The sequence below is a fragment of the Paraburkholderia edwinii genome (assembly GCF_019428685.1).
GTDB classification, from domain to species: domain Bacteria; phylum Pseudomonadota; class Gammaproteobacteria; order Burkholderiales; family Burkholderiaceae; genus Paraburkholderia; species Paraburkholderia edwinii.
Window position 1 is genome coordinate 921,185 of record NZ_CP080096.1, and the last position, 56,530, is coordinate 977,714.

Genomic DNA, 56,530 nt, shown 5'->3' on the forward strand with positions numbered 1-56,530 from the left:
GCATGATGAAGCGGCCCGGGTCGAGACCGAACTCGTTCAGGCAACGCGTCCACGACTGCGCGACCGAGTCGCTCGTCTGTCGAGTGGGCGACTGGTTGTGGACCGTGTTCAAAACATCACGGACATGCGAGTTGATGTCAGCGAGCGATGACATATTGGGGCGTCTCCATTGCGTTCGGCTTATCCGCACCGTTTGAGCGGCGCGCCGACGCCTTTTATAGATGTACCTCTTTCCCCTGCGCGCCGCGCGATTCTACGCCGCGCATTCGCGAAGCCACAGCAGACCACAAACAGACGATTGTAGGCACCTGCTTCATTGCCCGTCGCAAACACTCTACAACCGTTAGCGCGCGTCATCAATAAGTAGTCTTATAAGGTCCTTATTTTGCGCGCGCTTTTTGCTTAATGTATCGGGCTTGCTATTTGCGCCTTTCCGGTCATATGTGTTCAATCATATGCATTGCGCAAATGCAAAGCTTTCCCTTTAAACCAGAAGCCCGACAGGCGGCGGAGTCACCCCTATGGAGCGTTTCGATGCAATTCGCGCGACCCGGCAACCGATCGACGTACCGCTCGGCCAGATGAACGAACGGTTTGCGGCAGGCAATGCGATAACCGACGCGCCGGCGCACGTCGCGCTGGACATCGTTTATATCGAAGGCTTCACCGGCCAGACCGTGATCGGCATCGATGCGCCTGAACTGCATACCGCGCAGCCGGTGCGCCTCGATCTTGCGATCGGTGTCCCGTCGTTGCGTGCATGCCATACCGATCGCATCGGCGACACGGTCGACTATTCGGCGGTGCGCACCGCGCTGCACACGCTTCTTGCGACGCACAAAGTCCAGCTGCTCGAGGCGCTGGCCGAGCAGATCGCGCAACTGGCGATCGGCTCATTCGGCGCGCATTGGGTTCGCGTATCGCTTAGCAAGCCCGCGAAATTCGACGACGTGTCCGCCGTCGGCGTGCTGATCGAACGCAGACGCAGCCAGACGCGCAGCGCCTGGGGCGCATGCGGGTCGCTCGGGGAAGGGCTGATTCCCGACTAATCGCTCTTGCTTGAAGCGTTGGAAGCGCGCGCTCGAATTCGAGCGCGCTCAAGCAGCTTTAGCGCACCACCCGACGCTATTTGGCCGACGCAGACGCTGAGGGTTTACCCAACCCGCACTGATCGTACGCAGTCTGCTGCAACGCGCGGAATTTCTTCGTTTGTGCGCGCGCCTTGTCCATCCGGAACTCGGCGCCGCCTTCGCCGCCCATCGTCGCGTACTTCGAGAACGTCGACTGCTCGACATATTCGTCGTACGGCAGCGCTGCCGCAATCTTGTCGATCGTGCATGAGCATTTATAGACGTTCGCGAAATCGTGTCCGTTTTCGTCCATGCAGCCGAGTACGTACTCGACACGCCCCTCAGTCGGATAGTTATAGGCATGCGCCGGCGCGGCCTTGCCGGGCGCAGCCGGCGATGCCGACGCGCCGCTCTGGGCCCGTGCGGCAAGCGGCAGGCACGCGGCGAGTGCGAGAGAGACGATCGCGAGCCGCGTGCGACAACATGAAGTCATGCGAGACCTCTATCGAAACACGATGATTATCTGCCGGTGCAAGCCGCGCGCCGGGTCATCACCCGCCGCGCGGATCGTCACATCACACCGGCAACCCGGCATCGAGCGTGAGTTCGGCGCTTAATTCGCGCTTGGTTCGCGCCTGGTCCGCCCTCAATTCGGCGCAAACGGGTGCGCGACCGAACTCTTCTTCGACACCACTTCCGCCGCGCTCGGTTCGCCCGCTACGGCGCGTTGCAACGCTTCGCGCGTCGCCTTGTAGTTGAATTCCTGAATCTTCTTGTCGTCATCGGCCTGCCAGTGAATAAAGACGCCGACACAGATAAAGAGATCATCGGCTTCGTCTTTCGGAATCGTGCCGTCCTCGACGGAATCGGCAACCGCGAGTGCCACTGCATGCTGAGCGGGGCCGAACATCTGCACGGCCTGTTTGGCGCCCTTGATAGTCACCTTGTTGAACAGGATCGTGTTCGGCTTCGTCAGCAGGTTCGGCGCGACCACTGCCAGTAGCGATGTGAAGCCGTCCTTGTTGTTCGTCAGCGCGTTGCAGAATGCGGTCTCGGCTGCCGAACCGCGCGGTCCGATGATCAGATCGATGTGAGCGACCTCGTTGCCATCGCCGACTAGCGACTCGCCTACCAGGACGCGGTTAATCTTGGCCATGCTGTTCCTCCGTTGAAGTTAGAGCTGTCGACGCGGGGGTTGTTGCTCGCGGCGCACGGCATGTTTGCCGCGAGAGGCGAGCGGAGAAAACACCATCGCTTCGACTAACAGGAAGCGTGCCAATGCGAGGGGCGTTATGCCGTTTTACGAAGCCGGCGCGCTCTTCAGATAACGCTGCGGCGCAAGACAGATCGCCGCGAACAGCGTCGCGACCGTCAGGTCCGCGCTCGTGCCCGGATTGATGCCTTCGCGCTTTAATTCGGCATCCCATGCATCGAGGTGCGCCATCTGTGGGGCGTGCGGCGCAAGACGCCATTGAGCGTGGCGCTTGCCCGCCTCGCGCGTGACACTTTGCGCCACCGTCACGCCCTGCTTGCGCACAATGTGCGAGTCGGGCCATGAGGACAAGTACGTGAGAAACACTTCGAGCGTGATCGTCTCGGGTGTGGCACCAGGGTTTGCCTGTAGCAGGTTCGCGATGGCGTCGAAGCCGGTCGTGAACACGTCGGCGAAGCCGTTTTCATACTGGCGCGCGATGCTGTCGCGTGACGCGGCGAGTTGCATCGCTGCACGCAGGCCGATGGTCGGTTGCGCGTGCACCGATTGTTCCGATGCTTCGCCCAGGCCGCCTGGGTTCGCCGCGCGGATCGCGAGATAGGCCGCTTGCGCGTCGTCGATGGAGAGGCGCTCGAGCACGCGTTCGGTGGCATCGCGCCATTGGGCGGCGCCGAGCAGGCTGCCCGGTTCTTCGAGCGCGGCGGCAAGCGGTGCGACGAGCAGCACGATGCCGAGATTCGTGTTGCAGCCGACCGCCTGCTGCGTGCGCATCACCGCATCGAGAATGCGCGAACCGACGGGGGTGCCGTGCGCGAAGAGCGCGGGAACGCAGGCCACGGCGCTGGCGAGGAACTGTTGCGCATCCATGCGGTGGCCGGCGCTCTGAATGCTGACGTTGCCCGGCTTCGGTGTCTCGACGTCGAGGCTGCATGCGCGGAGGAACGCGTGGCGTGCGAGCACGAGCGGATCGTCAGACGCTGGCATGACGTAGCGGAGTGGGTTCGACCGGCGTGGCGCCTGCCGCCGCGAGCTTGCGGTCGAGCAGGTCGTCGACGAGCGCTGCGGCGATGTCGAACTGTGTGACCGATTGCAGGCCCCGCCATGCGGCGACGCCGTTGACTTCGAGCACCAGCGGGCTGTTGAGCGCACTGGTGGGCGGTGCATCATCGAGCCGGTGCGCGAAAGAGGACGATTCGCGCGGCTCGTTTGCGTCGCATCGCTGCAGCGATTGCGATCGCGGCTGCAACTGCAACTGCGACTGCCACTGCGGTGCGGGAATCAGGTCGACGCCCGCATAGTCGAGCCCGAGCGCCTGCGTCGCGCGCACGGCGATTTCAGCAAGCGTGTCGTCGAGTTCCGCGGGCTCGCAGCGTGCGCCGCGCGCCACATTGTGAATCCAGCCGCTGCCGCCGGTGCGCCGCATCGCCGCGACCGCGCGTCCACCGATCACGAGCACGCGCCAGTCGAACGCGGGTTCGACCTGATGCGCACCGGCTCGCCCGCCCGTCCGCGCGCCGCTGCCCTCATTGCCAACGAAGCGCTGTAAATACGCGACCTGTTGGTACTGCTTGAGCGGCGGCAGCGGAACCAGCGTGCCGTCGCGCCGCGCGCTTGCCCCAAGCCTTCGCAAGCCCTTGCCCTGCGAACCGAACAGCGGCTTCAGCACCACCTGATGTCCCGCCGCGGTCTCACGCATCAGCACACGCTGCGCGAACGCAGCCGATTCGCCGGCCCATGTCGCCGGCGTCGGTACGCCGTTGCGGTGCAGCAGAAAACTCGTCATCGATTTATCGACGCTGCGCTCGATCGCACGTGCATCGTTGTACACCGGCACGCCGCATTCGCGCAGCGCGTGCAGGATGCCGAGGCGCAGCGTGACCTGCTCGAACGTGCCACCCGCGATGCCACGCACGAACACGGCATCGGGCAGCGTATGGCCGAAGCCGGGCAGCGCGAGGCCATACGGTTCCCATGTCGTGTCGATGCGGCAGGCAGCGAGGTCGATGCAGCGTGCGTCGACGCCACGCGCGCGAAACGCTTTTTTAAGGCGCGAGGTGTGCCAGCCGGTTTCGTCGGTCATGATCGCGACGCGCAGGCCTGCGCCGGTCAGGGCGTCGCTCATTGCGCACCTGCTTCGGTATCGGTGCGGCCGCTGTCCTGCGTATCAGCGGAAGAAGCGGAAGTCCCGGAAGACGCAGAAGCCGATGCACCCTCCGCAAGCGGGTCCGCCACGCCATTCCACTGCCGATGCAGCAACGCACCATCGAGCCGTCCACCGTAGTAAGTCGCGCCGCTTTCGAGGCTCGCGACCCACACTTCAGCCGGTGCGAACAGCGCAGGGTCGATCTGATAGAAGTCGTGGTTGAACGACGCGAACACATCCGCGAACGGCCGGCCGTAGTCGCGCGAATTCCACGATGGCAGTTCGGCCGCGAGTTTGCGCGCGAGCGCATCGCCGGTCACGGTCAGATGTACGCGCCCGCCGTACAGGATCGCGTCGTTCGTGCGGCCCATCGCGGCGAGCGCATCGGGCGCGGGCGGCGGCAGTGGCGCGATGCCGCTCGCTTCGACGATATCGGCCAGATGCGCGCCGAGCACGTGCGCCTTGTGCAGCGCGACTTCGACGACGCGCGAAACGACCTGCACCGTCCCCGCGACAGACTGTGTCGGTGTGACGATAATCGTCAGCCGCTCGGGCGCGAGGCCGCAGTCGTTGAGCACCTTGTCGATCACCGCTTGCGGCGGAAGCTGGTGCACTTCCATCACCAGCACGCCGCTGTCGTGACGATCGCGATAGCCGAGCTCATCGAAGAGCGGTTCCTTGCACGCGAGCGAGCGCGCCGGGCCCGAGCCAAGCGAAAAGAACTTCTTGCCGTTGTTCTGCTCTTTGGTGGCCGACAGGCTCCAGCCTGCGTACTGGCTGCCGAGGCACGCGATCACGGGCGTCGACGTATGCACCTCAATCATCGCGGGCCACAGCGGCTCGCGTTCGACCGCGACGCGCGGCGCAATATGCCCCAGGCCGCCCATGCAGATGCGCGCGACTTGCACGCCGGCTTCGATGCTGCCACGCACGGCGACACCGGCATCGACGATCGTCGTGCCCGACGCCGTGCGCGAAACGCCGATGCGTAGCCGCGCCGCGTCGGCGATCAGTTGCGCGACGAGCGGTTCGGCGAGCCTGTTGACGCTGATCGCGCAGTTGTGCGCTTGCGGCTGGTCAGCCGGTTCGTGTGTGGAGGTCATCGTGGGACTCGTGGCAGGTGTCGATCAGTTCGAGAAGGCGCGTGCGTTGGCGCTCGAGTTCGTCGCGCAGGCGAGCGGGGGCGGCCGCGATGGCGATCAGCGTGCAGACTGGTTCGCCGGCCGCAATGCGCACGCCGGGCTGCGGGACGTCGCGGCACCACGGCGCGGCGAATAGCGTGTCGCTGAAGCGCTGCGTGACCGAAAAGCTATGTGGAGCGAAGGCGACGCGTTGAGCCACGTAGCGTTGCGGCGTCGCCGCGGTTGCCGAGGCCGACGAGGCCGACGAGGCCGCGAGAGGCGGCGGCGACGGCAAACGGCCTTTCAGACACGCATCGATATGACACGCGAGCAGACCATGCGGCCACGCCGCGGGCGATGCGATTTCATAAAGCGCGGCCGTCGACGAAGGGCGCGCGTTGATTTCGAGCACGCTGATCGTGTCATCGCCGTCGAGCAGAAAGTCGATGCTGTTCATGCCGACAAGGCCGGTCTTCGCGACGATCGCTTGTACGATATCGCCGATGCGCGACGCAACGGGCGGCGGCAAATCGATCGGGCCGAGTGAGCCGGTATGGATAAATGGCAGCGCGCCGTGCGTGACGGTCAGCTGTTCGGCGAAGCCGATAATCACCGCGTGGCCGCCGGCGGCGATAAAGAGCGCGGACATCGAACGGCCGGGGGCGAGGCGCTGGAAGTAGATCGGCGGCGTGGCGGCGGCATCGGATCCGTCCGCCACGAATTCATAAGCCGCCCGAATATGCATCCCGCCGCATCCGTCCGCGCGCTTGCCGATCCAGCCACCGGTATCCTCAGGCGGCCGCGCAAACGAAACCTCCGGATGCTCGACGCCCAACTCATCAAGCAGCGCAAAAAACCGCCCTGGTTCGCGCACCGCATCAATCGCGCGCATATCGTTACCGATAAACCGCGGCATATCCGTCCGCTCATGCAACTCGCGCGCAAACGGCTCAAGCCCGCTGCCCGCGATCAATCCAAGCATCCTTGGCAGTCGCGCCACACGCGCAAGCGCATCGAACAGCCTGTCCCGATCCATCGACAAGCCCTCGCCACCCACATCGAGCCAAACCTTCGCACGCTGCCGCGTATCGCGATCGCCGAACAGATCGAGTGCGGCGACATTGAGGCGCGCCTGCGCCGCCGACTCGGTAAAAAGCCGTGCGGACAAACCCGCAATCGCAACGAACGGCACACGGATGTCGTACGCACGCGCATACGGCCGCGCTGTCGCGCGCGCGGAAGAAGGTCGGGCAGGAAGCCTTGCCTGCATGACGATTAGCGACCGATGTCAGTCAGGCGCGGCCCGCGACGATCGCACGCGCCTCGTCGAACGCTTCCGCGAAGCCGAGGTACACGGGCTTGCCGCCCGTGCGCATGCGCAGAAACAGACGATGCTCGACCTGATATTTGACGTTGCCGATCGCGAGCGCGCCAATCCCGACTGCATCGGGCCGCGCGGCGCCGGCCAACGGTTTGCCGTTATCCATCACGTTGACGCCCGCGATGCCTTCGGGCGGCACCGCATTGACGTCGGCGGCGACGCGCATCTGCTGCGCATGCGCGAGGTCCGCCTGCGCGACGACCTGCACGCCGGCCGCGGCCGAGCCGATCACGACATCGGCTTTCGCGAGCGCGGCATGCAGCGCGTCGGGCGTGCCGGCGCCGATGCCGCGAGTCGCGATGCTAAAGCGCTGGTTCACTTCGTCGCTGACGCGCTGCGCGCGCGCCGCATCGGAGTGACTCGCGATCGCTACGTTCGCGCCCAGCGATGCAAAGAGCGCAGCCGACACGCGCCCGACCGCGCCGGTGCCGCCGAGTATCAGCACCTCTTTGCCGCCGAGGTCTTCGCCGTGCTCGCTTTTCAGCGTCCGTTCGACAAGCGCGACCAATGCGGCCGACGTCGTATACGCACCGCTCGGGTCCGCGAACACCGACACCTCGAACGGCGGCACCATCGCCTGACGCGCGAGGTCGAGCATATCGGCGGCGAGCATCACATCGCGCCCGCCGATAAAAATGCCCGTGCGCGATACGCCTTTCGGCCCGCGCGAAAAGATCGCGTCTTGCGTGAGCTGCACGACGTTGCTCGCGTCGACGTGGCTATATGGCACGACGATCTGATAGCCCGCGTCGGCCGCCATATTGACGTCGAACGGACTCATCTGCGGCGTGGCCGTGAACATATGCAGGATGTATGGCCTTTCGGTAGCTTCGGACATGACAGTGGCTGATATTTAAGGATTAAGGATCGTTTCGGCGTTGCGGGTTTACGTGAGGCACGCGAGGCGGTTTGTGCAACGGCAACGGCAGCGGGGCTGCAATGCCGATGTCGCGCTGCGAACGCATGCGCGTCGGTCTCGCTTCGTCATCCCGCATCGACTTTGCAGTTACGTGTGCGCTCCACGCTAAACGTTGCGCCGCGATTGCGCGCGACGGTCACCGCGCACGTCACAGATGGTTCATCGCGTGTCGCGGCCCGCGCCGCCGCGAGCGCGCGTTCCGCGGCTTCCGCGCTGCGCACGAACGCGAAGCCGGTCGGCCCCCACGAGGTCTGGCCGATACCGGCCTTCTGTTCGTCCGCGATCGCCTGCAACGCACGGCCGACCGCGGGGCTCGTGCAGACGCCGCCCTGCACGGGCGCGAAGTATTCGCCGATGGTTTGCTGCACTGCGCTGATGCCGTCCGCGAACGCGTCGAAGTCCTGTTCGGCGATACCAGGTAAAACACGCATCATCACGAGATGACATAGATGTGCGGCAAGCGCTTGCGGAAACGGCGGCAACGCAGCGAGGCCACGCCGTTCCTCATCGCCGTGCAGCCCTTCGAGATCGGTGTCGTCGATCAGCACGACGCGCCATGCATCGGGAAACGCATGGCGAAACAGCAGCGGCGGCATGTGTGCATCCTGCGGCCGCGCGCCGCGCGCAGGGCCGCCATCGACAATCAGCCCGCCATGATCGAAGCCGAGCGCGCCGATGCCGGAACGCGCGCCGCGCCCAAGCAGCCGCGCGATCTCATCGCTCGATGCGGGCACGCCGGCGAGCCGCGCGAAGGCGGTGCCGACCGCGAGCGCGAGCTGCGTACCCGAGCCGAGCCCGCAGTGCGCGCGCGAAGCCTGATCGATATCGACGGCGATCGCCGGACCGCCCCACGCATCGCGCAAACGGTCGAGATACAGCGCAGCCCGCGCGCGCAGTGCATCATTCGGTGCGCGCGCAACACACGAGCGTTCCGCAAGACGCGCGGTGACACGCGTGCCGCGTCCTTCGATTACGAGGCCGATGCTGCCGAACGCGCGCCCGAGCGACGCGCTCGGATCGAGAAAACCCAGATGCAAGCGGGCCGGCGCGTCGACGGTAACCGCCGATAGCGGCGCGATGTGGTCAGAGTCAATCGGCATGGCAAGCGTGTCCTTGTCGCGTCGTGGTTCGGACCGGGCCGCGCGCCTGCACCGCGCGCGAGCCAGAAGAAGCGAAACAGAAGCTGCAAGGCAAAAGCCATACCACGCACGCGAACCCATCGCGTGCTCCGCGTCTAGCCTTTCGGTGCGTCGTACTTGATATAGCGGAAACGCTGATCGTCGGTGGGCGTGCCTTCGAGCGGCCCGCCTTCCTTGCCCGGCTGCCACTGGATCACCTCTTCGATTTTGTTCGCGAGCGCGAAGTCTTTATCGGTGATCCCTTTAGCCGTGTGCGTCTTCAGCTTCACGATGACGAATGCATAGGACACGGTCAGGTCCGGGTGATGCCACGCGGCTTCGGCGAGATGGCCGACCGTGTTGACCAGCATTAACGTGCCTTTCCAGCTTTCGGTTTTGAATTTGCGCCGCAGCCATCCATCTTCCAGATACCAGTGCTGCAATGCACCCTTAAGACGCTCTTCGACTTCCTGATCTGAATACACTCGCTCGGCTTGTGCCATGACTGACCTCGATTGAATGTGACGTTGTATGTGAAGTTGAAAATGAAGCGGGGACGCCCTCAATGTATCGCGTATTTGACACAGTATGTATCGTCATCCGAAGCGAAGCGGCACACCTTGACGCCCACATGCGCGGTACACCGAATAAACCTCGCGGTCGGCATGGAATATGCGATCAGCCTCCTTATGCATGAGCCGGGCAAAGAATCCGGCTTGGATCTGGTTCGTTACCCGCATCCGGACGGCGCGGCGGGTGTAGCGCGGTAGCGTTTCATCGTGAGGTGGACGGTTTACCCAATCTGGAGGAGACACATGAACGTACGCACCCTGGTTCTCGGACTGGCGGTGGCTGCGGCAACGGCACTGAGTTCATTCTTCGCACACGCCGATCCGCAGCTCGATTCGCTGCTGAAGAACCCATCCAACTGGGCTGCACAGGCGGGCGACTATGCCAACCATCGCTACAGCCCGCTCAAGCAGATCAACGAGAGCAACGTCGGCAAGCTGCAGGTCGCGTGGACCATGTCCACCGGCGTGCTACGCGGTCACGAAGGCTCGCCGCTCGTGATCGGCGACACGATGTACATCCATTCGCCATTCCCTAACAAGGTGATCGCGATCAACCTGAAGGACAAGACCTTCATCTGGCAATACGAGCCGAAGCAGGACACGCAGGTTATTTCCGTGATGTGTTGCGACACGGTGAACCGCGGTCTCGCGTATGGCGACGGCAAGATCTTCCTGCAGCAGGCGGACACGACGCTCGTCGCGCTCAACGCGAAGACCGGCGACGTGGTCTGGTCGGCGAAGAACGGCGATCCGAAAGCGGGTGAAACCAACACCAATGCGCCGCACGTGTTCGGCGACAAGGTGCTGACCGGCATTTCGGGCGGCGAGTTCGGCGTGCGCGGGCGTCTGATCGCTTACGACATCAAGACCGGCAAGGAGGTCTGGAAAGCGTACAGCACCGGTCCCGACAATGAGATGCTGCTCGACCCCAACAGTACGATGACGTATGCGGACGGCAAGATGGTGCCCGTCGGCGCGGATTCGTCGATCAAGAGCTGGAAGGGCGATCAGTGGAAGCTCGGCGGCGGCACCACATGGGGCTGGTATGCGTGGGATCCGAAGCTCAATCTCGTCTACTACGGCACCGGCAACCCCGGGACGTGGAACCCGACGCAACGGCCAGGCGACAACAAGTGGTCGATGTCGATCTTCGCTCGCGACCTGAACACCGGCAAGGCGAAGTGGGTGTATCAGATGACGCCGCATGACGAGTGGGACTACGACGGCGTGAACGAGATGATCCTCGCGGACCTGCCGGTCAACGGCAAGAACGTGCCGGCGATCGTGCACTTCGACCGCAACGGTTTCGGCTATACGCTGAATCGTGAAACGGGCCAGCTGCTTGTCGCGAACAAGTACGACCCGGCGGTGAACTGGGCGGAAAGCGTCGATCTGAAGAGCGGCCTGCCGATCCGCAACGCGAGCTACTCGACGCAAAAGGCCGGTCCGGACCACAACGTGAAGGGCATCTGCCCGGCCGCGCTCGGTTCGAAAGACCAGCAGCCTGCCGCGTTCGATCCGAAGTCGAAGCTGTTCCTCGTGCCGACCAATCACGTCTGTATGGACTACGAGCCGTTCGATGTCGACTATGTGTCGGGGCAGCCGTATGTGGGCGCGACGCTGTCGATGTTCCCGGGTCCGAACGAGAACGGTTCGATGGGCAATTTCATCGCGTGGGATGCGGCGAAGGGCAAGATCGTCTGGTCGAAGCCGGAGAAGTTCTCGGTGTGGTCCGGCGCGCTCGCAACGGCTGGCGGCATCGTGTTCTACGGCACGCTCGAAGGCTATATCAAGGCGGTGCGGATCAGCGACGGCAAGGAGCTGTGGAAGTTCAAGACGCCGTCCGGGATCATCGGCAACGTGTTCACGTACACCTATGACGGCAAGCAGTTCGTCGGCGTGTATTCGGGCATCGGCGGCTGGGCCGGCATCGGTATGGCAGCGGGTCTGCAGAAGTCGACCGAAGGTCTTGGCGCGGTCGGCGGCTATCGCGAACTGGCGAAGTACACGGCGCTCGGCGGCACGTTGTTCGTGTTCGCGATCCCGAGCTGAGCGAGCTGATGGCGCGCTGAGGATGCAGGCTTCCACGGCTGAAGTGGAAGCCTGTATTTAAAGAGTAGTGATACGAAATATCGGGGGCGCACATTCCGCACTGCGATGGCATGCGGTATGCGCGCCATCCGGCGGCACGGTGACTGGAAGCCGGGCTGCCGGGCGTGCAAGCAGACAGTGTGGATGGGGGACGAACGCATGAAAGGCCGTTTGATGTTGTTGCCGTTTGCAGTGGCTGTATGTGCATGGCCAGTCGCATATGGGCAGACCAATGCCCCGCAGATGAAACCCGTTGCCTACAAGGTGGTAGACGGCAACAAGGTCGATGGAGACACCTACCTCGGTTGGAAAACGTGGCGCGCGCTAGCCTGCGAACGCTGTCACGGCGCAAAGCAGGAAGGTCTCGTCGGCCCGTCGCTCATCGACGCATTCAAAACGCTCGACAAGAACGAATTCCATCGCACCGTATTCGGCGGACGCATCGACAAGGGTATGCCCGACTTTAGCTCGAGCCAGATGATGCAAAAGAATTGGGAAAATCTTTATGCGTACCTGAAAGGGCGTTCCGACGGAAAGATCAATCCGGGCGATCTTCAGCCGCTCGACAAATGACCTGATTGCGGACCCCGCCCGTCGGCCCTATCGGTTTCCCGATGTTTCCCGTTCCGGAGAGAGTCATGTCCGCTCGCAGAACCCGATTTGCTTTCGCCATGCGCGTCGCGCTCGTGCTTTCGAGTGCGTGCTGCGCGGCGCCTTTTACGTATGCGCAAAACGCGCCGTCGCTGCCGAATAACGACGGCGCCGACAAGGTGTTGCGCGTATGCGCTGACCCGAACAACCTGCCGTTGTCGAACGACAAGGGCGAAGGCTACGAGAACAAGATCGCCGAAGCCATGGCAAGCGATTTTGGCTACAAGGTCGAATACACCTTCTTCCCGCAGCGCATGGGCTTCGTGCGCAACACGCTGCGCGATAAGGAGCCCAATACCGAGCGCTACAAGTGCGATCTGATTATCGGCGTGCCGCGCGGCTACGACATGACGGCGACGACGCGCGCGTATCTGCATTCGACTTACGCGATGGTGTTCAACAAGAAGCCCGAGTTCGCGAGTATCAACACACCGAGCGATCTGCTGAAGCTGCCGCCCGATCAGTTGAAGAAACTGCGTTTGGGCATTTTCGCGCAGACACCCGCGGTGGACTGGCTGCTCGCGAACAACCTGATCGACCAGGCGGTGTCGTATCAGGCACAAAGCGGCGACCCGCAGGCTTTTCCGGGCGAGATGATCCAGCATGACCTGAAGCAGGGCAACGTCGACGTCGTCTTCGTCTGGGGGCCGATTGCCGGTTACTTCGTGAAGCGCTCGGGCGATACCGCGAGGCTGGTGCCGTTCCCGCCGCAGCCGGGCATCCGCTTCGACTTCGAGATCGCGATGGGGACGCGCCACGGCGAAAAGGCCTGGCACGACAAGATCGATCAATGGATCGCCACGCATCAGGACAAGATCAATACGATTCTCACGAGTTACGACGTGCCGCTGTTGCCGATTGCCAGCACGCCCGTTGCGTCGAATACGCCGCAATGATGGACAGGCCTGCGAATTTCGTGCGGCGCGAGGCCGCGAGGTGCCGGGTGCGAAGTGCGACAACACAGTTGTCGTGGCGCGTAGCGGCGGGCGGCCTGCTTGCGGTGGCCGCGCTTGCCTTGACGCCGCGTGCGTCGCATGGGGCCTCGCCGGCCGCATCCGGTGCATCGGCTACGTCGCCAGCATCGCAAGCGGAAGCCGATATCGCGCCGGCCGAGCGGCTGCTATTTATGACGCCGCATTTGCGCGGTGTCGCGGCGCAAACCGAACTCGACTATGCGATGACGCTGTCGCATCCGCCTGAAAAGGCTAGCGACACCGTGCGCGTGCTCGTGACAAGCGCGAACAACTCGGGCGATGACGCGAGCGTTAGCGATCGCACGGGCAAGGTGTCGGTGCCGTCGGGCGGACTGCCGTGCAATCCGGTGATCGTCTATTTTCTCGAGCACGATATTGCCGAGATGGAGCAGTTGACGGGTGGCCAGCGCCGCTATTTCCAGAAGCGCGTGCGGCTCGCGCTTGCGGCGAATCCGCCTATCACGCAAGTGACGAGCAATGCGAACGGTAAGACCGTGAAGGCGCGCAAGATCGAGATCCAGCCGTATCTGAACGATCCGAACGCGCAGCGCTTTCCCGATTTCGTCGCCAAGCGCTATACGTTCGTGCTTGCCGACGACGTGCCCGGCGGCGTGACTCTGATTCGCACCGAGGTGCCCGGCGAGAACAACGACTTCGCGCATCCGAAGCTGATCGAGACGCTGACCTTCACGGGCGCCTTGCGCAAGCTCGTGCCGCCACCGGCGCATGGCACGCCGGCGCCGCCACCGCCGCCGAACGGCCCGCGCGCGAGCCGGTGAAGAGACGGCTCGCGGACCGCTGATGCAACTGCTTATGCAACCGCTCATGCGATCTCATAGGCAGCCGCTGGAGGAATCGCAGGCAAGCCGCTGACCGACCGCGTGCAAGCCGCCGAGGACGGCCGGAAGAACATTCACCGCGGGAGGCAACGTGAACCTGATTCGGGCGCTGACGCTGCGGCAATTGCAGATCTTCGTGATCGCGAGCCGTCTGCCGAGCTTCGCGCGCGCGGCCGAAGAGCTTCACTTGTCGCAGCCCGCGGTATCGATGCAGATTCGCCAGCTCGAAGAGGCGCTTGGCCTGCCGTTGTTCGAGCGCGTGTCGCGGCGGCTTACGCTGACCGAGGCGGGCGAACGCCTGTCGCATCACGCGAGCCGCATCATCGGCGAGATCAAGGACATCGAGGACACGATGACCTCGCTCGCGCAAGCCGATAGCGGCACGATCGCGGTCAGCATCGTCAGTTCGGCGACGCATTTCGCGCCCAAGCTGCTCGCGCTCTATTCGCGGCAATTCCCGAAGGTGGACGTGCATTTCTCGGTCGGCAATCGCGAGACGCTGCTGCGCCTGTTGCAGGACAACGCGACCGATCTCGCGATCATGGGGCGCCCGCCGCCCGAACTCGGTACGACCGCCGAACCGCTTGCGCGGCATCCGCATGTGATCATTGCGCCGCTCGATCATCCATTGCGCGATGCACGCCGTTTCGATTTGCAGGAACTGGCCGGCGATACGTTTTTGCTGCGCGAAACCGGTTCAGGCACGCGTGCCGTCGTCGAGCATATGTTCCGGCAGCATCTTTTTACGCCGGCGCGCTGCGTAACGCTCGGCAGCAACGAGACGATCAAGCAGGCCGTGATGGCCGGCATGGGCGTGAGCCTGCTGTCGCTGCATACGCTGTCGCTCGAATTGCGCGCGGGCGCGCTTGCGGTGCTCGACGTAAACGGTACGCCGCTCGAGCGGACCTGGCAGATCGTGCATCTGGCGTCGAAGCAGCTTTCGCCGACCTGCGTCGCGTTCCGGCGCTTCATGCTCGAACAGGCGGAGCCGTTTCTCGAGCGCGAATATGCGGAGTTTTTGCGGAGCTTGTCTCCGGCCGCGGCGCGGCGAGCGGCGGCGGCCGCCGCGGCCGATGGTTCGGGTTCGGGGTCCGCCGGTTCCGCGAACGGCAGCGGCGACGGTGGCGCGCCGGACCGGACGGCGGCGCGCTAATGCCCGGTGGCCGTATTCCTATCCGTATGAAGCGACGCGGCGTTGAGGGTGGTGCGCTGCGCAATGGCGCCCTTTTCGTATGGAACGTGCCGCGCGAATCGATCTCGGCTCGGCTCGGGATCTCGGCGCGCGTTCGTTTGTTCGCGCGCGTGACGCTGCTTGCGATGGCTGCGGGCTTCGGCACGGCTGTCGCACAGCCCGCCGCGCAGAAAGCCGCTCAACCGCTTTCCGTCGTCCAGCTCGAGCCCGGCCTCTACTTTCACCGCGGCCAGGATAACGTCGCGACCCGCGAAAACGGCGGCGATATCGCAAACGTCGGCTTTATCGTCGGCTCGCGCTGCGTTGCGGTAATCGACACGGGCGGCACCGCGACCGAAGGACACGCCTTGCGCGCGGCGATCCGCGCGGTGACGCCGTTACACGTTTGCTACGTGATCAACACGCATATGCACCCGGACCATATTTTCGGCAACGTCGCGTTTGCCGCCGATCATCCGCAATTCGTCGGCAGCGCGACCCTCGCGGAAGCGGAGGCGTCGCACGAAGAGAGCTATATGCGCGCACTCAAGCGCGAGCTCGGCGACCTCGCGGACGGCAGCGTCATCGTGCCGCCGACGCTGCCCGTGACCGGCAGCCTGAAACTCGATCTGGGAAAACGCGTGCTGCGGCTGCAGACCTGGAAAACAGCCCATACGAACAACGATCTGACCGTCTACGATGAAGCTAGCGGCACGCTGATCGCAGGCGACCTGCTGTTCGCCGGATGCATTCCGGTCATCGATGGCGCCGTGCTCGGCTGGCTCGACGATATCGCGGCGATTCGCGCCATGAATCCGCGCCGTGTCGAGCCGGGCCACGGTCCGCTCGACGCGCCGTGGCGCGAAGCGCTCGCTGCGCAAGAGGCGTACCTGTCGCATCTCGTGCGCGACGTGCGCGCGGCGATCAAACAGGGCAAGACGATGCAGCAGGCGGTCGATACGATCGGTCAGGATGAACGCGGCAAGTGGCGGCTATTCGATATCTACCATCGCCGCAATGTGACGGCCGCGTATGCGGAGCTCGAGTGGGAGCAATGATCGGCGTGTACCCGCTGTGGTTCAGAAGGGTAGAGGAGCTTGAAATGAACAACATTGCGAAAAGCGCGTTAGCAGGGTTTTTTACGGCTTTCGTCGTGCTCGCCACGACGTTTGCCGTGAGCGGCGCCGCGTATGCGGAAGAACATCCGGAAGACAACCCGGACACGCCCGCGCGCTGGGTCGACTTCAAGGATGGCACCTTCAAGGGCCGCACGATCGATACGCATGCGGACGCGGTCATCAAGCTCGACGCGCCGGCGCGTGCGGCGGACGGCGCCGTCGTGCCGATTGCGATTGCCGCGCAATTCCCGCAGACGCCCGCGCGCTACATCAAGAAGGTGTACCTGTATATCGACGAGAATCCGGAGCCGTATGCGGGCTCGTTCTCGTTTACGCCCGAATCGGGCTTCGCGACGATCGAAACGCGCGTGCGCGTCGAAGACTATACGTTTATGCGCGCGATCGCCGAAACCAACGACGGCAAGCTCTATAGCTCGGTGCGTTTCGTGAAGGCATCGGGCGGCTGCTCGGCCCCCGCGGGCAAGGATGATGCGGCAGCCGAAGCGGGCGCGGGCCAGGTACGGCTAACACTGCAAGGTCAGACGGTGGCCGGCAAGCCGCAGCTCGCGCAGCTGATGGTCAGGCATCCGAACCGCACCGGCATGGCGATGAACCAGGTCACGCGCAACTACGCGACAGCGTATTTCGTGCGCAAGGTGACGGTTAGCTATGGCGACAAGCCGGTGATGGTCGCGGATGTCAATTTCTCGATCAGCGAGAACCCAAACTTCCGTTTCTGGTTCGTGCCGCATGGCGACGGCGAACTGAAGGCGCGTGTCGAAGACTCGAAGAGCAAGCAGTTCGAGGCTGAGGTCGCGGTCAGCCCGCAAGCGGTCGCGCAGAATGCGTCGTCGAAACTGTGATGCGGGCGGCGCGTAGTCGATGGGCATGGGCGGGTGTGGCGATCGTCGCAATGTCGGCGGTTGTGTTCGCAGCGCCTGCGGCCACGCCGTTTCGCGCTCCCGTGCCGATCGAAATCGCCTCCGGCGTCTACGTGATGATGGGCAGCGGCGATGCGGTGACACCCGCCAATCACGGCATCGTGGCGAACAACGGCTTTATCGTCGGTTCGAGCGGCGTAACGGTGGTCGATACCGGTTCGTCGTACCGCTACGGCCGCGCCATGCTCGACGCGATCAGCAAGATCACGCCGTTGCCCGTTCAGCTTGTCGTGATCACGCATCAAGGGCCTGAATTCGTGTTCGGCGCGTCGGCGTTTCGCGATCAGGGCGTGCCGATTCTCGCGCAACGCCGCACCGCGGAACTGATTCGCGAGCGCTGCGCGATTTGCCTGAAGAATCTGAATCGCACGCTCGGCGAGGACGAGATGGCCGGTTCGCGCGTCACCGTGCCGGACCGCACCGTCGACGGCAATACGCAGATCGAAAGCGGCGGCCGCACGCTTCGGCTGCTGTATTTCGGCGCGGCCAGTACGCCGGGCGATCTCGCGGTGCTTGATCCGTCGACCGGTGTGTTGTTCGCGGGCGGCCTCGTCAGCGTCGGGCGTATTCCCGAACTGCGCAACGAGCGCATTCCCGGCTGGCTCGATGCGCTCGAGAAGATCAAGACGCTCGATACGAAGGCGATCGTGCCCGCGTTCGGCCGCCTCGCGAAGCCGGCCGATCTCGATCTGCTCGCGGAGTATCTGCGCGAACTCGATGCAGCGGTGCGCCATGCGTTCGCGTCCGGTGTCGGGCTTACGCAAGCGATGCACACGGTGCAAGTGCCTGCGTTCCGACACGACAAGCTGTATGCGGTCGCCCAGCCGCAGAACGTCGAACACCTGTATTTGCAGCTTGAAAAGGAAAAAGATCAGGCCGGGCAGTGAGACGCCTAATTCTGCGCGATACGCTTTTCATCGGCCGGCGTGAAGCCGTCGACGCGTGCCGACAGACCGCAAGCGCCGGTCCGGTTGCGCAACACCAGAACGATGCCGAGGCGCTTCGCAATGCGCGCGGCGATCGCCAGCCCAAGACCGCTGCCTTGCACCTGCGTGCCGGCGCCGCGATAGAAGCGGTCGAACACGCGTTCGAGTTCGTCCTCCGGAATGCCGGGACCCGTATCGCGCACTTCGATGCCGATGCGGCCGCCCGTGCGTTCGAGCAGCAGATCGACGGTGCCGCCTACGGGCGTGTAGCGGATCGCGTTGTCGATCAGCGTCGACAGCAGCAAGAACAGCGCATGCTGTTCGGTCAGCGCGATATACGGATCAGCGTCGCCGCGCGCGGCGCTCGTCTCGAGCCCGAGGTCGATCTGCTTCGCTTCGGCGAGCAGCGAAAACTCGCCGACCACCTGCTCGCCGACGCGCCGCATGCTGACCGGCGCCATCGGCGTGGCCGCCGTCGCATCTTCGCGCGCGAGCGTCAGCAGTTGCTGGACAAGGTGAATCAGCCGCTTCAAGCGGCCCTGGATGCGTTCGAGCGTCGCCTCGGAGCCGGTCAGCGTGCCGTCGCGCGCGGCGGCCTGCAGTTGCAATTGCAGCGCGGCCAACGGCGAACGCAACTCGTGCGCGGCATCGGAGACGAACATGCGCTGCGCCTGAGAAGCGACATGCAGGCGTCTTAGCAGATCGTTCAGTGCGACGACGAGCGGCCGCACTTCGACCGGTGTGTGCGCATCGATCGTTAGCGGTTCGAGCGCATCGAGCGAGCGGCTCGCAAGCGAACGCGACAGTCCGCCGATCGGCGCGAGCCCGCGCATCACGACGAACAGCACCAGCACGATGGCCGCGGGCACCATCACGCCGAGCGGCCACAGCGTATGCAATGCCAGCGTCAGCGCGAGATCGTTGCGTACCGAAAGCGGCTGGGCAACCTGCACGAAGCGCGCGGGCTGCTGCACGCCGAATACGCGCCAGGGCGTTTCATTGTCTTCGACGGTGCGCAGCCCCGCCGGATAGCGGCCCAGCGTTTGCACCGCCTGCGAGCGGTAGGCGATGTTGCCGGACGCATCCCAGATCTCGATAACGATCCGATCGTCGGCGATATCGCCGAGCATGGCGTCCGACTGCTGCGCGGTCATCGTTGCGTGCAGGTTGGGCGGCAGCGATAACGCGACGGTGCGCAGTTCGTAGTCGAACAGCTCGCCGGCTTCGTTGCGCGCCGTGTGAAAGATGCCATACGCGGCCGCGGCCGATGCCGCACCGAATCCGAAGATCAGCCATCCGAGCAGCTTGCGCCGGATGGACGTCATTCGACTCTCTTCAAGCGGTAACCGACGCCTCGCACCGTGACGATCTGATCGGCGCCGAGCTTGCGCCGCAGGCTATGCACGTGCACCTCGATCGTATTGCTGCCGACTTCCTCGCCCCAGCCGTATAGCTTTTCTTCAAGCTCGGCGCGCGTGAAGACGCGCGTCGGCACTTCGATCAGCGCATGCAACAGCGCGAACTCGCGCGGAATCAACGCAATCGGTTCGCCATCCTTGAGAACTTCGTGTGCGGCCGGGTCGAGACTCAACGCGCCGTGCGAGAAGACCGGCTGCGTGCGACCTGCACGGCGCCGCATCAGCGCGCGGGCGCGTGCAGCCAGTTCATCGAGATCGAACGGCTTGACGAGATAGTCGTCGGCGCCTGCATCGAGGCCGCGCACGCGATCTTCCACTGCATCGCGCGCCGTCAGGATGATCACCGGCGCTTCGCCGCCCGCGCCGCGCCAGTTCTTCAGCAGTTCGATGCCGTCGCCCTTGGGCAGGCTCAGATCGAGCAGCACGAGATCGTAGACATCGTTGCCAAGCGACAACGCGGCTGCGCGGCCGTCGCGCGCCCAGTCGATCGCATGGCCGGCGCGGCGCATCGATTCGAGCACGGTCTCGCCGATCATTTCGTCGTCTTCGATCAACAGCAGGCGCATCGGTCAGCTCCATTCAAAACTGGGGTCGATGTTACCGCAGCGGCGCGGCGCGCAGGCCACGCGGGGACAGGGGTAACGATGACCCGGTACGGCTTCGCGACCGGTCGAACCGGTCAATGATGACCGAAGGTCGGCTCCGTAAAGCCGTCTTGACCGATCCGGCGGCCGGACTGGTACGTGCCGTTTGCGGGCATGCCGTAGTCGATGTTGGCGTTGGCCCGCGGCTTTTCGTAGTTCATCGCCGGTTGGCTTTGCCAGTTCTGCTGATCCGCGCTGGTCGCGGCGGGCGCGTTCGTCGTGGCTCCGCTGCCCATGCTGTTCGCGGTTTGCGCGAACGAAGGCGCGGAGGCGAGCAATAAAAGTGCCGAAGCAGTAGCGGTTAAAAGGGCCTTCATCTGACTTCTCCTGTGGAGTTGAATGAGAGCGGCACGCAATGCACACTCATCAACAAGCTTAGTTCTCCGGCCTTATACAGCGCTTAAAAAATCTTACGGAACTGTCAGTTGGACCGATTGAGTCAAGTTATCGACCGGGATTCGATAAAGTGCGCATTAAAGTTCGCACCGACGGCCGCACCGAAGCTCGCACCGCGGTCCGCGTTAGCGGTATCGCGCCGATCCGGTCGCGACATCGCGTGCACCGCGTCCGAGCCAGTGCTGCAGGACGACCACCGCAGCCAGCGTGCCCAGAATGACAAGTGAGGCGGGGATGCGTTCGAGCGCCAGGCCGCCTTCGGCGAGCGGCTTCGTCAGCGTATCGCCTAGCGTTGCGCCGAGCGGCCGCGTCAGGACGTAAGCCGCCCAGAACAGCACGCTGACGGGAATCCGTTTGCCGACGCGCCACGCGATCGCCACGACCGCGAGCAATCCTGCAAACACAAGCGAACCGTGCTCGAAGCCGAGACCGAGGCTGGTTGCGGTGAAATCGCCGAGCGCGGTGCCGAGCGTATTCGAGACGAGGATCGTGAGCCAGTAGAACACTTCGTCGCGCGGCCGCACGATATGCTGGTACTCGATGCGGCCCGCCACCGCGCGCCAGCTGGCGAGAATGAGCAGCACGGCGGCGAGTAGCAATGCAGACGATGCGACGTAGCCTAAGCCGGCTGTGCGGTCGAGAAAGTCGGACATCGTCGTGCCGACGGTGGTGGTCGCCACCACGACGGCCCAATAAATGGCCGGGTGATAGCGGTCGCCGCGCACCTGCAGTGTCAGCGTAATGACAAAGAATGCAAGGAAGATGAGGGTGGCGACTGCGTAGCCGAGGTTGAGCGTCATCGATAACGCATCGCCGCCTGTTTCGCCGACGGTCGTCGCGAGAATCTTTACAATCCAGAATACCGCGGTGGCTTGCGGCACCTTGCTGAGCAGTTCTTCCTGACGACTGCTGTAGGTGTTGTTGCTATATGTCGATGCTGATCGCGTCACGTTGAGCCCTCCGGAAACATGTTCCATGCATGCGTATCGCTGGTGTTTGCGAGCGGAACAAGCGCGATGTTGAAGGAGGGCGGCTTAAGGCTCCCTTAGCTGCACTGCACCAGAATCTGCACGGGCGCGCGCGGGGCGCTATGCTACTGCTTTCGCTGATTTGTCTCCTTTCTCCTCCTCCTTTTTCTGTCATCAAGGACTTGTCATGAAATCGAACCTCGGATCGATGGTCGGCTTTCGCCGGCCCGACGGCAAAGACGTCAACGGCTATCTGGCGAAGCCCGAAAACCCGCAGGGCGCGCCCGCCGTGGTCGTGCTGCAGGAATGGTGGGGCATCAACGACCAGATTCGCGGCGTGGCCGACCGCCTCGCGCAATGCGGTTATCTCGCGCTGGTGCCCGATCTGTACCGCGGCAAATCGACCGTCGAGGAAGAAGAGGCGCACCACCTGATGTCGGGGCTCGACTTTGGCGATGCCGCATCGCAGGATATTCGCGGCGCCGTTCAGTATCTGAAGCAGCAGTCGCCGCGCGTGGCCGTGATGGGCTATTGCATGGGCGGCGCGCTCGCCTGGCTTTCGCTTTGTCAGTCGCCGGAGTTGTCGGCCGGCGTCATCTGGTATGGCTACCCGCCGATCGACTATATCGACGCGTCGAAGATCAAGGTTCCGGTGATCGCTCATTGGGCCACGCAGGACGCGTTCTTTGCGGAGGCCGGCGTCGATGCGCTCGCCGCGAAGCTCAAGGAAGCGAATGTCGACGCGCAATTCCATCGCTATCTTGCGCACCATGCGTTCGCGAACGAGACAGCGGTTGGCCCGAGCCGCATCGCCGGCACGCAATTCGATCCGGTGTGGTCGCAACTGTCGTGGGATCGCACGCTGACGTTCCTCGGGCGCAAGCTTTGGGCTTGAGTCTGCGAAGAACTGAATGATAGAAGAAGGGCGCGCGGTGTCTGCACCGCGCGCCCTTCTTTCTATGGCACCGCGCTTACGGCTTCAGGCTGTGATAAAACGCCGCGAGATTCGCAATATCCGCATCGGACAGCGGCTTGACGACCGTCGACATCAGCTCGTTCTTGCGCTCGCCGGTTTTGAAGTCGTGCAGCGCCTTCACGAGATAGTCCTCGTTCTGGCCCGCCAGATTCGGCGCATCGGGAAGCTTCGAGATGCCGTCGAGACCGTGGCACGCCTGGCACTGCACAGCCTTGGCGCGACCGGCCGCGGCGTCGGCCGCGAACGCCGCATTCGCAACCGCGCCCGCAGCCGATATCGCAAGTAGCGCCGCCGCCGCGATGCTTGCACGCGTCATTTCGCCCCCGTGTACGAGATGCGGTAAATCGCGCCGGCATAGTCGTCCGATACGAGCAGCGAGCCGTCCTGCAACTGCTGCACGTCGACCGGACGGCCCATATATTCGCCGTTCTGCGTGAGCCATCCTTCGGCGAACACTTCGGCGGTGCCTGCGGTGCCGTCGTCCTTGATCGGGATGAACATAAGGCGCGCGCCGATCGGCTTCGTGCGATTCCACGAGCCGTGCTCCGCATCGAAGATGCCGCCCTGGTACTTCGCGGGGAACATCTTGCCCGTATAGAACGACATGCCGAGGTCGGCTGCGTGCGCGGCGAAGTCGACCTGCGGGAAGACCACGCCCGCGGGCGGCGTACTGTCCTTGTACTCTTCGGTGCGGACCTTGCCGCCGCCGTACCACGGGAAGCCGAAGTTCTCGCCGGCCTTCGTCGCGTGATTGAGTTCGCCCGGCGGGATGTCGTCGCCCATGCCGTCGACCTGGTTGTCCGTGAACCACAAGGTGCCGTCTTTCGGGTTGAAGTCGAGGCCGACCGAGTTGCGCACGCCGTGCGCGTAGACCTCGCGGTTCTTGCCGTCCTGGTCCATGCGGATGATGCCCGCAAGGCCATTTTTGTCGAGCTCGGCAAGCTTGTCTTTAGGCGGCACGTTCCAAGGCTGGCCCAGCGCGATATAGAGCTTCTTGTCCGGCCCGACGCGGCATGCGCGTGCGCCGTGATTGAAGCTCTCGAACTGCGTCGGGATCAGCTTGCCTTGCGGCACGACGACGGCCGCCGCGACGTCGGGTCCGCCTTCGCCGAAGAACTGCGCGGCGGGGAAGGCAAGCACGCGGTTCTGCTCGACCACGTACAGCACGCCGTCGGGCGAGAAGCACACGCCATTGGACACCTTGAACGTCACGGAGCTCGCAAACGAGACGACATCGTCGGCAACGCGGTGCTTCGTGCGATCGGTGACCTGCCAGACGCGCGCCTTGCGCGTGCCGACGAAGACGACGCCCGTCGATGGCTCGACCGCCATATGACGCGCGTCGGGCACCACTGCATACAAGTCGATCTTGAAGCCGGGGGGCAGCTTGATCTGCTTGAGGTTTTCGCGCAGCTCGTCGGCGCGCTGGCCGGTTTGCGGTACGGTTTCGGGCGGGGTCTTGTTGCCGGTCTGCTGGAAGTTGGACAGGGCGTTGACGTTATCTCCCGCTGCTTGCGCGGCGGGCAGTGTCGCGAAGAGCGTCGCGACGGCGAACGGCAGAAGCTTGAGCGTTGCCTTCATTGCTGTGTCTCCATGGAATTGTGCTTTTGGGCGACTGCAACTGCTGACTCGACTTCTTTTACTTCATGCGCAAATCAATAGCGTTATAGGTGATTTCGCGTAGCGCCGCGCGGGAAAAATTCCCGACTTTACATACAAAGCACCTGCAATTTTCAGATCGGAACGCTTGCATCGCTTTCAGTCACGTTACGTCGCGGTCGCGTTTGACATCACTATTGATGGAGGGCGCAATATCAGCTTGTTCCGATCTTCGACAGGAATGTCACGCAATGACTCAACCCGGCAAGCAGTTTTCGATCGACAGGCGCAACGAAGCGTATTGGCGCGTGACCTTCAGCAATCCGCCTATCAACATGCTCGATCCCGACACCATCAAGGAGTTGCAGGCGCTGCTGGTGCAAATGGAAACGGACGAAGCACTGAAAGTGGTGGTGTTCGATAGCGCCGATCCGGACTTCTTTATCGCGCACTACGACATATCGCGTGGCAAAGATGCGTCGCGTGAGCCGGGGCCGAGCGGCTACGCCCCGTGGATCGACGTTACGCATCGGCTCGGCAGCGTGCCGGTGCTCAGCATCGCGGCGGTGCGCGGCCGCGCGCGCGGCGTGGGCAGCGAGTTCGCGCTGGCATGCGATCTCTGCTTTGCGAGTCTCGAGAAAGCGGTATTCGGTCAGCCAGAAGTCGGCGCGGGCCTGATTCCGGGCGGCGGCGCGCTCGAACGCCTGCCGCTCGCGGTGGGCCGCAAACGCGCGCTCGAAATCGTGCTCGGCGCCGACGATTTCGATGCTGCCACCGCGGAACGCTACGGCTGGATCAATCGCGCCGTACCCGATGCGCAGTTCGACGTGTTCATCGAGCAGTTCGCGCAACGTATCGCCCGGTTCGAGCGCAATGCATTGCGCTCATGCAAGGAACTCATCAATCGCACAACGCTTGCGTCGGCGGAGCATCAGAACGAATCGGCGCTGGCGTTCAAAGGCGCGTTTGCGTGGCCCGGCACGCAGCGCATTGCGGCTGCGTTGATGCAGCAGGGTTTGGGCACGCGCAGCGAACTCGAGCTGGATTTCGGGAAGTATTTGACGAAGCTCTGAAGCGCGCGCCGTAACCGGCGCAGGCAGGGGGCAGGCTGTAAAAAAAGCCGCTGCGGCCAGATCGGTCGCAGCGGCTTTCATTCCATGCAACGAATACCGCTACCGAATACAGCTACAAAACGATGCGGCGATGCTTCGCCTTATTGCGCGAAGTCGATATGTTTCACGAACACGATCTTGCCGCTGTCGTTCTTCACGATGTTGTAGCCGTGCAGGCCGTCGCCGTTGCCATCGAACGTGTACGTGCCTTCCACGCCCTTATAGCCCTTGATCGCGTGCAGCGCCTTCGCGATATCGTCCGGCTTCGTGCTGTTGGCGTTCTTGATGGCGAGCGCGAGCAGCTTCACCGAGTCGTAGGCCCATGCCGAATAGAAGTCCGGCTCAACCTTGTACGCGGCGCGATACTTCTGCGCATAGGCTTGCGCTTCGGGGCTTGAATCCGGTGCGAAGTCGGCGATCGAATACGAACCGTACAGCGCGTCGCCGGCCAGTTGCATCGCAGTGGCGGTCGAAACCGACGGCGAGCCGATCCATGCCGCCTTCACGCCGAGCTGACGCAACTGCTTGCCGAAAATCGCGACGTCGGTCGAATTCGCAATATACGTCGCGACAATATCGGCGCCCGAGTTCTTCACCGCGAGCACGATCGGCGTGAAATCCTGCGAATTGCTCGTGAAGCCTTGCACGTCCACTGGCGTGATACCCGCTGCCTTCAGCGCTTCGGTCAGGTTGTTCTTGCCGCCGTTGCCGAATGCATCGGTCGAGTGCACGATCGCCCACTTCTTCAGCTTCAACGTGTTCACGCCGTAGTCGGCAATCACCTTGGCCGAGTAGCCGTCATTCGGACGCGCGCGGAAAATCCACGGGTTGTTCGCGTGCGTGAGACCGACGTCGGTGCCGCCAACCAGAATCGGCAGCTTCGCGCGCATCACGGTCGGCGAGATCGCCTGGATTTGCGTGCTGCGCACCGTCGCGATCAGCGCGGACAGATTGCCCGCGCTTGTCAGCTTCGAGATTGCGAGCACCGAGCCTGGATTCGTGCTCTGGTTATCTTCGTTGCGCACGTCGAGCTGGCGGCCGAGCACGCCGCCGGCCTTGTTGATTTCATCGATGGCGAGCTTCGCACCGTTCGCCTGATAGATGCCGGCTTCCGAGCTCGGGCCCGTGCTCTCGGTCATCATGCCGAAGGTGATCGGGTCGGCGGCGAATGCGGTCGACGTGGCAAGTGCGAGAGAGGCGGCAGCGGCCGTGGTGGCCGTGATCGCGGCCAGCCATGACGATGTTCTTTTCATTTACGTGTCTCCGTAGGTTCCGGGCCCGATGGCCCGGTGTGATGGTCAAGCAACTGGTGACTCAACTGAGGACGCAAAACTTCGGACACCACTTCAAACTTCATTCGTTCGGACGTTCACTCGTTAGGCGCGCCGCGCTTGTGTACGACGAGGTTCATCAGCCGCTCGTCGCGCCATGCCGAACGTGCAGGGCGCTTGTCGGCCGGCAGTTCGGCGAGGCGTTCCTGCTCGAGCTTGCCGAGCAGCGCGTCGTGCCATTTGCGCGGCGATGCCTGCGTCGCGATGTCGAAATACAGCGGGCCGTAGCGGCCGCAGTAATCGCGAATGCCGCCTGGCGCGTTCAGATCGATCGTTTCCATCGGGCCCATAAAGGACCAGCGCAGGCCAAGGCCATCCTTGACAGCCTTGTCGATATCGCCGCCGCTCACATAGCCGTCTTCAACGAGACGGAACGCTTCGGCGAGCAGCGCGCCTTGCAGGCGGTTCACGATAAAGCCCTGAATTTCGCGGTTCACGACGATCGGCACCTGGCCCACGCGCGTATAGAGCGTGCGGGCGCGCTCGATCACGGCCGGATCGGTCCACGGCGCCGGCACCAGTTCGACGAGCGGCACGACCGAAGGCGGATTGATCGGGTGACCGACGAAGCAACGCGCACGGCACGCGAGTTCTTCGGTAAACGCGGAAGCCGGAATGCCCGACGTCGAGCTCGCGATCAACGTGTTCGGGCCGATCAGCTTGTCGAGCTTCGCGTAAACCTCTTTCTTCGCGTCGACCGTTTCGCGCACGTTTTCCTGCACGAAATCCGCGCCGCGCAGCGCTTCTTCAAGCGAAGCCGTCGCGCTGACGCGCGCGATTACCACGTCCGGCTCTTCCGTAATCAGGCCGACGGCGCGCTGTTTGACGAGACCGGCTTTGACCGTGTCGCGCGCGGTTTCGACGGCTTTCGCATCGATGTCGAACAGCGTGACCGAATGACCAGCGCGCGCGAACACCGACGCCCATGCACAACCGATCAACCCGGCGCCGATGATTGCGATTTTTTCCATCTTCGACTCTCCTGTGTGTCCCGCAAACGGAACGAATAAGCGTGTATGCGAAGCGTCACCAGCGGCGGTGGTGGTTTTCACCATGGCCGCTCGCGACGCTGCGTAAGAAAAGGTCAGCCGGCCGCCGGCGCGGGCGTCTTGCCGCCGCCGAGATAAGCCGCGCGCACTTCCTCGTTGTTGAGCAGCGCGCTGGGCGTGCCTTCGACGATCACGCGTCCCGTCGACAGCACATAGCCGCGATCGGCCACCGACAGCGCCATATTCGCGTTCTGTTCGACGAGTAGCACGGTCGTGCCGCGCTCGCGAATCGTGCGGATCGTCGCGAACAGCTGCTGCACGATGATCGGCGCGAGGCCGAGCGAGGGCTCGTCGAGCAGGATCAGCTTCGGCTTCGACATCAGGCCGCGCGCAACCGCGAGCATCTGCTGCTGGCCGCCCGAGAGGCTCCAGCCGAGCGCGTTCGACAGGCGCTTGAGGTCCGGGAAAATCGCGTACATCTCTTCGACTTCCGACTCGAGTGCGCGCTTCGGCACATGGCCGCGCGGCGACGAGCCGATCATGATGTTTTCCTTGACCGTGAGCCCCGGAAAAATACGGCGCCCTTCGGGCACATGCGCGATGCCCATCTTCACGATCTTTTCCGGCGACGCGCGCTCGATCGATACGCCGTTAAAGCGGATCTGTCCGCGCGTGGCTGGCACGAGGCCCGAGATATTGCGCAGCGTCGTGGTCTTGCCCGCGCCGTTCGCGCCGAGCAGCGTGACGATCTCGCCCTGCTCGACGTGCAGCGACACGTCGTTCAAGGCCTGCACGTGGCCGTAGTGGCTTTCGATATTCGACAGTTCAAGCAGCGGCATGCGCGTTCTCCCCGAGATAGGCAGCAACCACGTCCGGATGGCGCATCACGTAACCGGGCTCGCCTTCCGCGATCTTCTTGCCGAAGTTCAGCACCGTGATCGTGTCGGACACCTGCTCGATCAGGCTGATGTCGTGTTCGATCAGGAAGATCGTCATGCCGTGGCCTTTCAGGCGTTTCAGCAGTTCGCCGAGGTTCTTCTTTTCGGTCAGGTTCAAACCGGCGGCCGGTTCGTCGAGCAGCAGGAAGCTCGGATGACCGGCCAGTGCGCGTGCGATTTCCACGAGGCGCTGATGTCCGTACGGCAGGTTCTTCACCGTCATATGCATCTGTTCAGCCATGCCGACGAATTTCAGCGCCGACATCGCGCGCTCGGTTAGCGCGGCGTGGCTCGTGCCGATCGGATTGTTCGCGCGCTGCGCGCCGACCATCACGTTCTCGATCACCGACATCGACGCGAACAGGCGAATGTTCTGGAAGGTACGGCCGATGCCGAAGCCCGCGCGCTGGTGCGGCGACATCGCGGTGATATCGACGTCGTCGAACAGGATGCGGCCGCTCGTCGCCTTGTAGATGCCGTTCAGCACGTTGAGCGTGGTCGTCTTGCCGGAGCCGTTCGGGCCGATCAGCGTGTGCACGGTGCCGCGCGCCACCTCGATCGAAATACCATCCACCGCCTTCACGCCGCCGAAATGCTTCGCGACGTTTTCGAGCCGCAGAATCGGCGCCGGGTTCGCGATCGACACATCGAGTTCAAGCGGCTTGATGCTATCGAGGTCCACTTTCGGTGCTTTTTTGAAGCGATCGAAGCGGCCGCGCACGATGCCCCAGATACCGGCCGGCAGAAACACCATGATCAGGATCACAGCGAGGCCGTACACGGCAAGGTAGATGTCCTTCAGGAAGCGCAGCCATTCGGGCAGCACGATCAGCAGGCCCGTGCCGAACACGCCGCCGAATGCGGAGTCGGCGCCGCCCAGCAGTGTCATCGTCAGGAATTCGATCGAGCGCGCGAAGTTGAAGTTGTCGGGGCTGATGTACGCGAAGCCTGCCGCGTAGAATGCGCCGCCGACCCCGGCGAGCGCCGCGCTCATCGTGAACGCGGTGACTTTCACGCGCAGCGTGTCGACGCCGGTGACTTCCGCGGCGAGCTCGTTTTCGCGCACGGCGCGCATCGCGCGGCCGATGCGCGTATGCGGCAGCCACCAGACCAGCGCGACGGCCGCGTACAGAAACACGAGGCACAGCACGACGTAGAAGCGGTCGTCGGCGAACAGGAAGCCGAAAATCGACGGACGCTGGATGCCCGCGACGCCGTCCGGCCCTTGCGTGACACTGGCCCAGTTCACCATCACGAGATCGAAGATCTGCTGGAAGCTGATCGTGATCATCGCGAGATAGTGGCCGCCGAGACGCAGGGTGGTGAGGCCGAGGAACAAGCCGGCGATGGTCGCGAGCCCGATGCCGAGCAGCAGCGTGATCCAGAAGTTCAGGCCCAGCACGACGGTGCCGAGACCGACTGCATAGGCGCCGAGACCGAAGAACGTCGCCTGCGCGAGATTGATCTGCCCGGTGTAGCCGAGCACGACGGTCATGCCTAGCACGGCGATCGCATACGTCGCCGCCTGCATGAAGATGTTCAGCACATACGGCGTGAGCGGAAAAACGAACGGCACGAGGGCGAGCGCAATTGCGACGACAATCGCCGCCACGCCGCTAAACGAAAACCGTGCGGCGCGCGTGCCCGGCGCCGGTCCGGTGGAGGCAGGTGCCTGGCTCATGCTTTCTCCGAAATCTTTTCGCCGAAGATGCCTTGCGGACGCAGCATCAGGAACAGGAACAGCAGCAGGAACGCGAAGGCGTCCTTATAGGCGACCGAGATGTACTGCGCGCCGAAGCTCTCGACCACGCCCAGCAGCAGGCCGCCGATAATCGCGCCCGTGATATCGCCGAAGCCGCCGATAATCGCCGCCGCGAACGCTTTCAACGCGATGATCGAACCCATGCCGATCGACACGAACAGGATCGGCGACACGAGCGCACCGGCAAGACCGCCGAGCACCGCGCTATAGAAGAACGTGAACGCGATCATCGCGGCGACCGGGATGCCGACCAGGCGCGCCATGTCCTTGTCCTGCGACGTGGCCTGCAGTTTCTTGCCGAGCATCGTGCGTTCGAACAGCAGGTACTGGAAGGTCACGGCAATCGCCGTGAAGCCGAGAATGGCGAGATATTGCGTATCCATAAACACGCCGCCGACGTCGATGCCGGGCGTGTCGAACAGGCGCTTCATCGCGCGCGGCTGCGGACCGAAGATATAGAGCGCGGCGTTCTGCATGAAGATCGACGCGCCGAGCGTGCTGATAATCACGGGCAGAAACGAGCGATGCCGCAGCGGGTAGTACACGCCGAGCGCGAAGATGACGCCGAAAATGCCGAGCACGACGAGCGCCAGCACGAACGCGAGCCAGTAGGGCAGGCCGCTGCTCAGAAACGCGACCATCGCGAAACCGCCGAGCATCGCAAAGTCGCCTTGCGCGAAATTGACGACGTTGGTGGCTCTGACGATCAGCACGAAGCCGAGCGCGACCAATGCATAGATCGAACCCAGCGCGAGTCCGGCGAACAGCACCTGGACGTTGTTGACCACGAAGCTCATCCGCTTCTCTCCTCTCTTGGGCGGCGCGGCCCGAATTGCAGCCAGAATCGCGCTGCGCTGCCGACGTCACGTCCGGTTTTCGACCGTGTGCGGGCCGCAAACCGTGTCTCCCCGGGTGATGGACTTAAACGATTACATGTATAAAATCTGTATGCGGATGGTATAAAGCTGTTCCTAGGCTGTCAACAGAAATCGGATTTGCGTACAATGACCGCATGGTCAAAGACTTCGAAAGGAAGGCAAAAATGAGCCCGGCGACCCCACGCGTTGCGGCCGAGACAGACGAAGCGGGTGGCTCCTCGGGTGCGTCCTCAGTTGGGTCATTCGATGCGGGCACGCTGGGCGAACGCGTCGCCGAAAAGCTGTTGTCGAAAATTCGCGGCGACGGTCTGGCGCCGGGCACACGGCTGCCTTCCGAACATGCGATGGCGCAGCACTTCGGTGTGAGCCGCACGGTGATGCGCGAAGCGATCGCGCTGCTGAAGGCTGACGGCTTGTTGACCACGCGCAAGGGCAGCGGCGCGTTTATCAGCCAGACCGCGTTTCCGCACGCGGCCAAGGGCGATCCGCTGACCGAGCAGTCGGTGCAGTCACTGTTGAATCTGACGGAGGTACGGCGCGGGCTCGAAGCGGAGATCGCGTCGCTCGCGGCCGTGCGGCGCACGCCGGGGCAACTCGCGGAGATCGAGCATGCGCTGCGGCGCGTCGAAGATGCGATGCGCGCGGGCGGCGATGGTGTCGAGGAAGATGTGCAGTTTCATCTGCGCATCGCGGAGGCGACGGGCAACCCGTATTGGGTGCGCTTCGTCGAGATGTTCGCGCAGCAAATCCGGCTGGCGGTGAAGGTCACGCGCGCCAACGAGGCGCGCCGCGAGGACTTCGTGAGCCAGGTGAAGGAAGAGCACGAGCGGATCGTCGCGGCGATCGTCGCGGGCGAGCCCGACGAGGCGCGCATCGCGGCCGGCGATCACATGCTGTGTGTCGCGGAGCGCGTGCGGCTCGCGGACCGCGACTTCTGGGCGGGCAGCGGCGGCAAGCTCGCGCGCGATCTGGTGAAGGACTTCGGCGTTTGATATCGCCACAGCCGCACGTGCAACTGCGGCAACTGCGTATGCGGCTACGTATGCGGCTGCGGTTACTTTAGCCGAGCCACTTCTTCGCCCAGCCGAGGCCGGCCGATGTCGCGCCCTTCGGAATGTATTCGCAGCCGATCCACCCGTCGTAGCCGAGTTCGTCGATCAGATCGAACAGGTACGGGTAGTTCACTTCACCAAGGTCCGGCTCATGACGGTCCGGCACGCCCGCAATCTGCAGGTGGCCGATATCGTTTTTCATCATCTGCTTGAGCTTGACCGCGAGATCGCCTTCCATGATCTGGCAGTGGTACAGGTCGAACTGCACCTTCAGATTTGCCGCGCCGGTTTCATCGCAAATCTTCTTCGCGTCGCCCTGCAGATTCAGGAAATAGCCGGGCATATCGCGCGTGTTGATCGGCTCGATCACCACCGTCAAGCCATGCTGTGCCGCCTGCGCCGCCGCATACGCGATGTTGCGCACGTAGACGTCGCGATGGCGCGCGCGGTCCGCATCGGCGGCGACGAGCCCGGCCATGAAGTGCAGCTTGCGGTTGCCGAGCACGCTCGCGTATTGCAGCGCGGTGTCGACGCTGAGCTTGAATTCGTCCTCGCGGCCCGGCAGCGCGGCAATGCCGCGCTCGCCGTTCGCCCAGTCGCCGGGCGGCGCGTTGAACAAGGCCTGCTCGAGGTTGTGCTTCTTCAGCAGCGCCGCGAGGTCCGCGGCCGGATAGTCGTACGGAAACAGATACTCGACAGCTTTAAAACCGTCTGCCGCGGCCGCGCCGAAACGGTCGAGGAACGCGTGCTCGCGGTACATCATCGTCAGGTTGGCGGCAAAGCGGGGCATGGTGTCGTCTCTAGGTTGGGGATGTGTTGAGCGGCGCGCACAGCGCGCGCGGCATCTTACCAGCGCGCGTTGAACGTGGTGCGCAGGTCGTCGATTTGCGCTTCGGTGAGCGGCTCGGGGCGCGGTTCGGTCATCAGCCACAGCTGCGCGGTTTCCTCGAGCTCTTCGAGCGCCCATGCCGCTTGCGATACGCTTGCGCCCCATACGACAGGGCCGAGCCGTTCGAGCAGCACGCCGCGCACGTCGTTCGCAAGCGCGCGCACGCGCTCGGCGACACTCGGGTCGCCGGGGCGGCAATAAGGAATCAGCGGAATGTGGCCGACTTTCATCACGTAGTACGGCGTGATCGGCGGCAGCACGTCGTCCGGCTTCCAGACGCCGGCAAGGGTGAGCGCGACGAGATTCGTCGAATGCGTGTGCACGACGCCGTGCATATCGGGGTTCGTGTCGTAGACGCCGCGGTGCAGCGCGAGCGTTTTCGACGGCTTGTCGCCGCTGACCCATTCGCCGTCGCGGCCGACCTTCGCGATCTTCGCCGGATCGAGATGGCCGAGGCATGCGTCGGTCGGCGTGATGAGCCAGCCGTCTTCGAGCCGCGCGCTGATATTGCCCGCGGAGCCGACCGTATAGCGGCGCGAATACAGATCGGCGCCGATGCGCGCGATCTCTTCGCGCGCGCGGCTTTCGGCTGCCGCAGCCGAAGTCACGGTCGTGCTCATTGCTGCGCTCCCAGCGTGTCGAACAGGCCAAGCGTCTTGCTGAAGAAATCGACGGTGCCGAAGTTGCCGGACTTCAATGCGAGTGCGAGCGGCGTCGCGCCGATCGATACCGTGGCGGGCACGCCCGGATCGATTTGAGGCCCAATTTGCAGGGCTTTGACGTCGAGTGCGTTGACCACGGCGCCCGAGGTTTCGCCGCCTGCGACGACGAAGCGGCGCACGCCTGCTTGATGCATGCGTTGGGCGATTGCTGCAAGCGCCTGCTCGACGAGCTCGCCCGATGCGGCCGTGCCGAGCTGCTTCTGCACGGCGCTGACTTCTTCCGGCGCACTCGTTGCGTACACCAGCACCGGGCCTTTCGCGAGCAGCGGCTCCACGAATGCCATCGCTTCTTCGACGACTTTATCGCCGCGCGCAAGCGCAAGCGGATCGACGCGGAACGCGGGGCGCCCGCTGTCGCGCCAGTGCGCGACTTGCGCTTGCGTCGCGCGCGAGCAGCTGCCCGATAGCACGGCGGACAGGCCTTTTACGCCCGGCACGTTTTCGCTATTCTTCGCGGCCGGCAACAGCCCTGCGCGCTCGAAGTTGCGCGGCAGGCCGAGCGCGAGACCGGAGCCGCCGGTCAGCAGCAGATCGTTCGCGCATGCTTCGCCGAGCGTGTAGAGGTCTTCGTCGGAGATCGCATCGGCAATCGCGAGCGCGGCGCCGTCGCGCTGCAAGGCGGCGCGCGCTTCGTTGACCGCCGCCGCGCCGCGTTGCACGGTGTCGTAGCGCAGCAGGCCGACTTTGGTCTGAGTTTGCCGCTGCAGCACGCGCACGAGGTTCGCGTCGGTCATCGGCGTGAGCGGATGGTTCTGCATGCCCGATTCGTTGAGCAGCAGGTCGCCCACAAACAGATTGCCGCGATAGACAGTGCGGCCGTTCTCCGGAAACGCCGGGCATGCAATCGCGAACGGCGCGTTCAGCGCTTTCATCAACGCATCGGCAACGGGGCCGATATTGCCGGCGTCGGTCGAATCGAAGGTCGAGCAATACTTGAAGTAAAACTGCTTGCAGCCGAGCTTTTGCAGCCACTCGAGCGCGGCCAGCGATTCGGCGACGGCCTGTTCGCGCGGCGCGGTGCGCGATTTCAGCGCGACTACGATCGCTTCGGCGGGCGTATCGAGCGGGCCGCTCGGCACGCCGATCGTTTGGACGGTGCGCATGCCGCCGCGCACGAGCATGTTCGCGAGGTCGGTTGCGCCCGTGAAGTCGTCGGCGATGCAGCCGAGCAGGGCAGGGGAGGAAGTCATGACGGAGGGCCTATTTTGCCGCGTTATCGCGAATGAAAGCACGCACGACGCCGTCGAAATCCGCGTCGAATACAAAGCCGAGCGAGCGCGCGTAGTCGGCCGAGAAATTGCCCGGCCACGAATTGACGATGCGCTCGATGGCCGGGTCGCGTTCCATTTTCACGCGCTTTGCCACTTCATCGCCGGCAATGCGCTGCAGCGAGGCAAGCATGTCTCGCACCGATACGGACAGGCCAGGCATGTTGATCACGCGCCCTTGCGTAAGCTTTTCCTTCGGCAGTTCGAAGCCGTGCAGCAGGTTCTCGATCGCGCGATCGGGCGACATCAGCCAGAGAATGGTTTCCGGCGCGACCGGGCACACCGCGTCGACACCGTTGATCGGCTCGCGAATGATGCCGCTGGCGAAGCTCGACGCCGCGCGGTTCGGCTTGCCCGGCCGCACGACGATGGTCGGCATGCGCAGGCTGCGGCCGTCGATATAGCCGCGCCGGCTATAGTCGGCCAGCATCAGGTCGGACAGCGCCTTTTGCGTGCCGTACGAGCTTTGCGGCGACCACACCTGCGAGTCCGGCACGGTGGCCGGCATGGCGCCGCCGAACACGGCGACCGAACTCGTCATGACGAAGCGCGCCTGTGTGCCGAGCGCGCGAATGCGTTCGAACAGCGTGCGCGTCGCGTCGAAGTTGATGCGCATGCCGAGCTCGAACTCCTGCTCGGCCTGGCCCGATACGATCGCGGCAAGGTGAAATACGGCGTGCGTGTTCGCGTCGACGAGCTTTTCGATTTGTGCCGGATCGGCGATATCGCCGGTAACCGGATGCACGCGCGGGTCGTCGATGCCTTCGAGCGGCACCACGTCGAACGCATCGATGCGCTCGATGGCGACCGGTTTGCCGGCCGGGCCGGTCAGTTCGCCGCGCGCAAGCAATGCGCTAATCAGACGGCGGCCGAGGAAGCCTGCCGCACCCGTTACCAGCACTTTCATGTTCGTCTCCATACAGGTTGCGCGAGATTGCGCACGGCGAAGGATCGAGGTTCGCCGCTGGGTCCATGCCAAAGTTGTATGATGATGTTATCTTAGGACGGCGGGCGTGGCAAACTTCGTGGCGCGTCTTTGTGCGGCGTTGGTGCCGGATTGCGCCGGCGCGTGCGGTGATTTTTTAGCTGCGTGAGTTGCTGCGAGTGCTTTTGCCGGCAGCGGCGGATCCGCCGGGTGTTCCCCGTTTTGCCGCTTTCTTTTCCTCGTTGATCAAGGGCCGCGCCGCCGCGCTGCCGACGTCTTCCCAGAACGCCGAGTCTGCTTCCTGAATTCGCGCGCCGGCGTTGTCGATATGCGTGATCGCGGCCTGGCGCGCGGCCTCTACGTCCTGCGCGGAAATCGCGTCGAAGATCGCGCGGTGTTCATTGCGCACCTGGGTCGAGAAATCGTCGCGGCGCGCTTCGTTGGTGCGCGTCACAAGGATCGCGGCATGCGTGAACTGGCTGATGAATTCAAGCAGCGACGGGTAAAGCGGATTGCCGGTCGCGCGCGAAATCGCCATATGGAATGCGAGGTCTTCGTCGACGCCGTCGCGCTTTTCCTTCGCGGCCGCATCAATGGCGGCCAGCGCGCGCTTGATGTCGGCCAGCTGCGCGCGTGTGCGGCGCTGTGCGGCGAGCGCGGCCGCTTCGGCTTCGATGCCGCGGCGCAGTTCGGTCACACGCAGCACGGCGTCGACCGAATCTTTCGGATCGATATCGAGCCGGAAGGCGGTGGTGCGGTTCGGCTCGCGCACGACGGTGCCGCTGCCCTGACGCACTTCGACGAGCCCGTCGGACTTCAATCGCGAGATCGCCTCGCGCACGACGGTGCGGCTCACGCCGAAGCGCTCGGAGATCACCTGTTCGGTCGGCAGCCGCGTTCCGACCGGAAATTCGCCGCCCTTGATCTTTTCGAGCAGCACAGCCGTGACGCGGTCGGCAAGCGTGCCGACATTCGTGATGACGGGCGCGTCGAAGGTGGCGGAAGAGCGGGGCGTAGTGGTGGAAGTGGCCATGTCGTATTTCACAGAAGGCTGCGCGAAAGACCGTGGAGACGTTCAGTTGTCTTTATAGGCGATGCGTTGACACGGTACCACTTTCTACCTATGATCGGAACCGCATAGATAACACATATGGTTATCATACAAATTCGGTATCCGAGCCCGCAAGGCTTCTGGGCCGATAGCGTTCTGAAATGAAGCGGTCAGGCAGTGCCGCCGTAAGTAAGGAGACAAACCGGTGCAAACCGAGTCGGTAGAAGTCGTAACACGCGTCGACGCGCAGGCATTTGAAGCGCGCACCTACGCAAAAGTCACCTGGCGCATCGTGCCGTTCCTGATGTTCTGCTATCTGGTCGCCTATCTTGACCGTGTGAACGTCGGCTTCGCGAAGCTGCAGATGTCGTCGGACCTGCACTTTTCCGACACGGTGTACGGCCTTGGCGCCGGCATCTTCTTTATCGCGTACTTCCTCGTCGAAATTCCCAGCAACATTATTCTCCATCGCGTCGGCGCGCGCCTGTGGATGGCGCGCATCATGATCACATGGGGCGTGATTTCGTCGGCCATGGCGTTCGTCAGCACGCCGACCGCGTTTTACGTAATGCGCTTTCTGCTCGGTCTTGCCGAAGCGGGCTTTTACCCGGGCGTCATTCTTTACCTGTCGTACTGGTACCCGTCGCATCGGCGCGGCAAGATGTTCGCGGCGTTCGCCGCCGCGGTGCCGCTGTCCGGTCTGATCGGCGGGCCGCTGTCCGGTTACGTGCTGCATGCGTTCACCGGCGTGATGAACTTCGCAGGCTGGCAGTGGCTGTTTTTCATCGAAGGCTTGCCGTCGATCGCAGCCGGTATTGCAGCGTTTTTCGTGCTGACCGATGGCATTACGAAAGCGAAATGGCTGACCGCCGAGGAACGCGCGCTGCTCGCGATGAACATTCGCGAAGATTCGGCGCACAAGGCCGATCATTCGGTACTCGAAGTGTTCAGGAACGGGCGCGTGTGGCTGCTTACCGCGATCTATTTCTGCCTGATTTGCGGCTTCTATACGGTCGGCTTCTGGCTGCCTACATTGATCTCGTCGACCGGCGTCAAAGACCCGCTGCAAATCGGCCTGCTGACCGCGATTCCTTACGGCGCCGCCGCGGTGACGATGATGCTCGTATCGCGCAGCGCCGACCGCCGCCGCGAACGGCGCTGGCACCTTGCATTTACGGCGGTGCTCGGCGGCGTCGGCCTCATTATGTCCGCGGCGTTCGGCTCGCAGCCCGTGCTCGCAATGATCGGTCTCACACTCGCGGCGATGGGCGGCCTGAGCACGCTGCCGATGTTCTGGAGCCTGCCGACGGCGTTCCTCGGCGGCTCGGCCGCGGCCGCCGGCATTGCGCTGATCAATTCGTGCGGCAATCTGGCGGGATTCGTGAGCCCGTATCTGATCGGCTTTATCAAGGACACCACGCATAGCACCAACCTGGGTTTGTACGCGATGGCAGGGGCGCTATTCGTCGGCACACTGTTGACGTTTATCGTGCCGGGCAAGGTGGTCAACCGTTAGACATCCGGCGCGCCGAGGAGGGAGCAATGCAAACAGTCGAAGCACTCGCAGTTGCACTCACCGGTACGGCGCAAACCGAATCGGAGCCGGTACGTCTTGCAGCCGGGCCGCTAGCCGTCGAATTCGATGGCGGCGGCCTGCGTTACGTTTGCTACGGGGAAGTGGAAGTCATCCGCGCGATTTCGTTCCTGGCGCGCGATGAGAACTGGGGAACGCATGCGCTGAAGCTCGAGGATGTTCAGATCGAGCAGCGCGACGATGCGTTCGAGGTGCGGTTTCGCGGCACCTGCGGGCCGGGCGGCACCGAGTTGCAGCTTAGCGCGTCGATTGTCGGCCGCGCGAACGGCCAGCTCGAATTCAACGCCAGTGCGACGCTTGCGGGCGACTTGTTGACCAACCGCACCGGCTTTGTCGTGCTACATCCGCTCGATGTGTCGGGCAGACCGGTGGTGGTCGAGACCGTCGATGGCCAGTGTACGTCGACGCATTTTCCGGAAAAAATCGATCCGTTCCAGCCGTTTCGCGACATCCGCGCGCTGACGACGCAGCATAGCGACGCCTTGAGCGTCGAAGTGCGGATGGAAGGCGACACGTTCGAGATGGAGGATCAGCGCAACTGGTCCGATGCGTCGTTCAAGACGTATGTGCGGCCGCTCGCGCTGCCGTGGCCTTACACGCTCGCGAAAGGGTCGACGCTTGCACAGTCGGTGAAGGTGACCGTGCAAGCGGCGCGGCCCGCTGATGCCAATCGCCCTGTAGCGGGCGCCACGCCTGATACAGCAACCGCGCCAGCGCGCATCAGGCTCGACGCCGATGCCCGCGAGCAACGCGCCGTGCCGCAGCTCGGTATCGGCGTGCGCGCTGAAGATCTCGATACGGCGCTGCAGCATGCGGCCGAGCTGCATGCGTTGAATCCCGCGTACTTCATCGCGCATCTCGACTTGCGTCACGACGCCCCGGCCACTGCGGTACCGCGCTTTGCGCAACTGGCCGATACAGCGCACGTGCCGTACGTGCTCGAAGTCGTGTTGACCGGCGACGGTCATCCGGCCGATGAACTGCGCCACGTGGCCGCCGCCGCAAGCGGACGTTCGTCGCCGATCGCGCTGCAGGTCTCGCCCGCGCCGGACCTGAAAGCGGTGCTGCCGGGCAGCCCATGGCCGCCGTGCCCATCGTTCGACGACATATTCGCGGCCGCGCGTGCGGCGTTTCCCGGCACGCCGCTCGGCGGCGGCACATTTGCCTATTTCACCGAACTCAATCGCAAGCGGCCGCCGTTCGACAAGCTCGACTACGCGACATTTACGACATGCCCGATCGTGCACGCGGCCGACGACCGTTCCGTGATGGAAACGCTCGCGACGCTGCCGTTCATCGCGAACAGCGCCACCGCGCTCGCGGGTAACACGCCTTACCGGGTCGGGCCTTGCACGATTGCCTCGCGCGATAACCCGTATGGCGCGGCGACGCTGCCGAACGAAACCGGCCACGGCGCGAAGCGGATCTGCCTGACCGATAACGATCCGCGGCAGCGAGCGTTGTACGGTGCTGCCTGGAACCTCGGTTATTTCGCCGCGTTTGCCGCGGGCGGTGCGACGCATATCGCGCTTTCTGAACTGACCGGTCCGCGCGGCCTGTTCGATAGCGGAAAGCCGACACCGCTGTTCCGGTTGCTCGCATCGCTTGCGCAGGCGCGGGGTGCGTATAGGGCGAACCTTACGGTCGACCCAGGACGCTTACCGCTTGCCGCCTTCGCGGCGAAGCAGGATGCGTCCACGACGCTATGGATTGCCAATCTTTCCGCGCAAACGAACCGTGTCGAACTCGATGTTGGCGGCACGGCCGGCACTACCGCCAACACTGCGGCCAACGCAGCGCCCAACGCTACCGCCAAGGGCGCGACGATCGCGCGCTGGCTGCCCGGAGTCGATTTCGCCAATGCACCACCGCGGCACGTGCCGTTGACAGCCGGCACGTTCAAGCTGGAACCCTACGAAACCGCTGAGATCCGCTTACTCGCGTCAATGCCCTGACGATGAACACCGAAGCCGCCGCAACTGCCGGCATGGCCGGCGGCGAGGCACCTAACGAGATCCTGCGCGCCGAGCACGTGACGAAGCTGTTCGGCCCGGTCCGCGCGCTCAAAGACGGCTCGCTCACGCTGCGTGCCGGCGAAGTGCATGCGCTGGTCGGCGTGAACGGCGCGGGCAAGTCGACGCTCTCGCGCATTATCAGCGGCCACTTGCGCCGTTCCGACGGGCTGCTGCGCTACAAAGGCCACGACGTCGACTTCGCGATGCCGCGCGACGCGATGCGCGCGGGTATTTCGCTCGTGTTGCAGGAAACGAGCATTGCGCCCGATCTCTCGGTGATGGAGAACCTGTGCCTCACGCATTTCGGCCAGCGCGAGCGGCTCGACTGGAAGGCGCTCAGGCGCAGGGCCGAAGCGGTGCTCGAGGAATTGCATCAGGCCGAGCATTTGCCGCTGCACAAGCGCGCCGGCGATCTCTCGATGGCGCAACGGCAAATCATCGAAATCGGCCGCGCATTACAGCAGGACTCCGACCTGATCATCTTCGACGAGCCCACTGCGTCGTTTTCGCCGACTGAAGTCGCGAGCCTGTTCGAGGTGATGCGTCTGCTGCGTTCGCGCGGCAAGGCGCTCGCGTTCGTCTCGCACCGGCTCGAAGAAATCTTCGAGATTACCGATTGCGTGACGGTAATGCGCGACGGCCGTACGGTGGCCGCCGACGTCGCGACGCGCGAACTCACGCCGGCGGCGCTGATCCAGCTGATGGTCGGCCGCACTATCGAGAACCTCTACGAGCGCGGCAGCGCGCCGCCCGCGCAGGCACGCGTTGCGGATGCGCCGCTGCTCGAGGTCAGCCATCTCGCGTCGGGTTCGATGGTGCGCGATGTGTCGTTCACGCTGCACGCCGGCGAAATTCTCGGGCTCGCGGGTCTGGTCGGCGCGGGCCGCTCGGAGACGATCGAAACGCTCTTCGGGCTGCGCAAGCGCGATAGCGGCACGGTTCGGTTGAACGGCGAGACGTTCGCGGCCGCATCGCCGCGCGATGCAATTGCGCGCGGCATCGGTTTGATCGGCGAGGATCGCAGGCGGCAGGGTATCGTGCCGGACTTCTCGGTGACCGAGAACCTGCTGCTCGCGCATCTGGGCCGCGACCGCGGCATTCATCGCAATTACGAACGGCATTTCGCCGAGATCGACCGGCTGATGACCGAGCTCGATATGCCCGAGCACATCCTGACCGCGCCGATGCTCGGCTTGAGCGGTGGGCAGCAGCAGAAGGTGATTTTCGCACGCTGGCTATTGCTGAATCCGTCGGTGCTGCTGCTCGACGAACCGACGCGCGGTGTCGATATCGGCACGCGCAATACGATTTACCAGATCATCCGCAAGATTGCGGCGCGCGGCATCGGCGTCGTGGTCGTGTCGTCGGACTTCGACGAAGTGCTCGGGCTGTCGGATCGCGTCGTCGTGCTGAGCGACGGCGTGTCGGTCGCGCAGGCGACCAGCGATCTGCTCGACGCGGAGATTCTCGCGACCTATGCGGCGCCGCGTTCGTCCGCGCAGGGCGTGCACGATGCGCTCGCCGATCTGTCCGCGCAATTCGGCGCGACGAGCTACTGGCTGCAGGTCGAACGTGGCCGCGTGTTCTGCTTCGACGTCGTGACGCATGCGAATGCGCCGGTCGGCATCGCCGCGGAGCGTTTTCCGCTGGTCGAAGAAACCGCCATACCGCGCGCGCTCGATACGCAAAAGGCGGGTACCGCGATCGACGACGGCCCGCTGCGTTCGGTGTTGTTCAGGCTCGTCAACCAGAGCGGCCACTCGTTCGGGTATGTCGGCGTGAGCGTGCCGTCGGCGGCAACGCTCGATCCACAAGCGGTGCGCGCGCAGATGACGCAGAACATGACCCGTCACGGCGTGGGGCAACTTCTCGTCGCGGCGCAAGGGGAGGAGACAGCGGTATGAGCAGTAACGATCTGAAAGCGCACGACGGTGGTCGCAACGGCAATGGTGTGCAAAACCCAGGCGTGCAAAACACCGGCGATGGCGGTGCGGCCGCCGCCGCGCCCGCGCCGGTTACCCCGGCACCGCGCCGCCGTCATGCCGGCTTCGTTCATCGCTTTGCGCTCGAAATACGCATGCTTGTCGTGCTGATCGTGCTGTCCATCGCGCTGTCGCTGATCTCGTCGCACTTCTTCTCGCTCGGCAACCTGTTCAACCTGATGGACCAGTCGGTCGTGACCGGTATCGCGGCGATTGGGCAGACGTTCGTGATTCTGGTGGCCGGCATCGATCTGTCTGTCGGCGCATTGACCGGTGTGGCGGGCATCGTGCTCGGCCTCGCGCTGACATCGGCGGGCCTGCCCGTGCCGGTCGCAATCGCGGCGGCGATCGTGTTCGGCGGCCTGATGGGGCTCGTCAACGGTTTGCTGGTCACATTCGGCCGCATTGCGCCGTTTATCGTCACGCTCGGCATGATGTCGGTCGCGCGTTCGCTCGCGTATGTGATCAGCGACGGCAATTCGATTTCCTCGCTGCCGCAAGGGCTTTCGTATATCGGCTCGGCCGACGTGTTCGGTATTCCCGCGAATTTCCTGTTCGTCGTGCTGCTGTTCGCGCTGGCCTGGTACTACCTGACCTTTACCAAAGGCGGCCGCACGATCTATGCGATCGGCTCGAATATCGAAGCGGCGCGCGCCTCGGGTCTCAAGGTGACCTACTACACGACGCTCGCCTATGTGCTGTCCGGCGCGCTGTCGGCGCTTGCGGCGGTGATGCTCGCGTCGCGGCTGCTGTCGATCGATCCGATTGCCGGCAATGGGCTCGAACTCGATTCCATCGCGGCCGTCGTGATCGGCGGTGCGAGTCTTTTCGGCGGACGCGGCTCGATGATCGGCACGTTTTTCGGCGTGCTCATCATGGGCCTGATCCGCAACGGTCTGAACCTGCTGAACGTGGGACCTTACTGGCAGGGCAGTGCGATCGGCGCGATCATCATCATCGCCGTGCTTGCCGAACGCATCGTGACCACGCGCATCAACCGGCGCGGTCAATGACGTACGGTTCGTCGTCCAACAATTCATCCAAGGAGACATTGATATGAACCCCATGCACAAGCAGGCACATAAGCGTGCATTCCTCGCGCGCACCGCGAAGGCGTTCGGCGCTCTGGTGCTCGGCGCGGCATTGAGCGCGTCGTTCGCAAGCGGCGCGTATGCGCAGCAAAGTGCGGCGGGCAAGCGCTTTGCCTATCTGACGCCGGGGCTCGATCTGCCGTTCTGGCGCATCGTCGGCAAGGGCGTGACCGATACGGTCAAGGCGCAGGGCGGCACCGTGACGATCTACGATTCGCACAACGATGCCGCCACGCAGCTGAAAAACGCGCAGGACGCGGTCGCGCAAGGCGTGGCCGGCATCGTGATCTCGCCGACCGATTCGTCGACGGCGCCGAGCGTGCTGCAGATTGCCGCGCGTGCGAAAGTGCCGGTGGTGATTGCCGATATCGGCACGAACTCGGGCGATTACGTGTCGTTCATCAGTTCGGAGAACGAGAAAGGCGCATACGAAACCGGCAAGAAGCTCGCTGAAGTGATGAAGCAGAAGGGCTGGGACAAGGGCGGCTACGGCATTTCGTCGATCTCGCTTGCGCGGCAGAACGGCAAGCTTCGCACCGAAGGTTTCCGCCGTGCGATGAAGGAAGCGGGCATTCCCGAAGTCGCGCTGAACCAGATGCAGCGCTACACGGCGGACGAAACGTTTCGCTTCGTGCAGGACATGATCACCGCGCACCCGGATATGCATGGCGTGTTCGTGCAGACCGATGCGCCGACGCTCGGCGCGGCGCGCGCGATCCAGGTCGCGCACAAGCAGTCCGATATCGCGCTCGTCGCGTTCGACGGCATTCCGCAATTCGTCGATATGATCAAGGACGGCACGCTGACCGCTTCGGGCATGCAGCAGCCGTATCTGATGGGGCAGAAGGCAGCCGGCGCGATGCTCGATCATCTCGCGGGCAAGGAACCGCCGAAGAGCATCGTCGTGCCGGTTGTGGTGGTGTCGAAGGACAATCTCGACCAGGAATTGCCGGTGATCAAACAGACGGTATTCGGCGGCGAGATGAAGTAAAGCACACGGGTGTGCGCGCGCAGGCGCGAAGGTGGAATAAAGCATGGCGGCCGGACGTTCGATGCGTGGTAGCCGCCATGCGTTTATGCTCTGGCTTCGATGCGTAACTGCCGGGAATGTGTATCGGCGGTTATCCGATCATGTCCACTTTTCACGACTGCCCGCTCACGATGACTGTTCAGACTCGCCGCCATGCCATTCGACGTTTTGCGCTCGCCATCGCGGCGAGCGCTTCACTGACCGCTTTTTCCTCCTTCTCCCACATCGCTTATGCCGCGGATCCGGTATCGCTTTCTGATGCGATCGCCGGTCCGCAGCGCAGCGATGCCAATCGCGCTCGCGACGCTTACCGTCATCCCGCTCAAACGCTGACCTTCTTCGGCCTGACCGACCGTCAAACGGTGATCGAAATCGCGCCGGGCGCAGGGTGGTACACCGAGATTCTCGCGCCTTATCTGAGCGCGCACGGCAAGTTGTATGAAGCGCCGTACGTCGAGTCGGATGCACAGAGCGCTGCACATCTCGCGCCGATGATCGACCGCTTCAGGCAGAAGCTCGCGCAGGATCCGGCGGACTACAGCGGCGTAACAGTCGGTGCGTTGCAGGCGGGCCGGCTGACCGGCGTGGGCGCACCGGGTAGCGCGGATATGGTGCTGACCTTCCGCAACATCCACAACTGGATCAAGGACGGCGATCTCGATGCGAACTTCAAGGCCTTTTACACGGCATTAAAACCGGGCGGTGTGCTCGGCGTCGAAGAACATCGCGCGAAGCCGGGCACGTCGCTCGCCCAGACCATTGTGACCGGCTATGTGACGGAAGACTTCGTCATTGAGCATGCGCGCGCGGCCGGCTTTGAACTGGCCGGCCGTAGCGAGATCAACGACAATCCGCGCGATACGAAGGACTATCCGAAGGGCGTATGGACGCTGCCGCCCACCTACGCCGAAGGCAACGTTGATCGCGCACGCTATGCGGCAATCGGCGAATCGGACCGGATGACGCTGCGCTTCGTGAAGCCGGTTGCCGCGCATAAGCAACAGCAATAAGCGGCTGCAATAAGCGGCTGCAATAGGCGGCTGCAATAAATAGCCGCATCAAGCGGCTGCATCAGGCCTCTATTGCTTCATCGAGCCGCTCGAATCCTGCGAGCCTTGCGTGCCTTTTCCCTGCGGCGCCATCCCCTGTTCGCGCTTTTGCATCAGCGAATCCTGCGGCGACGATGCGCCGCTTTGCGGACTGCCTAGCTGATTCATGCTCTCCCCGGCCTTGCCCGGCTCGATGCCTTGCTTCGCGCCGGGCGTCACGCCTTGCCCGGACCCTTGGGTCGAACCTGCGCCGGTCGTATTGGCGCCACCTGAGTTTGTTTGAGCCATCGCATTAGCGCTGCCCAGCAACGCCAGCGCGCACAGCATCGCACCGATGCTTTTCATTGTCGTCTCCCATTTAATGCCCGCGGTATTTCGCTGGCCTGTTTACTCAAATGCGCATACCGCGTGCCATATCGGGGACGAAGGGCCATCCGAAGATAACCAAAGTTACAAATTTGCTTGCGTTAGGTGAATTGGTTCGAAATCGTTTTCGTATCTGGGCCGCAGTGCTTGATCGATTTATTGATATTCGGCTAAACCCGCTTATTCCGTCCGGTTCATCTTTTATTGACTGTACCTACCAGATGGACCAACTGTCTTCTACATGAATGGCGCAATGGAATAAGCCGATTGCGCCGTCTGTTGTGAGAGAACAGAAAATGAATGAGACCACGCTGCAGCGCGAGAACCAGGCCGGTGAAGCGCCGTATGTCAACGACCGGGAGTGTTGGAACAACTTTTTTGCGGAGAATAGAAATGCAAAACCACCGCATGTACGGCACGTGCGAGATATGCGATACCGACGATGGGTTTCAAATGACGGTTGCAATTAAAAGGGAAAAGGATTCGAAAAATACTGATAAGGTTTCGCGTGAAAGCGATAATATCGTGCGAATACCATGGCACGAAAATCTGGTTTCGAAAGATATCGGACGCGCCTTTATCGGAAACAGCAGCGTCGTTATCGGTTCGCGAATGAAGGACCGTGATGCCGACCCTTGTGTGCAAAAACGGCGGCTGCGTGCTCACTGGGAACATATCGAGGGCGTCGGCTTGCGGTGCACATGGATTGAAGAGCCGGAAGGCGAATCGGACGCGACGCCTGAGGCCAAAACCGGAGCAGGCAGCAAGCCAGACGAGAGGGGGAACAGCGGCGCAGGCACCGAATCCGATTCGAACTCAGACGCCGAGTAGCCGCTTATCAGCCACCTACACATACGAGCCACATACCAGCTACGATTCGTCGCGCGGCGCCAGTGTGACGGTCGACATCGTTCGTTCGGCGAGCACCGCATCGCGCTTCGCCAGCAAATGCGCGCGCAGGATCGCGCCCATCTTCTTGCCATCGCGCGACTCGAGCGCCTCGATCATCTCTTCGTGATCGCGGATCGCGCTATCCCACTTCTGCGTTTGAAAGTTCGAACGGAACCGCAACGCCTGCAGGCGCCGGTTGATCGACAGGTACGTCTGCCGCAGCGCCGAGTTGCGCGCGGCTTCGTTGATCTTGTCGTGAATCTTGTGGTTGCGGCTGTAGTAGCCCGACAGGTCGTTCTGCGCGCGGCACGCGAGCATCGCGTAGTGCAGCGCCTTGATTTCCGCCAGCTCGACGGGCGTGATGCGCTCGCACGCGAGTTCGCCCGAAAACGCCTCGAGCCCGCTCATCAGTTCAAACGTTTCGCGAATCTCGGCGTCGGTCATTTGAGAGACCGTCGCGCCCTTGTTCGGCGAAATATCGATCAGGCCTTCGGCGGCCAGCACCTTCAGCGCTTCGCGCAGCGGCGTGCGTGAAATGCCGAGCGTCTCGCATAGCTGACGCTCGTTGAGCTTCACGCCAGGCGCGAGCAGCCCCTCGACGATGAAGTTGCGCAGATGGTCGACCACGGTGTCGTGCAGACGCTGCCGTTCGACCTTCGGCAATGACGGCGGCAGCATTGCCTCCGGCATGTCAGCATTTTGCATGCAAAGACCTCATGATTGGTTCGACGGCATTTTATCGCAGGTCGGCTCGCCGCAAGGCGTGCGGGTTTATACCTGGCGGTGTGCGGGTTTATACCTGGACGTTTCGGGCGAATTTTGCTTCCCGCATCAGGATGCCTGCGCTAGAGTATTTTGCATGCAAAATTCAAACGCAAGGTTTCCAATAAAGGACCGCACATGCTGAAACTCGACTTCCACCCGGCCGGCCGTCACTTTCTGCAGATCCCCGGGCCGAGCCCCGTACCCGATCGCATCTTGCGGGCGATGAGCTATCCGACCATCGATCACCGCGGCCCTGAGTTCGGCGCGCTGGGGCTGAAGGTGCTCGACGGCATCAAGAAGATCTTCAAGACTTCGCAACCGGTCGTCATCTATCCGGCATCGGGCACGGGCGCGTGGGAAGCCGCGCTGTGCAATACGCTGAGCGCGGGCGACACGGTACTGATGTACGAGACGGGTCACTTCGCGACGCTGTGGAAGAAGATGGCCGAGAACCTGGGGCTGAAACCCGAGTTTCTCGGTTTGCCCGGTGTCGAAGGCTGGCGCCGCGGTGTGCAGGCGGACCTGATTGAAGCGCGTCTGCGTGCCGATACGAACCACGTCATCAAGGCCGTGTGTGTCGTGCACAACGAGACGTCGACGGGCGTGACTTCCGATATCGCAGCCGTGCGCCGCGCGATCGATGCGGCCGGTCACCCGGCGCTGCTGATGGTCGATACGATTTCGGGCCTTGCGTCGGCCGACTACCGGCATGACGAATGGGGCGTCGACGTGACCGTGTCGGGCTCGCAGAAGGGCTTGATGTTGCCGCCGGGCATTAGCTTCAACGCGATTTCGCCGAAGGCGATGAAGGCGCACGAAAGCGCGAAGCTGCCGCGCGCGTTCTGGGACTGGGCCGACATCGTCGAGATGAACAAGCAGGGCTACTGGCCGTACACGCCGAACACGAACCTGCTGTACGGGCTGCACGAATCGCTCGAGATGATTCTCGGCGAAGGGCTCGACAACGTGTTCGCGCGTCATCAGCGGCTTGCGGCCGCCTGCCGCGCGGCCGTGACCGCGTGGGGCCTCGAGATCCAGTGCGCGGACCCGGCCGTCTATTCGCCGGTTCTGACGGGCGTGATCATGCCGGAAGGCGTCGATGCGGACGCGGTGCGCAAGCTGATCTACGAACACTTCGACATGTCGCTCGGCACGGGCCTTGGCAAGGTGAAGGGCCGCATGTTCCGTATCGGCCACCTCGGCGAGTGCAACGACCTCACGCTGATGGCGACGCTGTCCGGCTGCGAAATGGGCCTGAAGCTCGCGGGCGTGCCGTTGAAGTCGAGCGGCGTGACGGCGGCCATGGAGTATCTGACGAGCCACGTCGCGAAGCCGTCGCTGAAGGCGGCTGCATGACGGCGCGCGAACCGCAGGTAGCGGCCGCTGCTGGCGGCTTGACGCAAGGGTCGCGTGAAGCGCTCGCGCGGCTGTTTGTCGATGCGCGTACGCGGCGTGCGTGGCTCGATGCGTTGCCGCAGGATGCGCAGCCCGCGAACGCAGAGGATGCCTACGCAGTCCAGCACGCGACGCTTCATGCGATGCGCGATTCGATCGGCGGATGGAAGGTCGGTGCGAAAACGCCGACTGGCGGCCCGATTCAAGGATCGCCGTTGCCGGCTTCTTGCGTATATCGCAGCGGCGCCGAGCTGTCGCGCGGTTCGTTCAACCAAGCGGGTCTCGAGCTCGAGGTTGCATTTGCGCTTGGGCGCCGTTTCGAGCCGACCGGTGGGCCTTATACCGACGAACAGGTGCTCGATGCGATCGAATCGATGCACGCGACGATCGAGATCGTGACAAGCCGCTTCAGCGGTTGGCCTGCGGTCGACAAGCTGTGGCAGCTCGCCGACTTGCAGAACCACGGTGCATTGATCGTCGGCGAAGCGGTGCCGTACGACGGCACGTTTTCGTTTGTCGCGCCGGCCGCAAGCTTCACGATCGACGGTGCGCCGCTGTTCGATAGCGCGCCGGCGAATCCGGCCGGCGATCCGCGCAGGCTGCTCGGCTGGCTCGTCAATCACGGCGTATCGCGCGGCCTCACGTTTGAGTCCGGCACGGTGCTGACCTGCGGCTCGTACACGGGCATGGCGTTTCCGGAGAAGGGCGGCGTCGTGCGCGGTGCGATAGACGGCTTGCCGCCGGTGCAGTTCACGCTCAGTTGATCAGCCCAAGAGCCACCACGCCGGTCCGCTTGCTTGTATCGAGCAAATCGAGCCTAACGAGCGAACGTCCATCCATTTGAATCGTTGCGACGCCCATGCTGAATTCCCGTCCCCAGGCACTTGTTCAGCCGATCCACCTGATGCCCGCAGCGGCGCGTGCGAAGCTCACGCCGCTCGCCACGCGTCTGGCGGCGGAACTGAAAGGCGATGTGCTGTTCGACCGCGCCACACGCGGCCGTTATGCAACCGATGCATCGATTTACCAGATCATGCCGCTTGGCGTTGTCGTGCCGAAGGACCAGGCGGACCTGAAGCTCGCGCTCGACATCGCGCGCGACAGCAAGGCGCCCGTGCTGGCGCGCGGCGCGGGCACGAGCCAATGCGGGCAAACGATCGGCGAAGCGCTGGTCATCGATACGAGCAAGTGGCTCAACAACGTCGTTCATTTCGATAAGGACGCGCGCACGGTGACGGTCGAGCCCGGCGTCGTGCTCGATCACCTGAATGCGTGGCTGAAGCCGCATGGGCTGTGGTTCCCGGTCGACGTGTCGACGAGCGCGCAATGCACGATCGGCGGCATGGCCGGCAACAACTCGTGCGGTTCGCGCTCGATGGAATACGGGATCATGGTGCACAACGTCGATGCGATCGACGCGGTGCTCGCCGACGGTCACGAAGCACGCTTTACAAGCTTGTCGAAGATGACGAGCGATGCGCGCACGCGCGCACTGGTCGAAGAAGTGCGCAAGATCGCGCAGCGCGAGCGCGATGAAATGCGCGAGCAGATTCCAAAGGTGCTGCGGCGCGTGGCCGGCTACAACCTCGATCTGTTCGAATGCCAGAGCCCGCTGCCGTTTTCCGCCGATGGCGAACCGAACCTCGCGCACCTGCTGGTCGGCTCCGAAGGCACGCTCGCGTTCAGCCGCACGCTCACGCTGAAACTTTCGCCGTTGCCCGCGTATAAGACGCTAGGCGTTGTGAACTTCCCGACGTTCTACTCGGCGATGGACATGACGCAGCATATTGTGAAGCTCGGCCCCGTCGCGGTCGAACTCGTCGATCGCACGATGATCGATCTCGCGATGTCGAACCCGGCGTTTCGGCCTGTCGTCGAAAAGGCGCTGGTGGGCGAGCCGCAAGCGGTGCTGCTCGTCGAATTTGCCGGCGCTGACAAAGATACGCAACTCGCGAAGCTTGCTCAGCTCGTCGAATTGATGGGCGATCTCGGCTTGCCCGGTTCGGTTGTCGAAATGCCGGACGCGCACGCGCAAAAGGCGCTGTGGGATGTGCGCAAGGCCGGGCTCAACATCATGATGAGCATGAAGGGCGACGGCAAGCCGGTGTCGTTTATCGAAGACTGCGCGGTGCCGCTCGAACATCTGGCCGAGTATACGAGCCGCCTTACCGAGGTGTTCCACAAGAACGGCACCGAAGGCACGTGGTACGCACATGCTAGCGTCGGCACGCTGCATGTGCGTCCGATTCTCGATATGCGCCGCGACGGCGCGCAAAAAATGCGCGCGATTGCCGAAGAGGCTGCCGCGATGGTGCGCGAATACAAGGGCGCGTATTCGGGCGAACACGGCGATGGCTTGTGTCGCGGCGAATGGGTGGCCTGGCAATACGGTCCGCGTATCAATGAGGCGTTCCGAGACATCAAGAAGCTATTCGATCCGGACAACCGGCTGAGCCCGGACCGCATCGTCAATCCGCCGAAGATGGACGACGCAACGAATTTCCGCTTTCCTCCCAGCTATCGGGAACGCGAATGGAAGCCGGCGCTCGACTGGTCCGCCTGGAACGTCACACGCGATCCGCTGACCGGTGCGGAAGGCGCGCTGGGCTCCGGCGGCGATCGCGCGAACGGTCTCGCGAAAGCAGTCGAGATGTGCAACAACAACGGCCACTGCCGCAAGTTCGACGCGGGCACGATGTGCCCGAGTTACCGCATCACGAAGGACGAGCAGCATGTGACGCGCGGCCGCGCAAATACGCTGCGCCTCGCGATCTCGGGTCAACTCGGCGAAGACGGTCTGGCCGGCAGCGACGTCAAGGAAGTGCTCGATCTGTGCGTGTCGTGCAAGGGGTGCAAGCGCGATTGCCCAACCGGTGTCGATATGGCGCGCATCAAGATCGAAGCGCGCGCCGCATGGAATGCGCGTCACGGCACGACGCTGCGCGAGCGGTTGATCGCGTATCTGCCGCGCTATGCGCGATATGCGAGCCGCATGCCTGCGCTGGCCGGTTCGCTCGAACGCATGCCGTTCGCGCGCTGGATGAAATCGCGCATCGGGCTTGCGGCAGAGCGCTCTTTCCCACGATTTGCGAAACCGTTCCTTCCGAACGTGCAGCCGCGTGCGAATATTGAAGCAGGCACTAAAGAAGTTCTGCTATTTGTCGATACCTTCAACAACTACATGGAGCCCGATAACGCGCGTGCGGCACAGCGCGTACTCGAAGCAGCGGGCTACACGGTGCACTTCAACGTAAAGGATGGCGAACGGCCGTTGTGTTGCGGCCGGACGTTCCTTTCGGCGGGTCTCGTCGACGAGGCGAAGGCCGAAGCGCGCCGTGCGCTCGATGCGCTGCTGCCGTATGTGGAGCGCGGCGTGTCGATCGTCGGTCTCGAGCCGTCGTGCCTGCTGTCGTTGCGCGACGAGTTTCTCGGTTACGGATATGGCGACGCGGCAAAGCAGCTGGCCGCGTCGTCGTTCCTGTTCGAGGAGTTTCTGGTGCACGAGCAGGCGGCGGGCCGATTCAAGGTATCGCTCAAGCCGCTCGATACCGCGAAGGCGCTGCTGCACGGCCACTGTCATCAGAAGGCGTTCGATGCGGTGCGTCCGGTGCAGACCGTGCTCGGCTGGATTCCGGGCCTCAAGGTCGAAGCGATCGAATCGTCGTGCTGCGGCATGGCGGGCAGCTTCGGTTATGAGGCAGAGCATTACGACGCGTCGAAGGCAATGGCGGAACTGTCGCTGTTGCCCGCGATTAGAAACGCAGGCGATGCATTGATTGTCGCCGACGGCACGAGCTGCCGTCATCAGATTGCGGACGGCACGCAGGCTGAGGCACTGCATGTGGCAAGAGTGCTTGAAGCGGCCCTCGCGTAGCAGAGGATCACAGAACAGATACAAGTCACCGAACAATAAGCGAAGAGGCAGCAACGAAAAGAAAGCAGGGGCGCATCAACGTATCGCGCGAAATTCCCGCGGAATCGTGCGATCGGCGAACGGTAAATAGCAAGTACTAGTAGATAGGAGACAAAGCCATGACACGACTGCGCAATCCTCATCCCGGCCACATGCCGGGCCGCATCCGAACCCGAATCCGAATCCGGTAACCACGGTAGTCAAGGCGGGCGCACGCTACCGCCACGCTTACGAAGTTCGTTTTGCGATGCCTTTGGTGTGCGACAGCGCGCCGCGGCCGCTCGCACACAACTATAGGAGAGGATGATGTTCCGTCGAGCCACGACGCGCGTTCTACTGCTTCTCTGCGCGATGTATTTCATCACGTATATCGACCGGGTCAACGTCAGCACCGCCGCCAGCGCATTCGGCGCGGAACTGGGCTTGAACCATACCGAGGTCGGTTTCGTATTTTCCGCGTTTGCTTATCCGTACCTGATCTTCCAGATTATCGGCGGCTGGGTGGGCGACCGTTTCGGACCGCGCCGTACGCTCGCCATCTGCGCGGTGATCTGGGCGGGCGCCACCGTGATGACGGGTCTTGCCGGCGGCTTCGCGTCGATGATCTTCGCGCGCGTGCTGCTCGGTCTCGGCGAAGGCGCGACCTTCCCGACCGCGACGCGCGCCATGTCGAACTGGATGCGTTCGGATCAGCGCGGCTTCGCGCAGGGCATCACGCACGCGGCATCGCGGATCGGCAATGCCGTTGCGCCGCCGCTGATCGTCTGGCTGATGGTGGCGACGAGCTGGCGTGGCGCATTTATCGTGACGGGTATTGTGAGCTTCCTGTGGGCGCTCGCCTGGATCTGGTACTTCCGCGACAATCCGCGCGACCATCCGCGTATTACGGACAGCGAATGCGCGACTCTCTCCGCGTATAGCGGCGCCAAGCAACGCACGCCGGTGCCGTGGCGCGCACTGCTCGGCCGCATGGCGCCGGTGACGGCCGTGTACTTCTGCTACGGCTGGGTGCTGTGGCTGTTCCTCGGCTGGATTCCGCAGTACTTCCTGCACAACTATCACATGGACCTCAAGAAGTCCGCACTGTTTGCGTCGAGCGTGTTTTTCGCCGGCGTGATCGGCGACTGGCTCGGCGGGTCGGTGACGGACCGCATCCTGCGCAAGAGCAAGAACATCCGCCTTGCGCGTAACGTGATGGTCGGCGTCTGCATGTTTTTGACGCTGCTGTCGCTCGCGCCGATCATGTTTGTTTCGAACATCTCGATCACGATGGCCGCGCTGTGTCTTGCCGGCGGCTTCTTCTTCAACGAGATGACGATCGGGCCGATGTGGGCCGTGCCGATGGATATCGCGCCGAAGCATGCCGGTACCGCGAGCGGCATCATGAATACCGGGTCCGCGCTGGCGGCAATTATCAGCCCGGTGGTCGGCGGCTGGCTGATCGACCTGACCGGTAACTGGAATCTGCCGTTTATCGTGTCGATGGCGCTGATGGCGCTCGGCATTCTGCTGTCCTTCACGATGCGCCCGGATCGCGTGCTCGATGCCGACGGCGTCGAGCAGCCCGCAAGCGAAGCACGCAAGTTCGTCTAAGGCCGGCGCCCCGCGCCAGCGTGCCGCACGCAGCCCCGTGCGGCACGCGCCGGCGGCGGGCGATGTGCCGGTGCCGCGAGCGCGGCACCGGGTCGCGGCCACGCGTCGCGACGACAGGTCACGGCCCCGACAGGCCGATTCATATCCGAGGGAGACGACATGGCAGAACCTTCGATTTCGATCGAACGCGAAGGGACGATCGCCACGGTCACGATCGACCGTGAAGCGAAGCTCAACGCAATGACCAAGGATTTGTGGCGTACGCTCGGCGAACGCATCAACGAATTGTCGGCCGACGACGCGCTGCGCTGCATCGTGCTGCGCGGCGCCGGCGAAAAGGCGTTCTCGCCCGGCAACGATATCGGCGAATTCGCCACCGACCGCTCGAACGTCGAACAGGCGCGCACGTACGGCGCGATCATGCATCGCACGCTCGAGTCGATCAAGGCGTGCCGCCATCCGCTGGTCGCGATGATTCACGGCATCTGCGTCGGCGGCGGGCTCGAAATCGCCGCGATGTGCGATTTGCGTATCTGCGGCACGTCGAGCCGCTTCGGCGTGCCGATTAAGAATCTTGGGCTCGTGATGGCGCATGCGGAACTCGAAGGGCTCGTGCGTCTCGCAGGCCCCGCGGTTGCGCTGGAAATTCTGCTGGAAGGGCGTATCTTCGATGCACAGGAGGCCTTGGCGAAAGGGCTCGTCACGCGCGTGGTGCCCGATGCCGAAGTAACCGCGCATACTTATGAAACCGCGCAACGGATTGCCGATGGCGCGCCGCTCGTGGCGCGCTGGCACAAGCAGTTCGTCAGGCGTGCGATGGACCCGGCGCCGTTGACGGCGGCCGAGCGCGACGAAGGCTTCGCATGCTTCGGCACGGAAGACTTCCGCACTGGCTATCGCGCGTTTCTCGACAAGGTCAAACCCGATTTCAAGGGGCGCTGACATGACGAATACGACGAAGACGAATACCGGCCACGCGGCCGGTTCGGGGCCGCTCGCCGGCATGCGCGTGATCGAACTCGCGCACATCATGTCGGGCCCGATCTGCGGAATGATGCTCGCCGATATGGGCGCCGATGTGATCAAGGTGGAGAAGATTCCGGGCGGCGACGACTGCCGCCGCTTTGCGCCGATTATCGACGGCGGCGAATCGGCGTCGTTCATGATCGTCAACCGCAACAAACGCGGCATTGCGCTAAATCTGAAGACCGAAGGCGGCAAGGAAGTGCTGCGCAAGATGCTCGCGAGCGCCGACGTCGTGACCGAGAACTATCGCGGCGGCACGATGGAAAAGCTCGGCATGGGTTACGAGGCGCTCAAGCTCGCGAACCCGGGCCTGATTTACTGCGCGATTTCGGGCTTCGGACGCAGTGGCCCGTACGCGGAAAAAGGCGGCTTCGATCTGATCGCGCAGGGCATGAGCGGCCTGATGAGCATGACGGGCGAACCGGGTCAGGCGCCGATCAAGGCCGGTTCTCCCGTAACCGATATCAATGCGGGCATTCTCGCCGCGCTCGGCATTAGCGCGGCCTATGCGAACAAACTGCGCACGGGTCTCGGCCAGATGGTGGACACGTCGCTCTTCGAAGCGGGATTGCAGCAGATGTACTGGGCGTTCGCGAACTACTTCGCGGACGGCACCGTACTGCCGAAAGCGGGTTCGGCCAATCCGACCAGCGC

Annotated in this window: 53 protein-coding genes (2 of these 53 cut by a window edge); 25 read left to right on the top strand and 28 right to left on the bottom strand. The window is 63.4% G+C overall.

What is annotated here, in order from left to right:
• Positions 1 to 154 carry the beginning of a sigma-54-dependent Fis family transcriptional regulator gene (locus KZJ38_RS25840; protein WP_219802669.1) on the bottom strand. The gene continues 1,937 nt to the left of window position 1, outside the view, so the window shows 154 of its 2,091 coding nt (coding positions 1–154); it begins with the start codon at positions 152 to 154; its stop codon lies beyond the left edge, outside the window.
• A gap of 367 nt (positions 155 to 521) precedes the next feature.
• Between KZJ38_RS25840 and KZJ38_RS25845 the strand changes: the two genes are divergently transcribed.
• Positions 522 to 1,049 carry a dihydroneopterin aldolase gene (locus KZJ38_RS25845; RefSeq protein WP_425518413.1) on the top strand — a complete coding sequence of 176 codons (528 nt, stop codon included), beginning with the start codon at positions 522 to 524 and terminating at the stop codon, positions 1,047 to 1,049.
• 76 nt (positions 1,050 to 1,125) lie between these two features.
• Here KZJ38_RS25845 and KZJ38_RS25850 read toward each other — a convergent pair whose 3' ends face one another.
• The 9 genes from KZJ38_RS25850 to KZJ38_RS25895 form a co-directional block, all read right to left on the bottom strand.
• The gene (locus KZJ38_RS25850; protein ID WP_219802670.1) at positions 1,126 to 1,563 is read right to left on the bottom strand and encodes a hypothetical protein; all 438 of its coding nucleotides are present in this window, start codon (positions 1,561 to 1,563) and stop codon (positions 1,126 to 1,128) included.
• 153 nt (positions 1,564 to 1,716) lie between these two features.
• A complete protein-coding gene (gene fae, locus KZJ38_RS25855) occupies positions 1,717 to 2,226 on the bottom strand; it encodes a formaldehyde-activating enzyme (RefSeq protein ID WP_219802672.1) in 510 nt (169 codons plus the stop codon).
• Positions 2,227 to 2,370: 144 nt separating this feature from the next.
• Positions 2,371 to 3,267, bottom strand: coding sequence for a triphosphoribosyl-dephospho-CoA synthase (locus KZJ38_RS25860; protein ID WP_219802673.1), 897 nt, complete (start codon positions 3,265 to 3,267; stop codon positions 2,371 to 2,373).
• Entirely contained in the window at positions 3,254 to 4,405 is a 1,152-nt protein-coding gene (locus tag KZJ38_RS25870) for an ATP-grasp domain-containing protein (RefSeq protein ID WP_246642009.1), read from the bottom strand. The genes KZJ38_RS25860 and KZJ38_RS25870 overlap by 14 nt, the downstream gene beginning before the upstream one ends.
• On the bottom strand, positions 4,402 to 5,529 hold the full coding sequence (gene mch, locus KZJ38_RS25875; RefSeq protein WP_219802675.1) for a methenyltetrahydromethanopterin cyclohydrolase: 1,128 nt from the start codon (positions 5,527 to 5,529) through the stop codon (positions 4,402 to 4,404). Before mch ends, KZJ38_RS25870 begins: the two co-directional genes overlap by 4 nt.
• Positions 5,504 to 6,817: an ATP-grasp domain-containing protein gene (locus tag KZJ38_RS25880; protein WP_219802676.1), complete on the bottom strand. Its 1,314-nt coding sequence runs from the start codon at positions 6,815 to 6,817 to the stop codon at positions 5,504 to 5,506. Before KZJ38_RS25880 ends, mch begins: the two co-directional genes overlap by 26 nt.
• A gap of 22 nt (positions 6,818 to 6,839) precedes the next feature.
• Positions 6,840 to 7,766, bottom strand: coding sequence for an NAD(P)-dependent methylenetetrahydromethanopterin dehydrogenase (locus KZJ38_RS25885; protein WP_219802678.1), 927 nt, complete (start codon positions 7,764 to 7,766; stop codon positions 6,840 to 6,842).
• A gap of 146 nt (positions 7,767 to 7,912) precedes the next feature.
• The gene (locus KZJ38_RS25890; protein ID WP_219802680.1) at positions 7,913 to 8,947 is read right to left on the bottom strand and encodes a beta-ribofuranosylaminobenzene 5'-phosphate synthase family protein; all 1,035 of its coding nucleotides are present in this window, start codon (positions 8,945 to 8,947) and stop codon (positions 7,913 to 7,915) included.
• 134 nt (positions 8,948 to 9,081) lie between these two features.
• The gene (locus KZJ38_RS25895) at positions 9,082 to 9,468 is read right to left on the bottom strand and encodes a 4a-hydroxytetrahydrobiopterin dehydratase (protein WP_219802682.1); all 387 of its coding nucleotides are present in this window, start codon (positions 9,466 to 9,468) and stop codon (positions 9,082 to 9,084) included.
• Between the two features lie 312 nt (positions 9,469 to 9,780).
• On the opposite strand from KZJ38_RS25895, the gene KZJ38_RS25900 reads away from it, so the two are divergent.
• From KZJ38_RS25900 to KZJ38_RS25935, 8 genes are all read left to right on the top strand, one after another.
• Entirely contained in the window at positions 9,781 to 11,589 is a 1,809-nt protein-coding gene (locus tag KZJ38_RS25900) for a methanol/ethanol family PQQ-dependent dehydrogenase (RefSeq protein ID WP_219802683.1), read from the top strand.
• Positions 11,590 to 11,787: 198 nt separating this feature from the next.
• Positions 11,788 to 12,201: a c-type cytochrome gene (locus KZJ38_RS25905; protein ID WP_219803627.1), complete on the top strand. Its 414-nt coding sequence runs from the start codon at positions 11,788 to 11,790 to the stop codon at positions 12,199 to 12,201.
• Positions 12,202 to 12,266: 65 nt separating this feature from the next.
• A complete protein-coding gene (locus tag KZJ38_RS25910; RefSeq protein ID WP_219802685.1) occupies positions 12,267 to 13,175 on the top strand; it encodes a substrate-binding domain-containing protein in 909 nt (302 codons plus the stop codon).
• 47 nt (positions 13,176 to 13,222) lie between these two features.
• Positions 13,223 to 14,032 carry a hypothetical protein gene (locus KZJ38_RS25915; protein WP_219802687.1) on the top strand — a complete coding sequence of 270 codons (810 nt, stop codon included), beginning with the start codon at positions 13,223 to 13,225 and terminating at the stop codon, positions 14,030 to 14,032.
• A gap of 151 nt (positions 14,033 to 14,183) precedes the next feature.
• Complete coding sequence (locus tag KZJ38_RS25920; RefSeq protein ID WP_219802689.1) at positions 14,184 to 15,245, top strand: LysR family transcriptional regulator; 1,062 nt, start codon at positions 14,184 to 14,186, stop codon at positions 15,243 to 15,245.
• A 26-nt stretch (positions 15,246 to 15,271) separates the two neighbouring features.
• Complete coding sequence (locus KZJ38_RS25925; protein ID WP_246642010.1) at positions 15,272 to 16,321, top strand: quinoprotein relay system zinc metallohydrolase 2; 1,050 nt, start codon at positions 15,272 to 15,274, stop codon at positions 16,319 to 16,321.
• A gap of 44 nt (positions 16,322 to 16,365) precedes the next feature.
• Positions 16,366 to 17,244 (top strand): quinoprotein dehydrogenase-associated SoxYZ-like carrier, encoded by an 879-nt coding sequence (locus KZJ38_RS25930; RefSeq protein WP_219802690.1) that lies wholly within the window; start codon positions 16,366 to 16,368, stop codon positions 17,242 to 17,244.
• Between the two features lie 35 nt (positions 17,245 to 17,279).
• On the top strand, positions 17,280 to 18,209 hold the full coding sequence (locus KZJ38_RS25935; protein WP_246642011.1) for an MBL fold metallo-hydrolase: 930 nt from the start codon (positions 17,280 to 17,282) through the stop codon (positions 18,207 to 18,209).
• A gap of 5 nt (positions 18,210 to 18,214) precedes the next feature.
• Here KZJ38_RS25935 and KZJ38_RS25940 read toward each other — a convergent pair whose 3' ends face one another.
• The 4 genes from KZJ38_RS25940 to KZJ38_RS25955 all read right to left on the bottom strand — a co-directional run bounded on the left by KZJ38_RS25940 (position 18,215) and on the right by KZJ38_RS25955 (position 21,656).
• Complete coding sequence (locus KZJ38_RS25940; protein ID WP_219802692.1) at positions 18,215 to 19,573, bottom strand: ATP-binding protein; 1,359 nt, start codon at positions 19,571 to 19,573, stop codon at positions 18,215 to 18,217.
• On the bottom strand, positions 19,570 to 20,232 hold the full coding sequence (locus tag KZJ38_RS25945) for a response regulator (protein ID WP_219802694.1): 663 nt from the start codon (positions 20,230 to 20,232) through the stop codon (positions 19,570 to 19,572). Before KZJ38_RS25945 ends, KZJ38_RS25940 begins: the two co-directional genes overlap by 4 nt.
• Positions 20,233 to 20,345: 113 nt before the next feature.
• On the bottom strand, positions 20,346 to 20,627 hold the full coding sequence (locus KZJ38_RS25950; RefSeq protein ID WP_219802695.1) for a hypothetical protein: 282 nt from the start codon (positions 20,625 to 20,627) through the stop codon (positions 20,346 to 20,348).
• 204 nt (positions 20,628 to 20,831) lie between these two features.
• Complete coding sequence (locus KZJ38_RS25955) at positions 20,832 to 21,656, bottom strand: COG4705 family protein (RefSeq protein ID WP_246642012.1); 825 nt, start codon at positions 21,654 to 21,656, stop codon at positions 20,832 to 20,834.
• 205 nt (positions 21,657 to 21,861) lie between these two features.
• Between KZJ38_RS25955 and KZJ38_RS25960 the strand changes: the two genes are divergently transcribed.
• Complete coding sequence (locus tag KZJ38_RS25960) at positions 21,862 to 22,569, top strand: dienelactone hydrolase family protein (protein WP_219802699.1); 708 nt, start codon at positions 21,862 to 21,864, stop codon at positions 22,567 to 22,569.
• A 76-nt stretch (positions 22,570 to 22,645) separates the two neighbouring features.
• On the opposite strand, the gene KZJ38_RS25965 is transcribed toward KZJ38_RS25960, so the two are convergent.
• Together KZJ38_RS25965 and KZJ38_RS25970 are read right to left on the bottom strand one after the other, a co-directional pair.
• Positions 22,646 to 22,966: a c-type cytochrome gene (locus KZJ38_RS25965; protein ID WP_219802701.1), complete on the bottom strand. Its 321-nt coding sequence runs from the start codon at positions 22,964 to 22,966 to the stop codon at positions 22,646 to 22,648.
• Entirely contained in the window at positions 22,963 to 24,231 is a 1,269-nt protein-coding gene (locus tag KZJ38_RS25970) for a PQQ-dependent sugar dehydrogenase (protein ID WP_219802703.1), read from the bottom strand. Before KZJ38_RS25970 ends, KZJ38_RS25965 begins: the two co-directional genes overlap by 4 nt.
• Positions 24,232 to 24,500: 269 nt before the next feature.
• On the opposite strand from KZJ38_RS25970, the gene KZJ38_RS25975 reads away from it, so the two are divergent.
• Complete coding sequence (locus KZJ38_RS25975; RefSeq protein WP_219802704.1) at positions 24,501 to 25,322, top strand: enoyl-CoA hydratase/isomerase family protein; 822 nt, start codon at positions 24,501 to 24,503, stop codon at positions 25,320 to 25,322.
• Positions 25,323 to 25,462: 140 nt separating this feature from the next.
• Here KZJ38_RS25975 and KZJ38_RS25980 read toward each other — a convergent pair whose 3' ends face one another.
• The 5 genes from KZJ38_RS25980 to KZJ38_RS26000 all read right to left on the bottom strand — a co-directional run bounded on the left by KZJ38_RS25980 (position 25,463) and on the right by KZJ38_RS26000 (position 31,178).
• Positions 25,463 to 26,614 (bottom strand): ABC transporter substrate-binding protein, encoded by a 1,152-nt coding sequence (locus KZJ38_RS25980; protein ID WP_219802706.1) that lies wholly within the window; start codon positions 26,612 to 26,614, stop codon positions 25,463 to 25,465.
• Between the two features lie 116 nt (positions 26,615 to 26,730).
• Positions 26,731 to 27,663, bottom strand: a complete 933-nt coding sequence (locus KZJ38_RS25985) for a 3-hydroxyacyl-CoA dehydrogenase (RefSeq protein WP_219802708.1) — start codon at positions 27,661 to 27,663, stop codon at positions 26,731 to 26,733.
• A gap of 113 nt (positions 27,664 to 27,776) precedes the next feature.
• The gene (locus tag KZJ38_RS25990) at positions 27,777 to 28,514 is read right to left on the bottom strand and encodes an ABC transporter ATP-binding protein (RefSeq protein WP_219803630.1); all 738 of its coding nucleotides are present in this window, start codon (positions 28,512 to 28,514) and stop codon (positions 27,777 to 27,779) included.
• Positions 28,507 to 30,300 carry a branched-chain amino acid ABC transporter ATP-binding protein/permease gene (locus KZJ38_RS25995; RefSeq protein WP_219802710.1) on the bottom strand — a complete coding sequence of 598 codons (1,794 nt, stop codon included), beginning with the start codon at positions 30,298 to 30,300 and terminating at the stop codon, positions 28,507 to 28,509. The genes KZJ38_RS25990 and KZJ38_RS25995 overlap by 8 nt, the downstream gene beginning before the upstream one ends.
• Entirely contained in the window at positions 30,297 to 31,178 is an 882-nt protein-coding gene (locus tag KZJ38_RS26000) for a branched-chain amino acid ABC transporter permease (RefSeq protein ID WP_219802712.1), read from the bottom strand. Before KZJ38_RS26000 ends, KZJ38_RS25995 begins: the two co-directional genes overlap by 4 nt.
• Positions 31,179 to 31,423: 245 nt before the next feature.
• Between KZJ38_RS26000 and KZJ38_RS26005 the strand changes: the two genes are divergently transcribed.
• Positions 31,424 to 32,251, top strand: coding sequence for a FadR/GntR family transcriptional regulator (locus KZJ38_RS26005; RefSeq protein ID WP_219802714.1), 828 nt, complete (start codon positions 31,424 to 31,426; stop codon positions 32,249 to 32,251).
• A gap of 67 nt (positions 32,252 to 32,318) precedes the next feature.
• On the opposite strand, the gene otnI is transcribed toward KZJ38_RS26005, so the two are convergent.
• The 5 genes from otnI to KZJ38_RS26030 form a co-directional block, all read right to left on the bottom strand.
• Positions 32,319 to 33,101, bottom strand: a complete 783-nt coding sequence (otnI, locus tag KZJ38_RS26010) for a 2-oxo-tetronate isomerase (RefSeq protein ID WP_219802715.1) — start codon at positions 33,099 to 33,101, stop codon at positions 32,319 to 32,321.
• Between the two features lie 56 nt (positions 33,102 to 33,157).
• Positions 33,158 to 33,820, bottom strand: coding sequence for a 3-oxo-tetronate 4-phosphate decarboxylase (gene otnC, locus KZJ38_RS26015; RefSeq protein WP_219802717.1), 663 nt, complete (start codon positions 33,818 to 33,820; stop codon positions 33,158 to 33,160).
• Complete coding sequence (gene otnK / locus KZJ38_RS26020; RefSeq protein ID WP_219802719.1) at positions 33,817 to 35,112, bottom strand: 3-oxo-tetronate kinase; 1,296 nt, start codon at positions 35,110 to 35,112, stop codon at positions 33,817 to 33,819. Before otnK ends, otnC begins: the two co-directional genes overlap by 4 nt.
• A gap of 10 nt (positions 35,113 to 35,122) precedes the next feature.
• Positions 35,123 to 36,097 carry a D-erythronate dehydrogenase gene (gene denD, locus KZJ38_RS26025; protein WP_219802720.1) on the bottom strand — a complete coding sequence of 325 codons (975 nt, stop codon included), beginning with the start codon at positions 36,095 to 36,097 and terminating at the stop codon, positions 35,123 to 35,125.
• 175 nt (positions 36,098 to 36,272) lie between these two features.
• The gene (locus KZJ38_RS26030; protein ID WP_219802722.1) at positions 36,273 to 37,148 is read right to left on the bottom strand and encodes a FadR/GntR family transcriptional regulator; all 876 of its coding nucleotides are present in this window, start codon (positions 37,146 to 37,148) and stop codon (positions 36,273 to 36,275) included.
• Between the two features lie 223 nt (positions 37,149 to 37,371).
• Between KZJ38_RS26030 and KZJ38_RS26035 the strand changes: the two genes are divergently transcribed.
• The 6 genes from KZJ38_RS26035 to KZJ38_RS26060 all read left to right on the top strand — a co-directional run bounded on the left by KZJ38_RS26035 (position 37,372) and on the right by KZJ38_RS26060 (position 45,888).
• Positions 37,372 to 38,682, top strand: coding sequence for an MFS transporter (locus tag KZJ38_RS26035; RefSeq protein ID WP_246642013.1), 1,311 nt, complete (start codon positions 37,372 to 37,374; stop codon positions 38,680 to 38,682).
• A gap of 26 nt (positions 38,683 to 38,708) precedes the next feature.
• Positions 38,709 to 40,715 carry a D-apionate lactonase family protein gene (locus KZJ38_RS26040; protein WP_219802724.1) on the top strand — a complete coding sequence of 669 codons (2,007 nt, stop codon included), beginning with the start codon at positions 38,709 to 38,711 and terminating at the stop codon, positions 40,713 to 40,715.
• Positions 40,716 to 40,717: 2 nt separating this feature from the next.
• The gene (locus tag KZJ38_RS26045; RefSeq protein WP_219802726.1) at positions 40,718 to 42,679 is read left to right on the top strand and encodes a sugar ABC transporter ATP-binding protein; all 1,962 of its coding nucleotides are present in this window, start codon (positions 40,718 to 40,720) and stop codon (positions 42,677 to 42,679) included.
• Positions 42,676 to 43,770: an ABC transporter permease gene (locus KZJ38_RS26050; protein ID WP_219802727.1), complete on the top strand. Its 1,095-nt coding sequence runs from the start codon at positions 42,676 to 42,678 to the stop codon at positions 43,768 to 43,770. The genes KZJ38_RS26045 and KZJ38_RS26050 overlap by 4 nt, the downstream gene beginning before the upstream one ends.
• A gap of 43 nt (positions 43,771 to 43,813) precedes the next feature.
• Positions 43,814 to 44,839: a substrate-binding domain-containing protein gene (locus KZJ38_RS26055; RefSeq protein ID WP_219802729.1), complete on the top strand. Its 1,026-nt coding sequence runs from the start codon at positions 43,814 to 43,816 to the stop codon at positions 44,837 to 44,839.
• Between the two features lie 170 nt (positions 44,840 to 45,009).
• Positions 45,010 to 45,888, top strand: coding sequence for a class I SAM-dependent methyltransferase (locus tag KZJ38_RS26060; protein WP_219803632.1), 879 nt, complete (start codon positions 45,010 to 45,012; stop codon positions 45,886 to 45,888).
• 69 nt (positions 45,889 to 45,957) lie between these two features.
• Here KZJ38_RS26060 and KZJ38_RS26065 read toward each other — a convergent pair whose 3' ends face one another.
• Complete coding sequence (locus KZJ38_RS26065; protein WP_219802731.1) at positions 45,958 to 46,272, bottom strand: hypothetical protein; 315 nt, start codon at positions 46,270 to 46,272, stop codon at positions 45,958 to 45,960.
• Between the two features lie 414 nt (positions 46,273 to 46,686).
• On the opposite strand from KZJ38_RS26065, the gene KZJ38_RS26070 reads away from it, so the two are divergent.
• The gene (locus KZJ38_RS26070; protein ID WP_219802732.1) at positions 46,687 to 47,124 is read left to right on the top strand and encodes a hypothetical protein; all 438 of its coding nucleotides are present in this window, start codon (positions 46,687 to 46,689) and stop codon (positions 47,122 to 47,124) included.
• Between the two features lie 39 nt (positions 47,125 to 47,163).
• Here the strand turns inward: KZJ38_RS26070 and KZJ38_RS26075 are convergent, their stop codons facing one another.
• Positions 47,164 to 47,889: a GntR family transcriptional regulator gene (locus KZJ38_RS26075; RefSeq protein ID WP_219802734.1), complete on the bottom strand. Its 726-nt coding sequence runs from the start codon at positions 47,887 to 47,889 to the stop codon at positions 47,164 to 47,166.
• A 195-nt stretch (positions 47,890 to 48,084) separates the two neighbouring features.
• Between KZJ38_RS26075 and KZJ38_RS26080 the strand changes: the two genes are divergently transcribed.
• The 6 genes from KZJ38_RS26080 to KZJ38_RS26105 form a co-directional block, all read left to right on the top strand.
• Positions 48,085 to 49,305 (top strand): pyridoxal-phosphate-dependent aminotransferase family protein, encoded by a 1,221-nt coding sequence (locus tag KZJ38_RS26080; RefSeq protein WP_219802736.1) that lies wholly within the window; start codon positions 48,085 to 48,087, stop codon positions 49,303 to 49,305.
• Complete coding sequence (locus tag KZJ38_RS26085) at positions 49,302 to 50,108, top strand: 2-keto-4-pentenoate hydratase (RefSeq protein ID WP_246642015.1); 807 nt, start codon at positions 49,302 to 49,304, stop codon at positions 50,106 to 50,108. Before KZJ38_RS26080 ends, KZJ38_RS26085 begins: the two co-directional genes overlap by 4 nt.
• Positions 50,109 to 50,203: 95 nt before the next feature.
• On the top strand, positions 50,204 to 53,218 hold the full coding sequence (locus KZJ38_RS26090; RefSeq protein ID WP_219802738.1) for an FAD-binding and (Fe-S)-binding domain-containing protein: 3,015 nt from the start codon (positions 50,204 to 50,206) through the stop codon (positions 53,216 to 53,218).
• A 342-nt stretch (positions 53,219 to 53,560) separates the two neighbouring features.
• Positions 53,561 to 54,850, top strand: a complete 1,290-nt coding sequence (locus tag KZJ38_RS26095; protein WP_219802740.1) for an MFS transporter — start codon at positions 53,561 to 53,563, stop codon at positions 54,848 to 54,850.
• A 159-nt stretch (positions 54,851 to 55,009) separates the two neighbouring features.
• Complete coding sequence (locus KZJ38_RS26100) at positions 55,010 to 55,792, top strand: enoyl-CoA hydratase/isomerase family protein (RefSeq protein ID WP_219802741.1); 783 nt, start codon at positions 55,010 to 55,012, stop codon at positions 55,790 to 55,792.
• 1 nt (position 55,793) lies between these two features.
• Positions 55,794 to 56,530: the 5' portion of a CaiB/BaiF CoA transferase family protein gene (locus KZJ38_RS26105; protein WP_425518414.1), read on the top strand. Its footprint extends 511 nt past the window's final position; the window shows 737 of its 1,248 coding nt (coding positions 1–737); its start codon is at positions 55,794 to 55,796; its stop codon lies beyond the right edge, outside the window.

Bases quoted from the DNA above. Each gene is read 5' to 3' on its own strand.
- KZJ38_RS25845 (WP_425518413.1), top strand. From the start codon at position 522: ATGGAGCGTTTCGATGCAATTCGCGCGACCCGGCAACCGATCGACGTA.
- KZJ38_RS25850 (WP_219802670.1), bottom strand. From the start codon at position 1,563: ATGACTTCATGTTGTCGCACGCGGCTCGCGATCGTCTCTCTCGCACTC.
- fae (WP_219802672.1), bottom strand. From the start codon at position 2,226: ATGGCCAAGATTAACCGCGTCCTGGTAGGCGAGTCGCTAGTCGGCGAT.
- KZJ38_RS25860 (WP_219802673.1), bottom strand. From the start codon at position 3,267: ATGCCAGCGTCTGACGATCCGCTCGTGCTCGCACGCCACGCGTTCCTC.
- KZJ38_RS25870 (WP_246642009.1), bottom strand. From the start codon at position 4,405: ATGAGCGACGCCCTGACCGGCGCAGGCCTGCGCGTCGCGATCATGACC.
- mch (WP_219802675.1), bottom strand. From the start codon at position 5,529: ATGACCTCCACACACGAACCGGCTGACCAGCCGCAAGCGCACAACTGC.
- KZJ38_RS25880 (WP_219802676.1), bottom strand. From the start codon at position 6,817: ATGCAGGCAAGGCTTCCTGCCCGACCTTCTTCCGCGCGCGCGACAGCG.
- KZJ38_RS25885 (WP_219802678.1), bottom strand. From the start codon at position 7,766: ATGTCCGAAGCTACCGAAAGGCCATACATCCTGCATATGTTCACGGCC.
- KZJ38_RS25890 (WP_219802680.1), bottom strand. From the start codon at position 8,947: ATGCCGATTGACTCTGACCACATCGCGCCGCTATCGGCGGTTACCGTC.
- KZJ38_RS25895 (WP_219802682.1), bottom strand. From the start codon at position 9,468: ATGGCACAAGCCGAGCGAGTGTATTCAGATCAGGAAGTCGAAGAGCGT.
- KZJ38_RS25900 (WP_219802683.1), top strand. From the start codon at position 9,781: ATGAACGTACGCACCCTGGTTCTCGGACTGGCGGTGGCTGCGGCAACG.
- KZJ38_RS25905 (WP_219803627.1), top strand. From the start codon at position 11,788: ATGAAAGGCCGTTTGATGTTGTTGCCGTTTGCAGTGGCTGTATGTGCA.
- KZJ38_RS25910 (WP_219802685.1), top strand. From the start codon at position 12,267: ATGTCCGCTCGCAGAACCCGATTTGCTTTCGCCATGCGCGTCGCGCTC.
- KZJ38_RS25925 (WP_246642010.1), top strand. From the start codon at position 15,272: ATGAAGCGACGCGGCGTTGAGGGTGGTGCGCTGCGCAATGGCGCCCTT.
- KZJ38_RS25930 (WP_219802690.1), top strand. From the start codon at position 16,366: ATGAACAACATTGCGAAAAGCGCGTTAGCAGGGTTTTTTACGGCTTTC.
- KZJ38_RS25940 (WP_219802692.1), bottom strand. From the start codon at position 19,573: ATGACGTCCATCCGGCGCAAGCTGCTCGGATGGCTGATCTTCGGATTC.
- KZJ38_RS25945 (WP_219802694.1), bottom strand. From the start codon at position 20,232: ATGCGCCTGCTGTTGATCGAAGACGACGAAATGATCGGCGAGACCGTG.
- KZJ38_RS25950 (WP_219802695.1), bottom strand. From the start codon at position 20,627: ATGAAGGCCCTTTTAACCGCTACTGCTTCGGCACTTTTATTGCTCGCC.
- KZJ38_RS25960 (WP_219802699.1), top strand. From the start codon at position 21,862: ATGAAATCGAACCTCGGATCGATGGTCGGCTTTCGCCGGCCCGACGGC.
- KZJ38_RS25965 (WP_219802701.1), bottom strand. From the start codon at position 22,966: ATGACGCGTGCAAGCATCGCGGCGGCGGCGCTACTTGCGATATCGGCT.
- KZJ38_RS25970 (WP_219802703.1), bottom strand. From the start codon at position 24,231: ATGAAGGCAACGCTCAAGCTTCTGCCGTTCGCCGTCGCGACGCTCTTC.
- KZJ38_RS25975 (WP_219802704.1), top strand. From the start codon at position 24,501: ATGACTCAACCCGGCAAGCAGTTTTCGATCGACAGGCGCAACGAAGCG.
- KZJ38_RS25980 (WP_219802706.1), bottom strand. From the start codon at position 26,614: ATGAAAAGAACATCGTCATGGCTGGCCGCGATCACGGCCACCACGGCC.
- KZJ38_RS25985 (WP_219802708.1), bottom strand. From the start codon at position 27,663: ATGGAAAAAATCGCAATCATCGGCGCCGGGTTGATCGGTTGTGCATGG.
- KZJ38_RS25995 (WP_219802710.1), bottom strand. From the start codon at position 30,300: ATGAGCCAGGCACCTGCCTCCACCGGACCGGCGCCGGGCACGCGCGCC.
- KZJ38_RS26000 (WP_219802712.1), bottom strand. From the start codon at position 31,178: ATGAGCTTCGTGGTCAACAACGTCCAGGTGCTGTTCGCCGGACTCGCG.
- KZJ38_RS26005 (WP_219802714.1), top strand. From the start codon at position 31,424: ATGAGCCCGGCGACCCCACGCGTTGCGGCCGAGACAGACGAAGCGGGT.
- otnI (WP_219802715.1), bottom strand. From the start codon at position 33,101: ATGCCCCGCTTTGCCGCCAACCTGACGATGATGTACCGCGAGCACGCG.
- otnC (WP_219802717.1), bottom strand. From the start codon at position 33,820: ATGAGCACGACCGTGACTTCGGCTGCGGCAGCCGAAAGCCGCGCGCGC.
- otnK (WP_219802719.1), bottom strand. From the start codon at position 35,112: ATGACTTCCTCCCCTGCCCTGCTCGGCTGCATCGCCGACGACTTCACG.
- denD (WP_219802720.1), bottom strand. From the start codon at position 36,097: ATGAAAGTGCTGGTAACGGGTGCGGCAGGCTTCCTCGGCCGCCGTCTG.
- KZJ38_RS26030 (WP_219802722.1), bottom strand. From the start codon at position 37,148: ATGGCCACTTCCACCACTACGCCCCGCTCTTCCGCCACCTTCGACGCG.
- KZJ38_RS26040 (WP_219802724.1), top strand. From the start codon at position 38,709: ATGCAAACAGTCGAAGCACTCGCAGTTGCACTCACCGGTACGGCGCAA.
- KZJ38_RS26045 (WP_219802726.1), top strand. From the start codon at position 40,718: ATGAACACCGAAGCCGCCGCAACTGCCGGCATGGCCGGCGGCGAGGCA.
- KZJ38_RS26050 (WP_219802727.1), top strand. From the start codon at position 42,676: ATGAGCAGTAACGATCTGAAAGCGCACGACGGTGGTCGCAACGGCAAT.
- KZJ38_RS26055 (WP_219802729.1), top strand. From the start codon at position 43,814: ATGAACCCCATGCACAAGCAGGCACATAAGCGTGCATTCCTCGCGCGC.
- KZJ38_RS26060 (WP_219803632.1), top strand. From the start codon at position 45,010: ATGACTGTTCAGACTCGCCGCCATGCCATTCGACGTTTTGCGCTCGCC.
- KZJ38_RS26065 (WP_219802731.1), bottom strand. From the start codon at position 46,272: ATGAAAAGCATCGGTGCGATGCTGTGCGCGCTGGCGTTGCTGGGCAGC.
- KZJ38_RS26070 (WP_219802732.1), top strand. From the start codon at position 46,687: ATGCAAAACCACCGCATGTACGGCACGTGCGAGATATGCGATACCGAC.
- KZJ38_RS26075 (WP_219802734.1), bottom strand. From the start codon at position 47,889: ATGCAAAATGCTGACATGCCGGAGGCAATGCTGCCGCCGTCATTGCCG.
- KZJ38_RS26080 (WP_219802736.1), top strand. From the start codon at position 48,085: ATGCTGAAACTCGACTTCCACCCGGCCGGCCGTCACTTTCTGCAGATC.
- KZJ38_RS26085 (WP_246642015.1), top strand. From the start codon at position 49,302: ATGACGGCGCGCGAACCGCAGGTAGCGGCCGCTGCTGGCGGCTTGACG.
- KZJ38_RS26090 (WP_219802738.1), top strand. From the start codon at position 50,204: ATGCTGAATTCCCGTCCCCAGGCACTTGTTCAGCCGATCCACCTGATG.
- KZJ38_RS26095 (WP_219802740.1), top strand. From the start codon at position 53,561: ATGATGTTCCGTCGAGCCACGACGCGCGTTCTACTGCTTCTCTGCGCG.
- KZJ38_RS26100 (WP_219802741.1), top strand. From the start codon at position 55,010: ATGGCAGAACCTTCGATTTCGATCGAACGCGAAGGGACGATCGCCACG.